We start from the raw sequence: 54,337 nt of genomic DNA, 5'->3' as shown, positions 1-54,337 counted from the left end.
TCTGTCGGGTTCTCGAAGATCGTCTCGGTGGGGCCGATTTCGGTGAACCCGTCGCCGAGCAACACCCCGACCCGATCGGCGATGCGTTCGGCCTGGTGCATATCGTGGGTCGCGACGACGACGCCGATGCCGCGGTCGCGGGCTTCCAGAACCGCCTCCTCGATCACATCCGTGTTCCGAGGATCGAGGTCCGAAGTCGGCTCGTCGAGGAGGAGATACGACGGGTCGTACGCTAACGCCCGTGCGAAGGAAACGCGCTGAGCTTCCCCACCCGAAAGCGAGCGGGCCTGCTGGTCGAGTTTGTCCCTCAGGCCCACCACGTCGAGGGATCGCTTCACCGCCTTCGGCGTTCCGTTCGAGCCGACGATTGACCACAGCGTGTCGCGAAGCCGATTCTCCCAGGGCTGACGCACTCGGAGTCCGTACTCCACGTTTCGGGCCACGCTGGCGTCGAACAGACTCGCTTCCTGGAACACCGTCCCGACCCGGCGTCGGAGCTGCAGTCGTTCGTCTTCGCCGGCCGACCATACCGACTGGCCGTCCAGTTCGACTGTCCCCGCAGTCGGTCTGTTGAACAGCGCCAAGATACGGAGCAGTGTCGTCTTACCGACGCCCGACGGGCCGATAACCGCGACGACTTCGCCCGGGTCGACCGAGAGCGTGACGTCTTCGACGACGGTCTCCTCGCCGTATGCTTGCGAAACGTTCGAGAGCCTGATCATTGGTTCACCGATCCCTCGTCGCCGAATCGAACGACGACAGCGTTCACTGTCAAGACGAGAGCCAGGAGGACCGCGCCGAGGACCATCGCGGTGTCGTACTGGCCTTGGCGGGCTTCGAGTTGGATCGCGGTCGTCAGTGTTCTGGTCTGGGAGATGCCGCTCGCGCTCGTGATGTTGCCGCCGACGATGAGAACGGACCCGACCTCGCTGATCGCCCGCCCGAAGCCCGCGAGAATAGCCGTTGCGATCCCGTATCGGGCCTCTTTGATCACGACGAGCGCGACGTCGAGACGCGTGCCGCCCAGTGCGCGGGCGGCGTCGCGGACGTTCTCGCTCACGCCAGTGATGGCTGCGAGGCTGATCGCCGTGATCGGCGGCGTCGCGAGCACGAACTGCGAGATAATCATCGCCTCCTTGGTGAAGATCAGTTCGAGCGAGCCGAGCGGTCCCTGATTGGAGACGATAAAGAGAACCAACAACCCGACGACGACGCTCGGAAAGCCCATCCCGGTGTTGATGACCGACTTGACGAACTGCTTGCCCGGGAAGTCGGTGAAACCCATCACGACTGCGACCGGGATGCTAAAGAGCGTACTCAACGCCACCGCAATCCCGCTCACGTACAGCGAGACGTAGATGATGCTCCGAACGTATCCCTCCCGGAAGGGAAAGTCGACGAGCGCCGGAGATAGTAGAGCTGGTTCGAGCGACACGCTCACTCGTCGGACGAGTTGCTACTCCAGCCTTCCGGAACGTACTGTTGGAAGTCGGGGTCTTCGGAGATAGCCTCCGGGAAGAACAGTTGCTCTCCGTTCATCGTGTATTCGGAGATCGCGTTCTGGGCGCCGGGACTGGTGATCCATCCGATGTAGGCCATCGCGAGGTCGTAGTTTGCATTGTCGTGAACGCCGGGATTCACTGCCATAATACCGTAGGGGTTCGAGAGGATCTCCGGCCCGCCCTCGATCGGTCCCTGCACGAGGATGGTAAGGTCGATCTCCGAACGCTGTGAGATGAAGGTCCCACGGTCCGAGAGCGTGTAAGCGCCCTGCTGATTAGCGATGTTCAGCGCCTCGCCCATTCCGGTGCCCGTCTCCTGATACCAGTCGCCACCGGGTTCGGTGCCAGCGGCTTCCCAGAGATTGAGCTCTTTCGTGTGCGTCCCGGAGTTGTCCCCGCGGGAGTCGAACGCCGCCTCCGCCTCGGCGATCGTCGTGAGCGCGTCGGTCGCCGAGCCCATTCCCTGGATCCCCGCCGGGTCGCTCTCGGGGCCGACGATGACGAAGTCGTTGAACATCAGGTCTCGTCGGTTGATCCCGTATCCGTTGCGCATAAATTCGTCTTCGAGGCCCCGTGCGTGGACCATCACCACGTCGGAGTCGCCGTTACGGGCCGACTCCAGCGCCGCGCCGGTCCCCTGGGCGACCGCGTCCACGGTCACACCGTACATCTCCTCGAAGTCGGTATGGATCGCGTCCAAGAGTCCCGTGTCGTATGTGCTCGTCGTCGTCGTCAACGTGAGCGTTTCACCGGATACGCCTGCTTGTGCCTGCTGACTCTGCTCACTGCCGGTGACCTGTGAACAACCGGCGACCCCGGTGGCTCCCACAACGGCGCCAATCTTGAGGAACGATCGTCGAGAGGTCGCCCCACTGAACCGAGATCGTCCTGTGTCGTCCGCGGTCGAACGTTGTTCCGACATAGATATAACCATCGTTCTCTCAGAGGAGACATAACGCTTTTGCTCGCTAACACGTACCGAACGGTATGGACGTCCGTCCTTCGTTCGACACGTACATCGGCAGCGACGGGGTGACGCTCGACTCACGCGACGTCGCCCTGTTGCGGGCGATCGATCGGGAAGGGTCGCTCAACAACGCTGCCGATTCCCTGGGGCGGTCGTACGCGCACGCCCAGCGTCGCATCGTCGAACTGGAAGAGGCGTTCGGGTCGCTCGTCGAACGACGGCGGGGCGGTTCAGGGGGCGGCGGGAGTGAACTCACGGACACGGCCAGAGAACTGCTCGCCGCGTTCGAACGCACGCGGGCGGGTTTCGAGGGCGTCGCCGACATCGCCGAGACCGTCCTCGCGGGGACTATCGTCGAGCGCGAGGGCGAATTAGTGACTGTCGAAACCGACGCCGGCAACGTGCGGGCGCTCGTCCCCGAGGGCGACGGCGACGTGCAACTGTCGCTCCGCGCGGACGCAGTGACGCTTACTGATCCCGAGGACACACCGGTTCCCGAGCACACGAGCGCTCGGAATCGGTTTCTCGGGACCGTCGAGAGTATCGAATCCGGAGAACGCATCGCTCGCATCGCGATCGACATCGGTGCCGACGAACCGCTTTTGGCGCTCGTCACCGAGGACAGCCGCGCGAAACTCGGGCTCGAACCCGGCAGCGACGTGGTCGCCTCGTTCAAGGCGACTGCGACGCGCGGTATCTCGACGTAGTTGCAGACTGACTGGTCTTGGTTGCTCAGACCGAGCCATTTCTCTACTACGATATAACTATAACCGTTTACGTTCTGTTCATCCCGAAACTATCGGTAGGGTCGGCGAGTTCGTTCGAACGGACTTCGGTGACTCATCTTCTACCGTATCTGTCAGTTTGAGTTCTGAGAAGAACGATCGGATAAACGACTTCCGTAGTTCCTCTCGCACCAAAATAGCGTACCCAGACGTTATATCTCCCGAGGGACTCTGTCGAAGTGATGGACGTCTTCGCCCGGAGCCAGTACAGTAACCGGCTCGATTTCTCCCGAAACGAACTCACGGGAGCGTTAGGAGATTCGGTTACTGTTCTCCCGGTCGTCGTTGCCGCCGCGGCGCTCACGGACCTCTCGCTTTCACGGCTCCTGCTCGGCTTTGCGGTCTTTCAGGTCGTCTGGGGGCTCCACTACGGGCTCCCGATATCGGTCGAGCCGATGAAGGCGCTCGCGGCGCTCGTCATCGCCGGTTCGCTGACGACGTCTGAACTGGCGGTCGCCGGGCTCCTCGCCGGGGGCATCCTCCTCGCTGTCGGCGCGACTGGGACGCTCGCGCGAATCGAACGGTACGTCGGCCAGCCAGTGATTCGTGGCGTCCAGTTGGCCGTCGGGCTCGTGCTTCTCGAAACGGGAGTCCGGTTGAGCCTCGACGGCGTCTGGTACGCGCTCCTCGCACTCGCCGTCGTCGGGATCAGCGTCGCGATCGGTCAGCGACGGGCGAGCACGCTGGCCGTACTCGCGGTGGGCATCGGCATCGGACTGGGACAGACCGGGCTCCCGGACCCGCACCTTCCGACCGCGGCGCTCGCCCTGCCGAGTACGGCGGGACTCTCGTCGGATTCGATCGGCGCGACTGTCGCGCAGTTGGCGATGACCGTCGGCAACGCGGCCGTCGCGACGTCGCTTCTGCTCTCGGATTACTACGACGCGGACGTCTCTGCCGACGACCTCGCGAGCAGTATGGGCGCGATGAACCTCCTCGCGGTCCCGCTGGGTGCGATGCCGATGTGTCACGGTAGCGGTGGCGTCGCGGGCAAGTACGCCTTCGGCGCGCGGACGGCGGGGGCAAATCTCATCCTCGGGGTTCTCTACGCGCTGGCGGCCGTCGTCGCCGTGGGCGCGGTCGCGGCGTTCCCCCTGGCGATGCTCGGGGTCGTCCTCGCGGTGATCGCCGTCGAACTCGGCCGTGCTGGCCTCGAAACCGACTCGCTCTCGCTCACGGTCGGCATCGGCGTCCTCGGCGTCGTGACGAACGTCGGCGTCGCGTTCGTGGTCGGGATTGCGGCGTATCTGCTGCGCAAGCGGTTCCGCGACGACTGATACTATCGGACAGAAGTTCGTGAATGATGTTGGCACCCACGGGTGCCGGTGATTTTCACATAGTTCTGTCCGACAGTATGAAGCCGGCTGTACGAGCGATAGCTCCTCACCGAACGGAACCGCTATACTCGCTGAGCGAGTATTTTGTCTCAGTGTCGTCCGTCAGTTCACGTCTCGATTTTCTCGGGGACACGTGCGAAGAACCAATCTGTTCGCGCCTCCCGTCTGCAGTAAGAGCGTTTTCGCCGACCGTACGCGATCGATGCGCAAGCGTGCGACGGTGCGCCGCCGAACGGCGTTGGTGAGACGATGAGCGGAGGTCCCGGAGCGAACCGTGCAGTGAACGTCACGGACGGCCCCCTGATCAAGCCGCTTTTCGTCCTCTCGCTGCCGATCGTCCTCACCAATCTGCTGCAGGTGGCGTACAACCTCGCAGACACGTTCTGGGTCGGAAGACTCGGACAGGACGCGGTCAGTGCGCTCTCGTTTTCGTGGGCGATCGTGTTTCTCATCATCACGCTCGCGGCGGGCTTCACGGTCGCCGGGACGGTGCTGGTCGCACAGAACAAGGGCGCGGGCAACCTGGACCGTATCAGCGCAGTCGCCGGACAAACTATCGCGTTCGTGATCGGCCTCTCTATCGTGTTCTCGATCATCGGCTACGCGCTGGCGCCCTGGTTGCTCCAGTTGATCGGTGCAACGCGCGGGACCGAGGTGTTCGCGCTCTCGGTCACGTACACGCGGACGATGTTTCTCGGGATTCCGTTCGTCTTCGGGTTCTTCATCTTTCAGTCGCTGCTGCAGGGTTGGGGTGACACGCGGACCCCGCTGTATCTGATGCTCCTCGGCGTCGTGCTCAACGTCGTCATCGACCCGTTTCTCATCCTCGGGTTCCAGGACAACCTCCTGTTTGAGGTCGCCGGCCTCACTACGCTTCAGGCGGACCTCTACAGCGCGACGGGCTTCGCCGGGTACGGCGTTCAGGGTGCCGCGATCGCTACCATCGCTTCTCGCGGCGTCGGAGCCGTGATCGCGATCGGGCTGTTGCTCTCGGGCCGCGTCGGCATCCACCTCACGCCGCGGGACTTCGTGCCGACGCGCGAGACGGTGAGCAAGATCTTCCGCATCGGCGCGCCCGCGAGCATCGAGATGAGTACGCAGTCGCTGGGTGTGACAGTCGTCACGGCGCTCGTCGCGCTCGCGGGCGCTGAGGCCGTCGCCGCCTTCGGGATCGGAACCCGGGTCACCTCCCTCGTCGTGCTCCCCGCGCTCGGCCTCGCACGCGGGACAGAGACGGTCGTCGGACAGAACCTGGGGGCGAAGCAGCCCGACCGGGCGAAGCGGGCCGTCTTCGCGAGCGCCGGGATCACTGCTGGCGTGCTCGTCGGGGTCTCTGTGCTCGTCTACCTCAACGCCGCCGCGATCGTCGGCATCTTCATCACTGGTGCGGAGGCCGCCGCCGTCGTCGCTGCAGGCGCGGAGTACCTCCGGATCGTCGGCGTGACGTACGTCTTCCTCGGCGTGTTCTACGTCGTCCAAGGTGCCTACCGTGGAAGTGGAAGCACCCGACTGGCGATGATCTTCGGAATCGTCGGACTCATCCTGCTTCGCATCCCGCCGGCGTACGCCCTTTTAGCCTGGTTCGATATGGGTGCTACAGGCGTCTGGTACGGCATCGCCGTGGCGAACGTCCTGATGGTGCTGCTCTCGGGTGCGTACTTTCTTCGTGGGACGTGGACTGACGGCGTCGTCGACCGCGGACAGCCGAGACGCGACATCCCAGCAGACGACGATTAGCTGATCTAGCGGACGACCATAATCGATCTGCCGGAGGCGTCGACAAGATATTGATATAGCCGAATAGAGTTTATGCGTTCGAATACAGACGCGAATCCTATACACTACTTGACAGTGATCACAGAATACGGACAGATTGTGCGAGATCTAGTTATGAAAGTCACTCAATTTTCCGTGTGGGGACAGGCGTGAACCCGGGAGGCTACAGAGGAGCGGTTCCCCCGCGTAACGCGTGGCCTGCGCGTAGCGTAGTTGCATCGCACCGATGTCCAGGATGCAAAGAACTCGTTGGGAGACCGTTCGTCGGCATCACCCTTCGTTCATTCTCTTTCGCTCTGATAGAGGCGCAGTCGGTACCCACTGAGCGTGTATGTCGCGCGTACGTACGAGGGGCTTTCAGGCCGATAGGCCGGCCAGAATCGCGCGGAGTGCCGCAGGACAGTGGAGCGTCCGACCACTCCGAGGCGACGCCGATTGGAGTAGGATTGAGCACACAACACGACACAGCCATCAAAGATACCCCTGACTACGATCCGATCTCTCGCTCACAGGGTAGGCTGCCACGTACCGCTTGTTTGCTATCGAAGCGGCTCGTATACGAAGGCGAGACAGTCGGGTCAGGACCTCACGACCACTGTTTGGCGTTTCACGCCTTGCCAGAGAGTCCGACAATCAGGGAGTAGAGAAGTGGACGGTTCGGAAGGATGACGGGACGTTCTCGAACCCGTCGTACTCGGCGTACGTCGTCATCGAGGCCAGGGATACCGGTGACGGCGACCGCTTGTTTCTACCAAAGTAGCACGTCCCTGGTCTCTCCAACGAACGGTGCAGCAGTTGCGCGGCTCGGTAATCGACAGCGCGATTGCCTGTGCAGAGGCCTACGGGGCACAGTTGGTCCTCGGTGCTCCCTATGTGCCGAGAGTTAGTCCCGCTGTCGAACGTCCGACGCAGATGGTACGTGCGTCCACGCAACGAGGTATCCGTGGTCTCGACGCCAACACCACTTCGGCTGACTCGAATATTCGACTAGCGCAATGGAACGATACAGTCACATCAGCATCTGGTCGGTATATCGAACCGAACTCGGGAGACCGATCTTTGGCAGCGACCCCCCGGAGTAGCGGGCCGAAGATACCCATTCAGATTTCGGGGGCCGATCGGCGCAGCCGAGTGACTGATTCGGGCGCATTCTGTTTCATCGACAGAACAAGAATTTCAGTACTGGATCGCCTCTGCTGGAAGCGACCTATCCCCGAAAATAAGACCTATAAAGAACGACAGAATATAGGTGTGTGAATACAAGCACTTTGCAGATTTTAGATTGCAGAAAAACAAATAACTTAATTACAGCCCCGGAAAGGCGCAATCAGAAACACATCTAATCTCTCTTATTCTGGTATCTACAGTAAAGTGAAGTGGGGGGCAAACGCAGGGAGTGGTATGGCTGCCGAAGAAGTCGACACCGAGCGGGCGACGGTAATGACGTACGTTCCCACCTATCAGAAAGAGCGCTGGAAAGAACACGCAGATCAGTTGGGGATGAGCCAAAGCGAGTTCGTTCGGACGATGGTGCAGGCAGGCCGCCGCGACTTCGAGGTCCCCAACAGCCCCGGATATGAAGAATCCAGTGAAGGGGCTAACGGAGGGTCCAAACCCCGGGGGTCAGGTTCCGAGAACGGGCCAACAACACAGGACACCGAAGACGACTTCGAACGTCGCGTCCTCGAGGTCCTCTCGTCCTCCGAGTACCTCTCGTGGGACGAACTTCTCGCGGCGCTGACAGACGACATCGAGAGCCGTCTCGACGAGACGCTCCAGGAGCTACAGGCGTCGAACGCCGTGCGATACAGCGGGCGGCGCGGCGGCTACGCTCTCGCACCCGGCGCGTCGGAGGAGCAAAATGAGCGCTGAGACCGCCGAGGGCGAGGCTCTCGAAGATCCGATCGCGTACTTCCTGCAGGATATGACGTACCACGGAAAGTCAGAACGGACCCGAGACGCCTACGAGCGCGTCCTCCGTCGGTTCGAGGCTTTCCTGAGCGATCCGTCGACGACTCCGAGCGGGTCACAGACCTCGGTCGCCGAGGCGACACACCGCGACTGTATGGCGTGGATCCACTCGCTCCGGCGATCGGACGTCGCCGACAGTACGGTCGCGACGTACGCCTCCTACCTCCACCGGTTCTACGCGTACCTCGCGCAGGTCGGCGCATTCGAGTCCAATCCGATGACGCTCGTGATAGAGGAGATGGACGAACGGATCGACACGAACCCCTCACGGCGAGAGATTTCACTCCCCGATATGCGGGACTTTCTTGCCACGGTCACGCATCCCCTCGATCACGCGGTCGTCACGACGCTTCTCAAGACCGGAATGCGCGTGGGGGAACTCTGTAATCTCGACCTCCGCGACCTGGCGCTCGACGACGACACACCGATCGACGCTGTATCGAACGGGATCGTAACGTCGCGTCCGCACCTCGACGGCCGTGGGCCGTCGCTCTACGTCGCGGCCGAACCCGCGGCCGGGGCCGCCGTCGCCGGCGAGGAGCGCACGGCGTCGAACAAGCGGAAGCGTTCGACGGTGATCCCCGTCGACGACGAACTCGAAGTCGCGCTGCGTCGCTGGCTCGCGATCCGTCCGGCGGCGCGCTCGCCTGCAGAACCGTTGTTCGTCAGTACGTCGGGGAGTTGGGGGAGTCGGCTCACACCCGATATGGTGCATCACCTCGTCGAAGGACACGCGAGCGACGCCGGCTGGCATAGATCCGGCGGCGGTGCGGAAGAGAACGTCACCCCACACTACTTTCGGCACTTCTTCACGACGCATCTCCGCGATCGGACCGGCGATCGAGGGATCGTCAAGTATCTCCGGGGCGACGTCGGGGGCGACATCATCGACACCTACACCCACAACTGGGGTGACCGGGTCCGCGAGACCTACGAACGGCACATTTACTCGCTGTACTGAGCTGGGGGCGTCGTCTGAGCGGACACACGTAAATTGTATATCGCTATATCAAAGCTCGGCCTGGGCGTGTGGGATCAGATGGACGGCTTGCGGCGGAATCGCCACTTGGACGGGAGCGCCGGCGTCGATTGCTAAGCGATCAAAGGCAGGCGGACGAACGGTCGTCACCAGCGCGAGCGACGTCCCGGCGGCATTCACGTGGACACGATATTCCGTCCCTTCGTTCAGCCAGTCGTCGACGGTCCCACGAATCACGTTCGTCGGGTGGATCTCTGAGCCGTCGGCTGGACGGGCGCTCGGATCACAGAGTCGGATCCGTGAGGGGTGCAGACAGACGGTTACGGCCGACTCGGCCGGAACAGGCTCACTTGTCCGTAGTTCGACGTCGCCGACCCGAACCGTCGCGCCGCCTGTGGCGACGCCCTCGAAGAGGTTCTCGTTCCCCGTGAACGTCGCGACGAACCGCGTTTCCGGTTCTCGGAGTACGGTCGACGGCGGGCCGATCTGCTCGATCGTGCCGTTCCGGAAGATCGCGATGCGGTCGCCCAGCGCTGTTGCCGTCCGCTGATCGTGCGTCACGTACACGACCGGGATGTCCAGCGAGTCGAACAGCGCGTGGAGTTCGATTCGCAATCGACGGCGGATGGGCGCATCGAGGCTCGAAAGCGGTTCGTCGAGGAGCAGCGCGTCCGGGTCGGCCGCCAGAGTGCGCGCCAGCGCGACGCGCTGTTTTTCGCCGCCGGAGAGCGTCGCGGGCCTGCGGTCGAGGACGTCCCGTATTTCGAGCAGCGTCGCGAGTTCGTCGATCCGACCGCCACTCGTAGCCGCGTAGCCGATGTTCTCGCGGGCGGTCAGATGCGGGAACAGCGCCCCGTCCTGAAAGACCAGCCCCGTCCGGCGGTCTTCGAGCGATCGCCCGCTCAATGCTCGGCCGTTCAGCGATACGGACCCCGAGTCGGGAGCGACGATCCCTGCGATCACCGACAGCAGCGTCGTCTTCCCGCTGCCCGAGGGACCGAGTACTGCGAGGACCTCGTCGTCGACGGTCGCGTCGACGGGGCCGAACTCGAATCCAGCGTACGTCTTCGTGAGAGCGTCCAGTTCGAGCATCGATTACTCCAGGGGGTTCTGTCCGAGAGCGTTGAGGACGACGAGCGTCGCGACCGCGATACCGACCAGCACGACGGCCGCGGGGAACGCGTTGTCCAGGCCGAGCGTCGTGAACGAGACCCAGATCTGCACCGGCATCGTCCGCGGGTAGTACGCGAGCATAATCGTCGCGCCGAACTCGCCGATCGAGCGCGCGAACGCCAGCGTGACGCCCGCGAGGATGCCCGGCCACGCGAGCGGGAGCGTGACCCGGCGGAACGTCGTAAAGCGGCTCTTGCCGAGCGACCGCGAGGCGTACTCCAGGCTTCGGTCGACGCTCTCGAAAGCCGCTTTCGCCGTGACGACGACGAACGGCGACGACACGAACGTCTGCGCGAGCACGACGCCCGCAACCGACCGAGTCAGCGGCAGTCCGTTGGCGGCCGCCAGCCGTCCAACGACCGTCTCCGGGCCGACGATCGTCAGCAACACCATCCCGCTGACGATCGGGGGCAGAACGAGCGGGAGTACGACGAGCGCAGTCACCACCGTCTTGATCTGCCCGTCAGCGCGCGCGAGCCAGTATGCGAGCGGGAGACCGAACACCGTCGCGACGAGGGCGCTCGTGCTCGCAGAGACGATCGAGGTCGTCGTCGCCGAGACGATGTCCGGCTGCGTGATGCGGCGCAGCACCACGTCGGGCGGCTGGCTGACGACGAGCGAGACCAGCGGCAGGAGGTAATAACAGAGCAGGACCGCGCCGAGCACGAACGTGATCGACAGCCAGTCGAACCGTCCGACGCCGGAGTCAGTTCGCGATTTCGCTGGGAACATTGCCGGTGTAGGTGGGGTAGTCGTCGGGGATCACGAATCCGAACTCCGAGAGGTACGGTCCGGTCGTGTGGGTCTGAAAGACGTCGGCGGCAGCCGACGTCTGGCTTCGGAGCGTCGCACCGTAGCTGATGAGGCCGCCCTCGACGACCTTGCCGCTCGGGAGTTCGTAGGTTGCGTTCGCGTACTGTTCGGCGTAGGAGGGATCGCTGAGGTCGATCGCTGCCGGGAGTTCGACGTAGTCGTAGCCGCGCTCGACTGCCATATTCCGGTAGGCGATCGCGGCGTCGATCGACCCGGTCTCGAACTGGCTGACGAGTTGCGTCTCGGGGTAGATCTGGTCGCGGCTCGGGATCGCATCGCGAAGGTCGCGGTCAGTGTCGTAGTAGTCCGTCGCGAGTTCGAGGACGAAGAGGGCCCGGTAGCCGAGCGGGTCGAGGTCCGGGTCCGTCCGCCCGAGTTCGACGTCGCCGTCGAGTAGCGGACGGTACCACGAGTCGGTTCCGGCGGCAGCGATGCGTTCCCCGCCGTTGCTGTCGGGGTTGTAAGCGACGACGACGGAGTTGGTCGCGAACTCGGCGTACCAGTCTGGTCGCATCGGGCCGTCGAACAGCGCGACGTCGGCGACGGAGACGACGTCCGGATTCTTCTGTCCCTCCGCGACGAGGCGGGCGACCTCTGCGGACCCGTGGGCTTCGATCTGGACAGGCGTGTCGACGCTCGAACGGAGCCCGTTTTCGAGCGCGTTGTTCAGGCTCCCGGCAGCGAGTATCGAGACGGGGGTCGCAGTCGTCCGGTCGCGACCGACGACGCCGGCACACCCGGCGGTCCCGGTGAGGAGCGCCGCGGCCCCTGCGAGAAACGAGCGCCGACCAGTCGGCGGTGCGACGACCATCGGTCCAAAATCTAATGTTTAACCAATAAACTTACCTCAAACAGATCTGTTTGACTTCGTATGGCCAACGTGGACTCGACAGTCCTGACAGAGCGACAGGTCGAGGTGTTAGAGCGACGCGAGCAGGGTAAGACCCAGCGGGAAGTCGCCGAGGAGTTGGGGACCACGGACGCGAACGTGAGCGCCATCGAACGCGCCGCAGAGGCGAACGTCGAGAAGGCGCGTCGAACGCTCGAACTCGTCCAGACGCTGCGGGCGCCGGTGCAGTTCACCGTCGCGGCGGGGACGTGCTTCGAGGACATCGTCGATCAGATCTACGCGCAGGGCGACGACGCCGGTCTCAAAGTCGACTACTGCCGGCCCGAACTCTACGCGCATCTCTACGGACTGCTCGGCGACGTCGCGAGCGAGAATATGCTGGAAGAACCGATCGACGTGGGACTCACGAGCGACGGAACGGTGAAAGTGTTCGCCGAAAGCGGCTGACACCGGGATTCTGTGCAATGGCGTGGATCGTCGGGTGCGGCCGGTACTCGACGGAGACCCGCCCAGTTTAAGTCCCGGGAGGACCTCGGCCGCGTATGCACGTCGCGCTGGGCGGGACGTTCGATCCAGTCCACGACGGCCACCTCGCGCTCTTCGAGCGTGCGTTCGAGTTAGGCGACGTAACCGTCGGGTTGACGAGCGACGAACTCGCTCCGAAGACCCGCCACGTCGACCGCTACGTCAGGTCGTTCGAGGATCGGAAGAACGATCTCGTCGCCGAATTAGAGCCGCTCGCCGCGGCCCACGACCGCGAATTCGAAGTGCGCAAACTGACCGAGCCGACCGGAATCGCCACCGAACAGAAGTTCGACGTCCTCATCGTGTCCCCGGAGACCCGCGAGGGGGGCGAGCGAATCAACGAAATCCGTCGGGAACGCGGGTACGACCCGCTCGACATCGAGGTCGTCGAGCACGTCAGCGCCGAGGACGGCGAGCGCATCTCGTCGACGCGCATCGTCAAGGGCGAAATCGACCGCCACGGAAACGTCACGCCGGAGCGGGACGGCCGCGGCCCGAAGCAACCGAGCACCGAGGACTCCGAGCGATCCGACGCCTGATTGTCTCCGTTTCTGAGTCGTTCTACCACGACGGCGGTTGGAACCCCGCCGACTCGAGCACCGGCTTCCAGTGCTGTTGGACGCTGAGCCGGGTCACCTCCATCGCGTCGGCGACGCGAGATTGCGATCGTTCCTCGCCGGCGATCAACGCGCCCGCATAGAGGCTCGCGGCCGCTATCGCACGCTTGGAGCGGTCTTCTTCGGGGGCTTCCGAGAGGAACAGATCCGCGGCGACCGAGCGCGCGTCGGATCCGAGCTCCAGTCGGTCCGCACCGCGCTCGATCCGGTTCAGCCACTCCTCGTTGGCGACGCGGTCCCGGGCGCTGTACATACACTGAGGTGCGTCGCCACTGCATAAGAACCCTGCGCGCGGAGCGACAGGTTGATTTGGGCCTTCGCTGTAGATGGGGCTGCGCGCGGGTAGCCAAGCGGTCAAAGGCGCAGCGCTTAGGACGCTGTCCCATAGGGGTCCGCAGGTTCGAATCCTGTCCCGCGCACTGAGGAGCGAAGCGACGAGGGAGCAGGCACGGATTCGAGCCCTGCGAGTCGCAGCGCGCGAACGGAGTGACCGTGACCGTCTCGTTCCGGTTCGAATCCTGTCCCGCGCATATTCGGTCCGAACTATAGTAGCGTTTGCAACTGATTGCTCATCCGACCGCACGACAGCGTACGATCGGATGCGTGAAGACTTGCAAATGCTACTATAGCGAGGGCGAACCGGCCGCGACGTCGAGGCCGGGATCGGAACGATGACGATCATTCTGAAGCCACGTCTCAGTGTGCCATCTGTGAGCCGCGCTCTCGTCCGGTTGTGCCTGTGTGCCTGGAATCCGGGGAATGCGTTCGGGAGTGATCAGCGGTCAGGCGTCGCCCGGCTCGGAGAGCTGCTGGTCGAGATTCGCCAGCGTCCGTTCGAGTTCGCGTCGGTTGTATCGGGCGGCGATCGGACCGAGCACTCGATCGAGGATCGGTGGCAACCCGAAGTCGTAATCGGCGGCGTAGGTGACAAGCGTCCGGTCGTCGACAGTCTCGAACGTCCACTGGAGGCGTCCCTCGATGTCGCCCGACAGCTCGAAGACGATCCGTTCCGGTGGTTCGTGGACGACGCCGCGCACTTCGCCACGGAACGGGAAGCCGAGGCGGTAGGTGTAGCGCGCTCGCTTCCCGCCGTTATCGAGCACGCCGAGGGTTTCGACGCGCGACAGTCGCGGTGAGATGCGCGCTTGGTTCTCGGGCACGTCCATATACTCGAAGACCGCCTCTCGTGGTCGGTCGATAACGGCCTCTGCGACAGCTCTCATACCGACAGGTGGGTCGGCAGTCACTAAACGACGGTGGCGGATTCGTCGGGAGAGGACCCAATGGGGTGCGAACCGGCTGTAGCTTTTGTAGTTCCGCGCCTTCCAGACGACAATGGATGCGGATGGCGGCGACGGGCGGGTGGCGGGCGGCGGCGACGGGCAGGCAGCGAGTGGCGGCAGCGTCACCACCGGGCCGGAATCCGAGCGGTCGACGACCCACAGCGCAGACGTCGGAGCCGAGACGAACGGGAGCAGACGATCCGCCGACGACACCGACGTCGCGTCCGGGTCAGCACCGCTGGACGACCACGCCGACGTCGCTGTCGCCGTCGAGGGACTCTCGAAGCAGTTCGGAACGGGCTCCGACGCCATCACGGTGGTGGATTCGGTCTCGTTCGAGATCGAACCGGGCTCGGTCGTCGGACTCCTCGGCCCCAACGGGGCCGGCAAGACGACGCTCATCAAGTCCATCCTGGGGATGGTGCTCCCGGACGAGGGCTCGGTCCGGATCTGCGGAGTAGACGTAGCAGACCGCCCACGGGCGGCGTACGGGCACGTCGACGCGATGCTCGAAGGCGCGCGAAACGACTACTGGCGTCTGACCGTCCGCGAGAATCTCCGGTACTTCGCGACCATCGGCGGCATCGATCCCGACTCCGTGGCCGACCGCCACGAGCGGCTGCTCGAACGCCTGGAGTTGGCGGACAAAGTCGACGTCGCGGTCCGGAATCTCTCCCGCGGGATGAAGCAGAAGGTGTCACTCGCGAGTACGCTGGCGGGCGACGCCGACGTGATCTTTCTGGACGAGCCGACGCTCGGCCTCGACGTCGAGAGTTCACGGACGCTCCAGCGTGAGCTCCGGCGGCTCGCCGAGGACCGAGGACTGACGGTGATCCTCAGCAGTCACGATATGGACGTCGTCGAGGCGGTCTGCGATCGGGTCCTGATTATGTCCGGCGGGCGGATCGTCGCCGACGACAGCGTCGACGCGCTCCTCGGTCGCGGCGAGCGACACGGCGTCCGGATCGCGAGCGGCGACTTCGATGCCGACCTGCTGGCGGACCTCCGCGCGGCGTTCGACGTGACTGGCGTCGAGCGCTTCGAGCGTCGGCCCGGTGCGCGCGTCGACGTGACGACCGACAGCGACGGACTGTACGCGCTGATGGCGCGGCTCGAAAAGCAGGGCGTGCGGATCGATCGTCTCACTGCGGTCGATCCGGACCTCGAAGACGTGTTCGTCGACCTGACCAGCGATCGCAAGGAGGAAACAGAGGACCAGCGATGGGAGGAACGGCGATGAGTGCCGGTCAGCGGGCGGGGCAGGGACCGAAGCCGGCCGGGTACTACCACCTCGCGCGGGCCGTCCTCTACCGCGAGGCCATCCTCTTCGTTCGGTACCCCGCCAACGCGATCGGCGGCGTCGTCATCGCCCTGTTCTTCTTCGGCGTGCTGTTCTACGGCGGGCGGATGGTCGCGGGCCGAGCGCTGACTGACTCGATCGAGGGGATCGTGGTCGGCTACTTCCTCTGGACGCTCTCGGTCGGCGCCTACTCGTCGATCTCGAACGACATCGGCAGCGAAGTCCAGTGGGGGACGCTGGAACGGCACGTGATGACGCCGTTCGGGTTCGCGCCCGTCGCGATGCTGAAGGGGATCGCCAAGATCGTCCGGACGTTCCTCACCTCGACGGTGATCCTCGTCGTGATGCTCGGTATGACCGGCACGGCGCTCCAGCTCAATCTATTTACCGTCGTCGTCGTCGCCACGCTCACCATCACGTCGGTGCTCGGACTCGGGTTCGCGGCGGGCGGCGTGACGCTGCTGTACAAGCAGATCGGAAGCTGGCTCAATCTGCTGCAGTTCGGCTTCGTCGTCCTGATCTCGGCGCCGTCGCTGGACGTCCCGTGGCTCAGCCTCCTCCCGTTGGCGCACGGCAGCGGCCTCCTCCAACGCGCGATGCTTGACGGGACGCGACTCTGGGAGTTCAGCGCCTTCGACTTGGCGCTCCTCCTCGCGACGGCCGTCGGCTATCTCGGCTTCGGGTACTTGGTCTTCCAGTATGCGACCCGCAGAGCCCGACGCCTGGGTGTTCTCGGAGATTATTGAGCGGAGAGCGCCCGCCGCCGACCGGCCAACCGGCCGACGCGCCTATGCGGCTCGCTGCCCTCCTAAAGTAAGATGGACCGAAACGCGATCCGGCGGGCGTGGGAGGAGATCTCGGAGACGTACGCCGAGCGGCGCGATCCGAGCGGCTCAGACGCCGACTTACTCGGTCGGCTCCGAGACGAGTTGGGACCGGATCCGACTGTCCTCGACGTCGGCTGTGGCGACGGCGCACGGACACTCGCGGATCTCCCACCTGGCAGCATCGGCCTCGACATCTCCCGGCGCGGCCTCGAACTCGCCCGGGAGAACGTGCCGGAGAGCCACCTTCTCCAGGCGGAGATGCGGGACCTCCCAGTAAGGGACGACAGCGTCGACGCGGTCACCGCGTATCACGCCGTCTTCCACGTCCCGCGAGCGGCGCACCCGGACGTGTACCGGGAGTTCGCGCGGGTATTGCGTCCCGGCGGCCACCTGTTGATGACGCTGCCGCGCGGTCGCTTCGAGACGGTGCGTCGGGGCTGGATGGGCGGTCGAATGTTGTTCTCGGCGCCCGGCCGCGACGCCACGCTCTCACAACTGCGGGACGCCGGCTTCGAGAACCTCCGAACCGAGACCGTGAGCGATCCGCTGGGGAGCGACGCGGAGTTCGTGTTCGCAGAACGGGCCACAGACGGCGCTTGAAATCGAAAAAAACGAGAAGCGTTTCAGCTACCGTTGCCGCTCTCGGAACTGTCGACGCCCATCGCTTGAAACAGTTTCTTCCGGACGGCTTCTTCGGTCAGTTGCAAGAGCGTATCGCGGTTGTCGTCGCTCGTCTCGATGCCAGTGAAGATTCCCAGCGGGATCTCGACGTCGCCCTGCGTGGAGTGTCCGCCCGTTTCGCCGATGCCGGCGAAGGCGTCCTGCAGGATCTTCCCGATGTTCATCCGGATGTCTTTCGAGCGCGCAGAGAGGAAGATGCGGTCGTCCGCGATGCCGAAGACGGCGGTTGTCGTGATTCCTTCGAGCTTCAAGAGGTGCTGTGCGGCCTGTCCGAGCGCGTCGCGGTCGCGGATGAAGCCGGCGTTCGAGACCAGATGACTCCCCTGGACCTCGCGGTTCTGGATGGCTTCTGCGAGGACGTCGAGCGTCTCTGGCGACATCGAGGGCGACTCGACCTGTTCGAGCGTGTCGTGGTTGGCGAAGGGATAGAGATACGCGGCGGCGGTGAGATCGGCAGGGGTCGTCTCGCGCTTGAAATCCAGCGTCTCCGAGCGGATTCCGTAGAGCAGCGCGGTCGCGACCGCCTCGCTGGGCGAGAGGTCGAACTCTTGGAGGTACTTCGTGAGGATCGTCGACGTCGAGGAGACGTTGGGACGGACGTCGGTGAACTCCGCCTCGATGTCTTCTTCGGGCTCGTAGTGGTCGATGAAGATGTCGACGTCGACGTCGAGATCGGGGTCGCCCGACTTCATATGGTCGACCAGCGCGACGGCCCCGTACTCCGAGAGGGGCTTGCCCTCCGAAAGCGGGACGAGTTCGATCCCAAGCAGATTCACGAACGCGCGGTTCTCCTGGTGGCCGATCTCGCCGTCGTAGTTGATGACTGCGTCGACGCCGTGCTCGCGGGCGATCGCCTGCAACGCCACCGCCGAGGCGATAGAATCCGGATCCGGGTTGTCGTGTGTGAGAACTGCGAGCCCTTCCGTCGCCCCTTCGAGCACTTCGGCGAGCTGTCGGGCCTTGTATTCGAGTTCGCCCGATTCGAGCGACCGCAGCGCCGAGTCCGCGATGACCTCCGAGGGGTTGATCACGACGTCGGCACCCAGTTCAGCGAGTTCGTCCTCGGAGACGGGGTCCGACGCGCGCACGACGATGAACTGATCGCCGTTGCGCTCGCGGATCGCCGAGACCGCCGCCTTGTTCGCCTCGACGTCGGAGGCGAGGATGAGGACGACATCTCGATCGGCGACCGCGTCGGCGACGTCGGGATCGGCGATGTTCGTCTGTTGTGCGTTCAGATCCTGATCACGGAGGGATTCGACGCGGCTCTCGTCTTTGTCGAGGATGAGGACGTCTTTGCCCTCCTCGGCGAGTTCTTCGGCCACCGCGTAGCCAACGCTCCCGCACCCGAGGATGGCGTAGGTGGACATCGACGAGATAGTGACCCCGGCGCTCATTCTGACGCCAACTCCGGTCGGACGCCACTTAACAGCACTCGTTTGGTGAGCAGCGGTGCGGCACTCGGGGAGGCAACGCCGGGGCGTCCGGATCTGAGTCATTTCAATCGGGTCGTGAGAGTCACTCCCGACCGTCGGCCGAAAGGAAACACATATAATTGCGCCACCAGAACTCAGGGATGCAGTGGGCCGGTAGCTCAGTCCGGCAGAGCGTCTGACTCTTAATCAGACGGTCGCGCGTTCAAATCGCGTCCGGCCCGTCTTCTCGCCGCGAGCAACTCCGCGAGTGGCGCGTATCTGATCTGGCCAGAGCCACATTGTACGGAGGTCGCACGCAACGAAGCGAGCACGTGTCCCACCGTGCGTTCAGATCGCGCCCGGCCCGCCTCTCCTGTCCCTACACCCGTAGATACACGTTCTCACTCGTCTGCGAGTTCGGTGAGAAGCGTCTCCAAGTCGTAGTTCTGCAGCGCCCGCGTGCTGTGTCGGAGCGTCGAGACGACGAACGTTGAGTTCGTCCGGCGGACCTCCTCGATCGTTTCGAGGTCGGTGATGAGGCGCTCGACCATCTCGCGGTCGGGGAGGTGTGCGACGACCACGAAGTCGGTCTCGCCCATCGTGAAGTACGCCTGCGAGACCCCCTCGACGGCGAGGATCTTGTCCTCGAAATCGTGGTGTGACCCGTGGTAATCGGTGAGTAACTCGACGAGAACCGTGACGCCGAGTCCGACTTTCTCCAGGTCGATGTCGTACAGATCGTTCTCGATGATGCCCGCCTCGCGGAGATTGTTCAGCCGATAGTGGATCGTCGAGACGGGAATGTCGGTCTCCTCGTGGAGCCGCTCCGGGCTCCCGGTCCCGAGATCAGAGATGGCTTTCAGGAGGCGAATGTCGCGTTCGTCCATAATTCCGATAGGTCCCCATTTCGACCCGGATTCTTTGTAACTTCCGCCTCGATTGCCTGACATTCCACGAAAATGTGGACTCACGAGAGGGGTGTCTCCCGTCTCGTCATTCTCTGACCGGAGGAAAATAGCCCGGACAGTCGGCCGATATCGGCACGCGATCCCCACAAACGACTTATACTGCGGCGGGAGAGTTTCGGTATGCTCGATTCGTTACAACTGTCGCTGGACCCGACGCAGCTCGGCTTGGAGTTCGGGAGCGGCGCGGTAATCGGCGGCATCATCGGCTTCGCGGCGAAGAAAGTCGCCAAGATCATCGCCGTGATCGTCGGTCTGGAACTGGCGCTCTTCAAGTTTCTCGAATCCCGCGGGATCCTCTCGGTCGACTGGGAACGGCTCACGTCCGGGTTCGTCGAGACGACCCAGAGCGCCGCCAACGGGACGCCGCCGGACTGGATCTCGACGATTCTCTCGACGCTGTCGGTCTCGGCCGGCTTCACCGGCGGCTTCCTGGTCGGCTTCAAGAAGGGATAGTTCGGCTCCGTCGCTACCGCATCGCTACCGCGTGCTGAGTTCGTCTTTGTCTTTGATAATGCGCGTCTCCGCCTCGCCCGAGGTCATCTCGTTGACAAGGTCGTAGAAGTCGTTCTGCATCCCGGCTGGGAAGGTGACGACGCCGACCCACGAGCCGTCTGGCTGCCACTCCTCGCGTTCGAGGTCCCCGTACTCGCGGACCTGTGCCTGGGTCTTGCCGGCGTAGTTGGCCGGGACCTGTACCGCGACAGTCACCTCGTCGAAGCGAATCGGGATGACCGGCCGGAGGGCGTCGAGGGCGTCGTCGACCTGTGACTCCACGCGCTCCATCGGATCGACGCGGAAGCCGGCCTCTTCGAGGGCGCGCTCGATTCGCTCGGGGGGATGCGGCGCGTTGTCCATCTGCGGGTTCACCGCGTTGCGCGCGATGCGGTTGATGAGTTGCTTTCGCTTCTGTTCCTGCATCTCCCGCCGCTGCTCGGCGGTGATCTGGATCTCGCCTTCGCGGACGACCTCGGGGATGATTTCGAGGGGGTCTGTGGTCCCGAACACGGTCTCTAGGTCTTTCTCTGCCGGTCTGTCGCCTCGCGAGGCGTCCTCGAAGACGTCCTCGGCGGCGATGACGTCCTCTAAGTCGCCCTCGAACTCGTCCCGTTTGATGGCGAGAGCGGCGTCGGGGTCGATGAGTACCTCGAACCGCTCGCCGTGCGATTCGAGTCGCGCCGTCACGGCTTCGTCAAGTGAGATCATACCGCTCCCTACTTGCTCCGAAGTAAAAAGCCCTCCCCGCGGCGTCGTGTGAGTGCCGTTCGGATGTGGGACTCGTGTTCCGTCCCGCGGATTCGGGTCCTATCCAGTGAGTTCGACCCTCCGCAACCGAGGGCTCGGAACCGCGGGCAGACAGCGGCGTCGGGACGGTAGTCGCGTGCTTCCCGCATTAAGGCGCGTTTTCTCGAACGGCCGCCTTCGATAATCGACGATTAGCTATCACCGCTTCTCGCGACAGAACAGGTATGAGCCGCGCTGTCGATTCCGACGCGGATTCCGGAGACCGGGTCTATCACGTCGTCTGTCACGACTGTCCGACCGAACACCTCACGATGCGGGCGGCCGAGGCCGAAAAGCTGTTCTCGGAGCACCGGTCGGTGACCGATCACGACGTCGACGTCGCCGCGCTGCGGGCGCCGGACGCGACGTGACGTGCGGGCTGTCTCCCGCACTGTCTCGGTGGCACGTTCGAGCCATCGGCTTCTGGGTAGATACTCGAGGAGGAGTCGACGCGAGGCGTCGAAGCGGTTACAGCGAACGTCAGACCGCCGCGACTGCGGCGCTCAGTTCGACAGCTGTTCGATGATGCCGACGAGGTCGCTCTTCTCTTGGACGCCGATGACGCGCTCGGCCTGCTCGCCGTTCTTGTAGAACTCGAGCGTCGGAACCGATCGGACGCCGGCGTCGCGCGCGAGGCCCTGCAGCTCGTCGATGTCGACTTTCAGGACGGTCGCGTCGGTCTCCTCGGCGATCTCCGCTACTGTGGGTTCGAGCATCTTACACGGCCCACACCACTCTGCGTGGTAGTCGACGAGGACGACCTCGTGTTCGGCGAGAAGTTCTTGGAAGTGTTCCGCGCTCTCGACGTGGATCGGCGCGCCGGTCGATTCTGGCGAACTCATACCACGCTCTACTGGGGGCAGCCCTTTACCTATTTCGAGGATTGGGGCCCGCCTCGAACGACCGTCGGGAACCGTCGATATCGACGCTGTAGACATACAACGGCGGCGAACGCAGCGGATAAACGACCGATAGTCACCGACCGAGTACCTCGTAGCTGAGCAGGACGCCGTCGTCGACGCGCCGGACGTCTTCGAGCGACAGTTTCGGAAAGTCCTCGACGAATCCGGGACCGTCGACGAGCGTCGGCGCCTCACGGCCGCCGAGGACGAGTGAGCCGACGTACACCGAGAGTTCGTCGACGAGGTCAGCCGCGAAGAGCGAGTGGATGATCTCGCCGCCGCCTTCCACCATCAGATCTGCGACGCCGCGGTCACCGAGCGCGTCGAGCGCCTCCGGAAGCGACACGCGCTCGTCGCCGGCGACGACGACCTCCGCGCCGGCCGCCGCGATCGCGTCCCGGCGCTCGGGGGTCGCGTCCGCCGAGAGGAGGACGTACGTCGTCGCCGCGTCGTCGAGGATCCGCGCGTCGAGTGGGATCCGTCCACTGGAGTCGACGACGACGCGGGCGGGGTTGGGTTCGTCGCCACGCGCTGCTCGCTCGTCTCGGAGCGCCGCGTCGTCGAGTGTTAGATGGGGGTCGTCGGCGAGGACCGTTCCGATACCGACGAGAACGGCGTCGCTGTCGGCGCGGAGCCGACCGACGCGGGCGAAGTCTTCGGGGCCACTGATCCGCACCTGCTCGCGGCGGCGCGTCGAGAGTTTTCCGTCCGCGCTCGTCGCTGCGTTGACGACGACGTGCATACCGAACGCTCGGTCCCCCGCGGCAAGCGAATTTCGGTTGCGATTCGGTCGACTCCGCGCCCCCCCGAGACGCAGCACGGACAGGACTTATGTGCGCGAGCGTGGTCGCTTCTAGCAAGATGTCGCCGAAAGTGCTGATGCTGGGCTGGGGGTTTCCGCCGAACGTGAGCGGCGGACTCGACACCCACGTCGGGGAGTTGTTCGACGGAATGCGAGCGCGGGGCCTCGACGTCGAACTCGTTCTTCCGTCCGAGTACGCCCCCGAAGACAGAGCAGGAATCGTCGGCGTGCCGACCGGCGACGGCGACATCACCACGCGCGTGGGGCGGATGAGTTCGACGTTCGCCGAGCGCGCCCAGGACGCAGACATCGTCCACACACACGACTGGTTCGGCTACGGCCCCGGGTCGCGCGCGAAGTCGAACGCGGACGTCGAGTGGGTCACGACCTTCCACTCGCTGTCGACCGATCGGAACCTCGATCCGCCAAAGAGGGAAGTCGAGACCGAGCGCCGACTCGCCGAACGCGCGGATCACCTCATCGCCGTCAGCGAACTCACCGCCGGCGACGTTCGCGAACACTACGGCGGCGATTGCCGGGTCATCTACAACGGGTTCTCGGAGTGTGAGACGACCGGGCGAGACTTCAAAACCGAACTCGGAATCGACGGCGAGATGCTCTTCTTCGTCGGTCGTCACACCGATCAGAAGGGGATCGCCCACCTCGTGTACGCCTTAGAGAAGCTCCGTCGAGACGACGTGACGCTCGTGATGGGCGGTTCGGGGCATCTCACGGCACAGCTCAAGCGATTCGCGGAACTACTCGACGTCGACGACCAGATCGAGTGGGTCGGCTACGTGCCCGAGGAGGAACTGGGCGACTACTACGCGTCTGCGGATCTGTTCGTCTCGCCGTCGCTCGCCGAGCCGTTCGGGATCACGATCACCGAGGCGCTCTCGGCCGGGACGCGCGTGGTTGCGACCGAGAGCGGCGTCAACGAGGTGCTCTCCGAGGAGTGCGTCGTCGAGGTCGAACCCGAATCTGAGTCGCTCGCAGATGGAATCGAGCGCGGTCTCGAACTCGACGGTGCGCCGACGTACGACCCGATCACCTGGGACGAAGTCGTCGAAGAGACCATCGCGTTCTACGAGGAAATCGTCTGATAGTGATTACTCTCACTGTTGACCGCCGAGCGCTACTCCCGGTGGCGATGGTCGGCGGTAAGAGACGAGAGTAATCATTATGAGACAATCGGAGGCGCCGGTGCTGTTTTTGCGGTCCTACCGAAGGAGCCGTACGTCTGTCACGGGCTCGGGATGTCGGATGCGGTATCCCTCCGCAGTCGGAACGAGGCCCTCGCTCGGCAGGCTCTGTCTGGCGACCTGATACGGACTGTCGCTCTGGATTCCCTGATACGGGCTGTCTCGCGTCCCCCGGTACGGACTGTCGTCCTGTGCGGACTGGTAGGGACTGCCATCGCGTCGGACCGCGTCGCGCTCGAAGTCCTCCGGCGGCAGGTAGATCCGTTCGCCCGACGCCGATCGGACGACGACGGCGGTGTCGCGGTCGCCGCGCATCGTGATGACGGTCTCTCCGCCCTCGATGTTCACAGCGAAGTTGACTTGCTCGTCCGCGCCGCTGCTTCCGCCGTCGGGTTCGGCGCTCCCATCCTCGTCGCGCCCGTCTGTATCCATAATAACTAGAGTGACAGCATTGTACTTATATTTCTGCCGTAGCGCAGAGTCATGCGTGCGTTCGGTGGTCACATCGAACCCCCGATTATATACACCGGCCAGTATATGTGGCCCCCGAAGGTCAAGTAGGGGGACGACGAATAAGGGGTATGGACGTCCGTGACGCAACGACGGAAGACGTCGACGACATCCGACGGGTCGCAACGGAATCGCTGACCGCCTCTTACGGGCACGCGATCGACGAGGAAACGATCACGGCTGCCGTCGACGAGTGGTACAGCCCCGAGCGACTGCGAGAGTCGCTGACCGACGACACCGAGGTGTTCGTCCTCGCGCTCGACAACGGCACTGTCGTCGGGTTCGCCCAGAGCGAGATTTCGGACGGTCGCGAGACCGTCGGCTACCTGGACTGGCTCCACGTCGTCCCGGACCACCGCGGTGAGGGCATCGGCTCACAACTCCTGGCGCGTCTCGAACAGGAACTCGTCGACGCCGGCGTCGACCGACTCGAAGGCCGCGTCCTCACCGAGAATCGGGAGGGCGTCTCCTTCTACGACGAACAGGGCTTCACCGAGGTCGGCGAGCGGACCGTAGACATCCACGGCGAGTCGTTCACCGAGCGGGTCTTCACGACGTTCCTCGACGAGGAGGAACCCGCGCCGAGCGGCCTCGTCGAAAAGCAGGTCGACGACCGGACCGTCCACGTCGCCTACGACGAGTCGGTACGCGGCTCCGAGTCGCCCTTCTTCGCCGTCTACCTCGACGGCGCACAGACCGAGCGCTACGGGTGGATGTGCGGGGCCGACGAGAGCTTCGACGTCGCGATCGACACGATGGAGCGCTTAGAGTGTAACGAGTGCGGAAACCGCCGAAAGCCCGTCCGCTGGGACGCCGCGTATCTGTAACTCCACCTTTTTCGACGGTGAGGTTTCCCCACGGCGTTTCGCTCCGCTGCGGGAATCCACCGCGCAAAAACCGGTCTCACTAATAGGGATTATCGTAACTGTTCGGAGATTCTCGCCGTACCGTTCGGCGAGAAATCTATGGAGACTTACGATAACCCCTATAAGCAGAGCGAAGTGAGGCTCGCGGTAGGATATGCTGAACATACCAGGAAAACGCTCGCGCCGCTATCTGCACTCTGACGGCGTCTACGCCGATCCGCGACTCGGCCGCATCCGAGAGAGGAATCAGGTCGCGGGGCGCTTTGCGCCGTTTATCGCTCGACTTTGTCCTGGATCTCTTTGACGATCTCCGGGTTGCGGAGCGTCGTCGTATCGCCGAGTTCCTCCTCGTTCGCGATCTCTTCGAGCAGGCGACGCATAATCTTCCCCGAGCGGGTCTTCGGGAGTTCCGGCGTGAAGACCACCTGCTGGGGGCGCGCGATCGGTCCGATGGCGTCTTCGACGCCCGCGACGATGCGCTCGCGCATCTCGTCGTCGCCGTCGTAACCGTCTTCGAGGATCACGTACGCGTAGACGGCCTCGCCTTTCACCTCGTGTTCGCCGCCGACGACCGCGGCCTCGGCGACGCCCTCGACGCCGACGATGGCGGATTCGATCTCCATCGTTCCGAGTCGGTGCCCGGAGACGTTGATCACGTCGTCGACGCGGCCGAGGATCGTGATGTAGCCGTCCTCGTCGATCTTCGCACCGTCCTCCGGGAAGTACACCCACTCGTCGGCGTCGGCGTCGGAGTACTCCTCCCAGTACTCCTCGATGAACCGCTCGTCGTTGTTGTACAGCGTCCGAAGCATTCCGGGCCACGGCTTGTCGACGGTGAGATAGCCCGCGCGGCCGGACTCGACCTCGTCGCCGTTGGTGTCGACGACGCGTGCGTCGATGCCCGGCAGCGGCGGCCCCGCAGAGCCCGGTTTCATCGTACAGACGCCCGGCAGGGTCGTGACCATCATCCCGCCGGTCTCTGTCTGCCACCAGGTGTCGACAATCGGGCACTCCTCGTTGCCGATGTGCTGGTAGTACCACTTCCAGGCGCGGGGGTTGATCGGCTCGCCGACCGTCCCCAGGAGACGCAGACTGGAGAGGTCGTGTTGCTCGGGGAACTGCGAGCCCCACTTCATAAACGCGCGAATCGCCGTCGGCGCGGTGTAGAACACGTCGACGGCGTACTTCTCGATGATCTCCCAGAGGCGGTCGCGCTCGGGGAAGTCCGGCGTTCCCTCGTACATCACGGTCGTCGTCCCGAGCGCGAGCGGACCGTAGACGATGTAGGAGTGGCCCGTGATCCAGCCGATATCTGCCGAACACCAGTAGGTGTCCTCGGGTTCGAGGTCGAGGACGGCGTGGGAGGTCCACGCCGTGTAGGCGAGATAGCCGCCGGTCGTGTGTTTCACGCCCTTCGGCTGGCCCGTCGTTCCCGACGTGTACATCAGGAATAACATATCCTCGGCGCTCCGCTCGACAGGGTCGACGCGGTCGCCCTGGTGGTCGGCCATCAGGTCCTCCCAGGCGTATTGGTTGCCCTTCAGGTCGTGGTCGAAGCCGTCGTCGCCGAGGCGGTCGACGACGACCGTCGCGTCGACCCCGTGGTCGACGCCCGCTAAGCCCTCGTTGGCCTTCTGGAGGTGATCGAGGGCGTCGCCGCGGCGGTAGTAGCCGTCGCAGGTGACGAGATAGCGAGAGTCCGCGGAGTTCATCCGGGTCGCGAGCGCGTCCGCCGAGAAGCCGGCGAAGACGACCGAGTGCGGCGCGCCGATCCGCGCACACGCCAGCATCGCGATCGGCAGTTCCGGCACCATCGGCATATAGAGGGTGACGACGTCGTCTTCCTCGACGCCGAGGTCGCGGAGGGACGCGGCGAACTCGTTGACTTCGCGGTAGAGGTCCTGATAGGTGTAGGTTCGCGTGTCGCCGTGTTCGCCTTCCCACTTGATGGCGACGCGGTTCTTGTCGCCGTTCTCGACGTGCCGGTCGACGCAGTTGTACGAGGCGTTCAGCGTGCCGTCCGGGAACCACTCGTAGAAGGGTTCGTTCGAGTCGTCGAGGATCTCACTGTACTCTCGGTCCCAGTCGAGGAGGTCGGCCGCGCGACGCCAACTGTGCGGCCAGTTCTCCTCGAACTCCTCGTAGATGCTCGGATCCGAGACGTTCGCCTGCGATACGAACTCTTCTGTGGGCTCGAAGCTCTCCTGTTCGACCAGTCGCGCTTCGAGGTCCCCGTCTCCGTCGCCGTTGTCAGTCATATTCACTCACAGTTTTCGAATACCGGGTGATAAATCTGTGCGACCCGATCCGCGAGGCGCCGAAACCGAACTACTGCGGCGATGTTTCTCGGACAGTAGCCACTTCCTATCTGCTCTCAAAAGCCTGGAATCGCCCAGAGTCTTTTATCACGCGGTCGCGTAGCTTGGTCTATGTGTGAGGAGCAACCCTCGGGAGTCGACGAGCAGGCCGACGCGACGTCGGTCGGGCGCCGCCGCCTCCTGCTCGCGAGTGCGGGGGCCGCGACCGTCTCGTTGACCGGCTGTCTCGGTGGCGGCGGTGGCGGGAACACAGAGCCGCCGGCTGCGGTCACGATCCCCGAGACTGCGACCTGTGAGGTCTGTGGGATGGTGATCCGCCAACATCCGGGGCCGTCTGCCGAGATCTTCTACAAGGACCAACAGCCGAACGGGCACGAGAATCCAGCCCGTTTCGACAGTACCTGGGAGGCCTACCAGTACGAGTTCGAGAAGGACGACAGCGGCTGGGAGGACGTCGCGTTCTACGTCACCGACTACTCGTCGGTGGACTACGAGACCTACGAGGACGGCGGCGACATCCTCATCACGCGACATTTCGAGGCGTCGACGTTCGTCTCGGCGACCGACGTGACCTACGTCGTCGACTCCGAGGTGAAAGGAACGATGGGCCGTGACCTGATCGCCTTCTCGAACCGGGAGGACGCCGAGTCGTTCCAGTCCGAGCACGGCGGGTCGCTCACGACCCACGACGGAGTCACCCCCGAAGTCGTCGCCGGCCTCGGAATGTGATGGCGATCCTGTCGTCGACGGGGACGAAGTGGGTGACGGCCGCCGTGACCCTCACTCTCGTCCTCGCGAGTCTCTCGTTCGCCCTGACGCCGGCGAGCGGCGAAACGCTCCGCCCGGTCGACTTCGACGACACCGTGAGTATGGGCGGGACGGGCGTCGACACACGCCGCGCTGAGGCGGAGGGGTTCGCTCTCCCGCGAGCGCAGGTGTTCTACTCGGGCTACCGCTACGTCGTCGGCTACGTCGGCGTCGAGACCGTCGTCAGCGAACTCGGCGACGCGAGCGCCCAGCGGCAGTTCGGAGATCCGCTCGCGGTCTACGTCTCGGACTTCTCGGACATCACACCCAATCTGACCGAGGAGGGGTACGTCGTTCCCGAGCGCGGCCGCGCCGTGGGCTGGACGCCCGCCGAATCTGCGTACTTCGTCGTCGGGAGCGAGGCGGCGATCCCGTCCGGATCGGTGATACTGCCGTTCTCCGAGCGCAGCGACGCCGAGCAGTTCGCCGAGCAGTACGGCGGCGACGTCGTCGACTGGGCGGCCCTCCAATCCCGCGTCGGCGACCCGCTGCCGTCCCGGCTCGATCGGTTCGAGGCGTCGATCGACGCCCGACACGAGTGGGCGAACGAGACCGTCACAGAGACCGCCGAGCGCCGCGACCGACCGCGGAGCGTCGTCGTCGACGCGGATAGCTCCGCCACGGACGGCTCTGCGATAGACGCCTCGGCCACAGGCGACGTCGCTACCGCAGCGACGATCGCCGACGCCATCGCCGCTGCACCGCCGAACACGACCGTCTACCTCCCGCCGGGAACGTACGATGTCGACGACGTGGTCGTGAACAAGTCCATCACGCTCGCGGGCGCGGGACCCGAGACGGTCATCAACGGTGACGGAAACCGCAGCGTCGTCTTTCTGAAGGGCGACGGCTCGGCCGTCCGCGACCTGCGCGTCACCGGCGTCGGCGACGTCGGGAGCCGCGGCCGCGACTTCCGGAACGGCTCGGTCGACTGGGATACGACAGTGCAGTTGGCGTACGGCTACGGCGACGCGGCGATCGTCCTCGACGGGGCAGCCGGCGCCTCGGTCGCGAACGTCGAAATCGACACCTCCGCGAGCGGTGTCATCGTCCGGGAGAGCCCCGACTCCGCGCTGACGAACCTGACGGTTCGCGGCGCTGCGACGGCCCGCGAGGGCTTTATGGGCGTCGTGCTCATCGGCGCGCGGAGCGTCGTCCAGGACTCGGTGTTTATCGACGGCCGTGACGGCGTCTACACCCACCGCGCGGACGGGAGCGTCGTCCGGGACAACCGCGCCGATCCCGGTCGCTACGGCGTCCACGAGATGTACACCTCCGAGTCGCTGGTGGCGAACAACACGGTCCGGAACGCGCAGGCCGGCGTCATCGTGATGACTCGCCCGACGGACAACATCATCGTGGGCAACGACGTCCGTCAGAGCACGTACGGCATCGTCCCTGCCGGCGGCGACTCCTACTACGCGCGAAACGTCGTCGTCGACAACGAGCGCGGGCTCCAGGTCGCCGGCGACCGCAACACGTTCGCCGAGAACGTGGTCATCGGCAACGAGATCGGCGTGCGCGCGAGCGACATCCTCCCGTCGAACTGGGTGCTCAGAAACGACTTCGTCGACAACGAACAGACGGTGGAGTCCACCATCGGACCGCTCCGTACCTGGTCACACAGCGGGGTGGGCAACCACTGGGGCGCACTGCCGATCCCCGACGGGAACGACGACGGTATCTACGACCGGCCGTACCGCCCGTCCGGGTCGGTCGACTCCCGGATCGGGACGGTCTCGGGCGCGACCGCGTTGGCGCAGTCGCCCGCGGTCGCGACGCTCCGTCGCGTCCAGGACGCCGTCTCGGGGCTCCGACAGTCCGGCGTCGTCGACACGCACGCCCGGACGGAGCCGTTCCATCCCGAAGTGATCGCCGCCGCGCGGGCGGTCGACACCGAGGGGTTCCTCGCGGAGGAACGTTCGACGAACGACAGCGCGACTACCGACGAGACGATGATGACGAGACCAGTCGACGAACGGCGGATCGAAGTGGAATCGAATCGAGACGTGACAGCCCAGGAGGCGACAGCGTGAGCGACGACAGACCCGCGGCGCTCCGGTCGACGGGCGTCGAGCAGTCGTTCGGCGACGTCGACGTCCTCTCGGGCGTCTCGCTGACGGTCGAGCGCGGCGAGGTCGTCGCCCTCGTCGGCCCGAACGGCTCCGGGAAGTCGACGCTCCTGCAGATTCTCGCCGGCGTCAGTCCGCCCACCGACGGCTCGGTCACGGTGCCGCGCCGCGCCGGCGGCGCACGCAGCGTCGGCTATCTCCCACAGCAGCCCGCGTTCCGCGAGGGATTCAGCGCGCGCGACACGCTCGAATTCTACGCGGAACTCCTCGACGGCGTCGACGGCGAGGACGTCGCGGCGACGCTCGACCGGATCGGCCTCGGAGACGTCGCGGATCGCGCGGTCGGATCGCTCTCGGGGGGAATGACTCGATTACTCGGGCTCGGACAGGCCGTGCTCGGTGATCCCGCGGTGTTGATCCTCGACGAACCCGGGAGCGGCCTCGACCCCGCGATGGTCGAGCGACTGTTCGAGGTCGTCGGCGAACTCGCCGCAGAGGGCACCGCCGTCGTCGTGGCGTCGCACGAACTCCCGGCGGTCGAGGCCCACGCCGAAACTGTCTACATTCTCGACGACGGCGGCTTCGTCGCGAGTGGGTCGCCGACGGAACTCCTCGAGGAGACCGACGCGGCGTCGCTCTCGGAGGCGTTCCTCCGGATCGTCCGCGCGCAGGCGGGCGAATCGACCGTTAGAGCAGGTATCGACGAAGGACAGAGCGCACAGGAGGTGTCGGGCGGTGAGTGAGCCGGACGCCGACGAGAGCGCCGACGCGCGGTCGGCGGACGGGTCGACGGCCGCGGGCAACGGGCAGGTCGACGCGTCTGCGAGCGAGGCCGCAGTGGAGGACGAACAGACCGAGGCGACGACCGGCGAGGGCGACGAAGCGAGCGCGGCGGCCGAACGGGGCGAGTTCGCTCGTCTCCGAACGAACCTCTTCGTCGTCGCGACGCGCGAACTCCGGACAATCGCCCGGACGCCGGCGCTGCTCGCGCTCTCGGCGGCGTTCACGCTGAGCGTCGTCGGCGTCGCGTGGGCCGGAACGGGCGGTGGCGGCGGGTTCGTCCCCCTGACGCTCGACCTGCTGACGTTCGTCGAGGTGCTCGTCCCGCTGCTCGCAGTCGCGTTCGGCTACCGATCGATCCTCGGAGACCGCCAGACCGGCGAGTTGGACGTCCTCCGGACGTACGACGTGCGCCGGGTCTCCTACGTCGGCGGGGTCTATCTGGGGCGCGCGCTCGCGCTCGTCGGCGTCGTGGTCGCAACCCTGTTCGTCGTGGGGCTGTTCGTCCCGTTCCTCACGGCGGACATCCCGACGTTCCTGGCGATCAACGCCGCGGCCGACTCGGGCGTCCGCTACGTTCGGTTCGTCGTCCTCGCGGCCGTCTTCACGCTCGTCGTGCTCGCCGCGACGATCGCGATCTCGGCCGCGGCGCGAACCGTCCGGACGGCGTTCGCACTCGCCGCCGCGCTGGCGCTGGCGCTCGTTCTCGGCATCGACACCGCGCTGGTTGCCGGCCTCGCGAGCGGCGTGCTTCCCGAAAGCGGTCTCACGGCACTCCTGGCGCTGAGCCCGAACAGCGCGTTCCGCGGGCTAGTTCTCTCGACGGCGGTCGGTGTCGTCGGCGGCGCGGAAGTGAACGCGGGCGACCCGCTTTTGAACACTGTCGGTCTGCTCGTGTGGCTGGTCGGCAGTCTCGCGGTCGCCGTCTGGCGGGTCTGGCCCGCCGTCGAAGAAATCGAATCCTGATACTGTCGGACAGACCGATGTGAAGATGCTCGGCTCCCCCCGGTGCCGCACTGCTTCACGGACGTCTGTTCGACAGTATCAGCCGAAGTTTTCGACTTTCGCGTCGTCGGGGTCGACGCCGGCGACGTCGAGCGCCGCCGTGGCGTCCTCGACGAACGCCGCGAAGCCGTAGACGAACACCTGCTCGTCGTCGGCGCCGGTCACTGCGGCGGCGACCTCCTCGTCGACCGCGCCGTCGACGACGACGACAGACGCGCCCGCCTCCCGGAGCGCGTCGAGGCGGCTCTCGTGCGCGGGCGTGTCTGTCTGGTATACGATCGCGGCCTCGTTGCCGTCGTCGACGGCGGCCTCGGCGATGCCGACCGCGGGGCCGACGCCCGGTCCCCCCGCGAGAACGACGACGCGTGCCTCCCCTTCGTAGTAGCTCTGTCCGAACGGCCCGGAGATATCGAGCTCGTCTCCCGCTTCGAGGTCGAGCAGGAACTGGCTGAACGGGCCGGCCTCCTCGGGATCGACGCCGACGGTGACCTCGAAGGTGTCGTCGACGCCCGGCGAGGAGAGCGTATAGAAGCGCGCGTACTCCTCGCCCTCGACAGTGGCGGCGAGTTTGATGAACTGTCCAGGCTCGGCGTCGAATCCGTCCGGTGACTCCAACTCGAGTGCAACCGTCTGCGGTCCGACGTCTCTGACGGCGCCGACGGCGACTGTCGCGTCCATACGCTCACGTTTTTCGTCCGGTGAGAAGGACTTTGCCTTCCGGCGTCGGTAGAGCACACCCCGATTGATACTGTCGGACAGAACTGTGTGAAGCGTCTCGGCACCCCGTGGGTGCCAACATCATTCACGAACTTCTGTCCGATAGTATGAAAGCTCCAGAACTCCCGATCGGTCGGTCCCGCCCCTTCCCCGTCACGCGTTCGAAATTGCTTGTGGACGAACGGTCAGTTACTCGCGCAATATTTGCAACTCGCTTCTCAGTATGTTCGATATTCGGAGTATACTCGTTTGTTCGTTAACTTTCTGGGCTAGCAAATCGCCCCTTTTTTCAATGCTTTTCAGAAGGCTTTTCTTAGATCCAAGGGAACCTCTTAGCCACATGCCTGCGGACTTCAACTGGGCCATCGGCGGCGAAGCCGGCGATGGCATCGACTCGACGGGGAAAATCTTCGCCCAGGCACTTTCCCGGGCCGGGCGACACGTATTCACGTCGAAGGACTTCGCGTCCCGGATCCGTGGCGGCTACACGGCGTACAAGGTGCGGACCGCCGTGGACCCCGTGCAAAGTGTCGTCGACCGCCTCGACGTGCTCATCGCACTGACCCCGCGCACGATCGAGGAAAACCTCGACGAACTCCACGAGGGTTCGGTCATCATTTACGACGGCGACCGAACGACGATGGAGAATGTCGAGATCCCCGAGGGGATGGTCGGACTGGACGTCCCCCTCAAGCGACTGGCCGAGGAGGCCGGCGGTGCCATTATGCGCAACGTCGTCGCCCTCGGTGCAGCGTGTGAGGTGTCGGACTTCCCGATCGAGAACCTCGACAGCGCCTTAGAGAAACGGTTCGGCTCGAAGGGTCAGGCCCTCGTCGACAACAACAAAGAGGCGGCCCGGAAGGGTCGCGACTACGTCGCCGAGGAGTACGACCACGAGTTCGACTACGAACTCGAAACGACCGACGCCGATTACGTCCTGCTCAACGGCGACGAAGCCATCGGAATGGGTGCGATCGCCGCGGGCTGTAAGTTCTACGCCGGCTACCCGATCACGCCTGCGACGGACGTGATGGAGTATCTCACGGGCCGAATCGAGCAGTTCGGTGGCCACGTGGTGCAGGCCGAAGACGAACTCTCGGCGATCAACATCGCACTCGGTGCGGCCCGAGCGGGCGCGCGCTCGATGACGGCGACGTCGGGTCCCGGGATCGACCTGATGGCCGAGACGTTCGGCCTCGTCGCCACGAGCGAGACGCCGCTCGTCATCGTCGACGTGATGCGCTCGGGTCCCTCGACCGGGATGCCGACCAAGCAGGAACAGGGCGACCTGAATATGATGCTGTACGGCGGCCACGGCGAGATTCCGCGGTTCGTCCTCGGCCCGACGTCGATCTCGGAGTGCTTCTGGAAGACCGTCGAGGCGTTCAACCTCGCCGAAAAGTACCAGACGCCGGTCTACATCGCCGCGGACCTCGCGATGGCTGTGACCGAGCAGACGTTCCCGCCGGAAGCGTTCGATATGGACGAGGTCGAAATCGAGCGCGGCAAGGTCGTCGACGAGGAGACGATCGACGAGTGGCAAAACGAGAAGGGGCAGTTCCAGCCGCACGCGATCACCGACGACGGCGTCTCGCCGCGCGCGTTCCCCGGCACAGCCGAGGGTGCGCATATGTCGACGGGCCTCGAACACGACGAGCTCGGGCGACGGACCGAAGACACCGAGATGCGCGTCGAGCAGGTCGACAAGCGCAACCGGAAGGTCGAGACCGCGCGCGAGGAAGAAGACTGGACGCCGCGTGAGTTCGGCAACCCGGACTCGGAGAACCTCGTCATCTCGTGGGGCTCGAACGAGGGCGCGATGACCGAAGCAATCGACTTCCTCGAAGAGGAGGACGTCGACGTGCGGTTCCTCTCGGTCCCGTATCTGTTCCCGCGACCGGACCTCACCGACGAAGTCGAGTCGGCGGAGAACGTCGTCGTCGTCGAGTGTAACGCCACCGGCCAGTTCGCGGACATCGTCGAGCACGACACGCTCTCGCGGGTCGACCGCGTGAACAAGTACGACGGCGTGCGATTCAAGGCCGACGAACTCGCAGCAGAGATCAAAGCGGCCCTACAGGAGGCAGACCAATGAGCTCGGACGTTCGATTCACGGACTTCAAATCAGACAAGCAACCGACGTGGTGTCCCGGCTGCGGCGACTTCGGGACGATGAACGGGATGATGAAGGCGCTCGCGAACACGGGCAACGATCCCGACAACACCTTCGTCGTCGCCGGGATCGGCTGCTCCGGCAAGATCGGGACGTATATGCACTCGTACGCGCTCCACGGCGTGCACGGGCGCGCGCTCCCGGTCGGCACAGGTGTCAAACTCGCCAACCCCGATCTCGAAGTGATGGTCGCCGGCGGCGACGGCGACGGCTACTCCATCGGCGCGGGTCACTTCGTCCACGCCGTCCGACGCAACGTCGATATGACGTACGTCGTGATGGACAACCGCATCTACGGTCTCACCAAGGGCCAGGCCTCGCCGACCTCGCGCGAGGACTTCGAGACGTCGACGACGCCGGAAGGCCCCCAGCAGCCCCCGGTCAACCCGCTCGCGCTCGCGCTCGCTGCGGGCGCGACGTTCATCGCGCAGTCGTTCTCGACTGACGCCCAGCGGCACGCCGAGATCGTCCAGGAGGCCATCGAGCACGACGGCTTCGGCTTCGTCAACGTCTTCAGCCCCTGCGTGACGTTCAACGACGTCGACACCTACGATTACTTCCGCGACAGCCTCGTCGACGTCGCCGAAGAGGGCCACGACCGCACGGATTACGACGCTGCCAAAGAGAAGATCCTCGAGGCCGACAAGGAGTACCAAGGCGTCATCTGGCAGGACGAATCGTCCGTGCCGTACGACCAGAAGCACGGTCTCGACGAGAACATGTCCGAGATCGACGACGGTGCGCCCGAGGGCGCGATGGACCTCGTTCGCGAGTTCTACTGAACGGAACGCGCTACCGCGTCTGATTTTTTCGACGGCACTTACTCGTGGATGGTGGGTCGCTACTGGGAGAAGCCAGCCGTGTGGTCGCCACCATCGGTCTGCGCTGCTGCGGCCGCACCGCCCGTGCCGGTTGGTGCCGGGACCGTTCCGGCGTCCGTTTCCGACGCGACTGACTGGTCGATGTCCGCGGTGTCACCGATCTCGAACTCCGAGACTTGGTCGTGGAGGGACTCCGCGAGTTGGGTCAGGTGTTGGATGTTGTCCGTTGCCTCCGACAGCGAGGCGGCCTGTTCTTCGGTTGCCGCCGAGACGTTGCTCGCCTCCGCGGCCGTTTCTTCGCTCACGCTCGACACCTCGTCGGCCATTGCGACGACCTCCTCCGAGGAGGCGGCCTGGTCGTCGGTAGCAGTACTGATCTCTCTGATTCCGCCCTCCGCTTGCTGGACCGCGGCCGCGATTTCGTCGAACATCTCGATGGCGTCCTCGATGGTGTCGGCGCCGCGTTGGACCTGTTGATCCATCGCCTCCATCTCGTCTGTCGTCTCGGCGGTCATCGCTTGAACGTCCGAGATGCTGGCTTCGATTTCGTTCGTCGCCTGCGCTGCTTCCTGCGCTAAGCCTTTGATCTCCTCGGCGACGACGGCGAAACCGTCGCCCGCCTCACCGGCCCGGGCGGCCTCGATCGAGGCGTTCAGTGCGAGCAGGTTCGTCTGCTCTGCGATGTCGGTGATCAGTTCGGTGATCTCACCGATCTCTTCCATCTCGTCGTCGAGCGCGTCGACGCGAGCGGCTGCCTGGTCTGCGTGCTCTTCGATCGACGTGATCTCCTCTGTCGCCGCTGCGGCGTACTCTTGGCCCTCCTGGCTCCGCTCGACGGCGGTCGAAGCCGTCGCGGCAACCTCCTCGGCGGAGGAGGCGATCTCCTCGACCGTCGCGGACATATCGTTCATCTCGGCGGAGACCTCCCGGAGGCTCTCGCTTTGGTTCTCGGCGCCCTCCGAGATCTCCTCGACGGAGCCGGCAACTTCCTCGCTCGCCTGTTTGATCTCTTCGGCGCTACTGGAAACCTCCTCGCTCGATGCTGCCACCTGAGTGGCTATCTGTTGAATGCTACCAACGTTCGCGCGGAGTTGGCTGACTCCTTCGTCGAGATTCGAGAGGACAGTACCGTACGCACCGGGACGGTCCGTGTCGATCTCCTGATCGAGGTCACCATCGCTGAGGGCGTCGCTGACGTCTCTGATTTCCTTGAAACTCCCAGTGAGTTGGTCGGTCCCATCGTCGATTCGCATCAGAATATCGCCGTAGACCCCGGGATAGGACGTGTCGATGTCCTGCCCTAAGTCGCCTTGTTGGAGGTTTTGACTGACGGAGTCGAGTTCGTCGACGGTGCCGCGGAGATTCTCCTGGAGCGTCTGAAACGCGTCGACCATCCGACCGAGTTCGTCGTTCTCGGGATGGTCCTCGATATCGGCGTCGAGGTCGCCTTCACTGGCCGCGATGGCGGCTTCGGAGAGTTGCGAGACGGGCCGTTTGATCCGTCGGGCAACGAACACCCCGATTGCGATGGCCAAGACGAACGCGGCGACGGTGAGTCCGAGGATCTGGAGCTGTGTTCGCTGCGTGACCTGATCAGCCGCAGCGACCTGCGCTGTCAGATCTTCCTGTGCCGAGGCTTCGATGGTGTGCGCGTGCTCTTCCATCTGCGTTCGAAGCGCTTCCATCTCGGTCGCTCTGTCGGCAGCAACGTCGGCGTTTCCGGCGGCTCGCGCAGCGAAGAACTCCTCTCCGAGTTGGGTATACGTCTCGTGTTTCGATCGGAGTTCGCTGAACTGTTCCTGTTGGCTCGCGCTCAGGTGTGTGTCCTCTAACCGAGCGGCGGCCTCCGAGAAGCGTTGATTCGCCTGCTGGAACGATTCGCGTGCGCCCGATTCCTCGAGCTGTGCGGACTGGACTGCGGCGCGCTGCTGTTCGACCGCGATGATGAGCTGCGCGGCGGCGTCCATCTTCTCCCCGTCCTCGGCGATCACGTGTGCCTCCTCGTCGACCGTCCCCACCGCTCCGTAGCCGACGAAACCCGTGACTCCGACGAGCGCTGCCACGAGCACGAACGCGAGGATGAGCTTCGGACCGACGTCGAGTCGGTCGATCGTCAACCGATCGAAGAGACGGCGAAGTGAAGTTATCATTCGTTGTGGTCAGCTGTTTCCGTGTGACCAAGAGGCTAGGCCCGCAATTATCACTGCGCGAAAATCCGAGAAGAACTACAAATAACTCTATTGGCCACCTATCATTTATCTGCCACTACTGGTGGTGCGCAAACGAACGAGAGAGGAACAGGACACCGGTGCCGTTCATTCGTAAGAGGCCCGGAGCAAGAGGCAACTATGCCGGTCGAAGCCTACGACATCGTCGTCGGTGGGGAACCGCGGGATCGTTCACTGCGGGGACGGGGACGTCAGAGGTCCTCGACGCCGACCCGTCTTCGGCGTCACCGGATGCAGTCTCTCGGCTACCAATTGCTTTCGATCAGGGCGGAGACGCGAGCGACGCCATACGCATTCTGTTGCTTTCGACTACGGGATTCCGCCGTCTCGTGGGAAACAAGACTGTTCCGGCGCGTTTTTTACTTACGCGCCGATGTGAGGTAGTAATGACTGCGGACGCCGTACTAACCGATCGAAGGCGCGAACGAACGGGACAGCACTTCCAGCGCGGTGTCCGCACGACCACTGCAACAGTACACCAGTATCTGCAGCCGACGTACACTACGGAACTACGCTATGTCTGAGAACTACGACGTCGTCATCGCCGGCGCGGGGCCGGCCGGAGCACAGTGCGCGCGAGACCTCGCACAGCGCGGGTACGACGTACTCGTGCTAGAGGCAGAACCCGAAGACCAGTTCCCCAGGCAGTCGAACAAGTCGACAGCGGGAACCTTTGCGTCGATGACGGGCGCGTTCGGGATTCCCGACGACGTCGTGATGAACTACACCGACGAGGTCGTCCTCGAATCCCCCAGCGAGCACTTCGTTCAGAACCAACCCGGTGCCGTGCTCGAGTTCGCCGAGTTCAAGCGGTGGCTTGTCGCCGAGGGGCGCAAACACGGCGCCGAGTATCGCTTCGGTGCACGCGTGAACAACCCCATCGTGGAGGACGGATCCGTCGTCGGGGTGCAGTACGCCGGCGACGAGACGGTGTACGGTGATATCGTCGTGGACGCCACGGGGCCAGCAGCGCCGCTCGCGAAGAAACTCGACGTCTGCGATCTCAAGCGGAAGCATCAGGCGATCGGCATCGAGTGGGAGATGGAGGGCGTCGCTATCGACCACCCCGAGTTCGCGGATCTCACCGACGCGATGATGCTGCGCCTCGACCACGAGTACGCACCCGGCGGCTACTCGTGGATATTCCACACGGGCGGCGATACGGCGAAAGTCGGCCTGTGTTACATCCAAAACGAGAGCTACCAGGAGTACGGCGATACGTCGAAGAGCATCGACGACCACCTCCACCACTGGTTGGAGACCGACCCCCGCTTCGCCGACGCCCAGCGCCTCACGGACAAACAACAGCACCGCGGGAGTGCACACATCCAGATGCCGGACGACCTCAGCACGGACGGATTCATGGCTATCGGCGATACCGTTCCGACCATCGATCCGCTGTGGGGCGAAGGAATCCACAAGTGTATGGAATCTGCGCGGGCCGCTGCCATCACTGCGGACCGCTGCCTGATGGGTTCGAAGACGGACACGTCTGCGGACGCGATGTCTATCTACGATTCCCTCTGGCACGCCCGCGTCGCACCGGATATGCGGACGCGGTTGACGATGACCCAACTGCTGTATCTCGCCCCGAACGAACGGTACGATCGCCTGATGAACGACCTGAACGCGATGGACGTAGACACGCTCGGCGATGCAAACGACGGCAGTATTCGCAGCCTCTCGAAACTCATCCACCTCGACGATCTGCCGTTGCTCGCACGGTTCGCGAAACAGCGACTCACCGAGTGACCTCGTCGTCCGATATCCAAACATCTAATCGGCCGAGCGACCTTCATCGGATATGAGTCATCACCAAGAGCAACGCGTACCGCTCGCGAACGGAATGCCGATGCTCGGACTCGGCACGTGGCAGAACGACGACCCCGAGAAGTGCGAGAACGCGGTCAGGACGGCGCTGGAAGCGGGTTACCGTCACATCGACACCGCACAGGCGTACCGCAACGAGGAGAGCGTCGGGCGCGGGATCGCCGCAGCCGACGTCCCCCGCGAGGACGTCTTCCTCGCGACGAAGGTGTGGATCGACAACCTCGCGTACGACGACGTCCTCGCCACGGCCGAAGAGAGTCTCGATCGGCTCGGCGTCGACTACGTCGACCTCCTGTACGTCCACTGGCCGTCCCGCGAGTACGACTCCGAAGGCACGCTTCGGGCCTTCGACGAGCTCGTCGACGACGGGAAAGTCGAACGTATCGGCGTCAGCAACTTCGAGCCCGAACACATCGACGAGGCGATCGAGCGAACCGACGCGCCGATCTTCGCGAACCAGGTCGAACTGCACCCGCTGTTGCCCCAGGAGGAACTCCGCGAGCACTGCGCAGAGCGCGACGTCGAAGTCGTGGCGTACTCGCCGCTCGCCCGCGGAGAGGTCTTCAACGTACCCGAACTGACCGAAATCGCCGAGAAACACGACGCCAGCGAGGCGCAGGTGTCGCTCGCGTGGCTCCGCGAGAAGGGCGTCACAGCCATCCCGAAAGCGACGAGCGAGGCACACATCCTCGACAACTGGGAGTCACTCGGTCTCGCTCTCGACGACGAGGACGTCGCGAAGATCGACGCGATCGAGCGGACGGACCGCCGTATCGACCCCGACTTCGCGCCCTGGTGAACCGACACGCGGTCTAAGACTGCGTCACGCGGCTCGCTGTCGGTGCCGACGTTCAGCGTCGTCGACAGTTCGACGCCACGTTCGTTCTCGGTGGACGCGAACGGCAGCAACCCATTTGTCGCACGGGTGCTAACGCCCATCCGTATGGAATTCAACCTGACCACGACGGCCGGCGTTCTTCTGGCGCTGATCGTCGCCGGGACGGCAGTTCTCAGCGCCGCGGGCGTGATGGCCACGAGCACGGTGTTGATGATGGTGACGCCCGCGATGCTCGTTTTCGGAATCATCTGCGTCGCGATCGGCGTCAAACACGGCGAGTACCGCGCCCGCGCGTCCTAATTCGGCGTCCGACGGCCCTCGGAGAACGATTCGCCCGCCGGAGAGCGGGCCGAAGCGTACAGCGCGGCGGGCGGGACGGCAGTGACGCGACGACCCGATTCCGCGACTGCACTCCCGCGACCACACGGTTTTCGTCTTACAGTAGCATTTGCAAGCCTTCGCTCACCCGATCGCCCGACAGCGTGTGATCGGGTGCGGAATCAGTGGCAACCCCGACGATAGATGCGTCTCACGTCTCGTACGCGTGGGCTTCGAGCGTCTCCAGTTCGACGGAATCTAACACGGCCTCGTTCGTCGCTTCGAGAACGACGGGCGGTACGGTCGTCTCCGGGAGGCGCTCGGTCCGCGTGGCTTCGAGCGCTTCGAGCCACCGGCCGAGACAGAGACACCAGCGGTCGCCCGGTTCGAGCCCGGGGAACTGGAACTCGGGCCGCGGCGTCACGAGATCGTTGCCCTGCTCTTTGCTGAACCTCAGAAATTCGTCTGTCATCACCGCACAGAGTTCGTGTCGTCCCCGGTCGTCGGGATGCGTTCCACAGCAGCCGTCGCGCTCGAATCCGGTCGTCGGATCGGCGCTACAGGTGGCGAGTTCGCCGCCGCGGACGTTCCGTTCGGACATATCGACAGATTGGATCGTGTGAATAAAAGCTCCCGCCTGGTGCGAAACTCACTGCGCCACGTCGTCGAATCCCTCGCCGCTCATACTCGCCGCGACCCGGACGCCGACGATGCTGATGACGATCCCGGCGACGATGAATCCCGCGAGCCGTTGCTGTGGCGTCACGACGTACCCGAGAATCTGTGGGTCCGCGAGGACGGCCTCGCGCTGGAGGAACCAGCCGGCGAAGCCGCGGACGACCAAGCCGAGCGCGACGACCCCGAACGGGAGGTTCAGGTAGGGGGTGCTGACGGCGTCGGCCCCGATGAGTTCGTCGAGCAACCGTCCGGCGCTCGCGGTGAGCGCCGCGAGCGCGAGCCACGGGACGGCGCTGTAGGTGAACTGCATCGTCCGGAGGACGATCGACTCGGGACCGAACTGCGGAGTCACCGAGAGCGCACCGAGGAAGATGCCGACGAGCCCCAACCCGAGACTGACCGCGTAGGTGACGACCGACACCCGGCCGGAGTACAACGCGGCGCGCACCCGCTCTGGGATCTCCGCGAGGTACTCGTCGATCGCGAGCCCCTTGTACAGCAGGACCGCGCCCAGAAGCGCCGCGAGGCCCGCGAGGGCGACCGTCGGCGCGAACTGCGTCAGCAGGATCGGCATAAACAGAAGCGTCGCGCCGAGCGGCACGAGAACGGTCGTTCTGAGCTCTTCGTCGGCCAGGAACTGCTTGAGCAGATAGTACGTCGACTCGATGTCGTGGGCCTGCCGGACGACGACGCGGTCGACCGAGTCGATGCGGACCCGACTCTCGACGACGGGCACGACCCGCTCGTCGTTCGCGGAATCGAGGACGACGACCGCCGACTCCGGGTCGTACTCCTCGACGAGGGCGTCGACCTGAGCCGATAGGGATCGGTCCGCCCCGACCAGCGAGTCTCCGCCGCCGGAGACGACCGCCACGACCGCCTCCTCGCGCTCGTCGCCGAGGTCGCGAGCGACGCGAAGCGCTTCCAACAGGCAGTTGACGCTCGAATCCTCCGGATCGGCCAGTCCGACGTCGGTGACGAGGGACTGGACGGACTCCCATCCGACAATCGGGAGTTCCAGCCCCGCCGTTCGGCCGATGTCGTTGGACCGGTCGACACAAAGGACGAGCGTGGTCACGGTCGTGAGAAGGTATCACTCAGTTAAATTACTCCCGGTCAGCCGAGCAGAAGTGAACGTGCGTGGGGCACGAGCGGAGCGTTTGCACGTCGTCGCCGCGCGAACGGCGTTCGGCGACCGCCCACGTCACCCTTTTTCAGGGGTGGGTGCGTCTGTCTGTGCTGGTGAGACAACAGATGGGCGAGAACGTCACGCTGGTGACTGGTGCTAGTTCCGGGATCGGACGGGCGACGGCGAGTGCGCTCGCCGAGAACGGACACAGCGTCGCGCTGGCGTCCCGATCGGAAGACGAACTGCAGCGTATCGTCGACGACATCGAGACCGAGACTGAAGCGGAGGCGATCGCGATCCCGACCGACGTGACCGAGGAGTCACAGGTAGAGGCGATGATACAGGCGGTCGTCGACGAGTTCGGTCGCCTCGACGCGGTCGTGAGCAACGCCGGCCTCGCGTTGAGTGGGGACGTCGAGTCGATGCCGACTGACCACTACAAAACGATGATGGGTGTGAACTGCGATGGGATGTTCTACACCGCGCGCGCAGCGATCCCCCACCTGCGAGAGAGCAGCGGCACCATCGTGTTCACGGGGAGCATCGCCGGGAAATACCCGCGCGGAACGTCGCCCGTGTACGCGGCCTCGAAGTGGTGGACGCGGGGGTTCGCCCTATCGCTCTCCGCACAGATCGGCGACGAGGACATCGGTGTGACGGTGATCAATCCATCCGAGGTTCGCACCAACTTCAACAGCCAAGAGGGGACCGCCTTCGAGGACGCGTTCGAGGAAGGGGAGGTCACGGAACCAGAGGACGTCGCGGACGCGGTGATCTATGCGCTGAGCCAGTCGAATCGGAACACCGTGGCCGAACTGGATCTGTACAGAAAAGACAAACTCGAAGATATGGAGCTGAGCTGAACGCCTCGGGACACAGAGCGACGGCAGGTCGTCTCATAGGGATTATCGTAACTGTTCGGAGATTCTCGCCGTCCCGTCCGGCGAGACATCTCTGGAGACTTACGATAACCCCTATAAGAGCGTGTCGGCTCCGCTCATACTGTCGGACAGCAGTTCGTGAAGTCGGTTGGCACCCACAGGGTGGCGATACGCTTCACATCGTTCTGTCCGACAGTATCAGGATACGTCGCGCTCACGGGGTCCGTCGAAAAGGTGAAAACGAAAACCGCGGCATAGATCGAAGAATTCCGAACCGGTCGGGTCCGGGAGTCGCCGGCGTTTAGAGCAGCCCCGTCTTCTGGAGCTTCATCAGGTCCTCGGTGTCGAGGGTCTCGCCTTCCTTGAACTTCTGGTAGATCTCCTCGGCTTCTTCCTTGGCGGCCTCGCGCTCCTCGGCACGCTCGTCCTCGCGCTCCTGCTCTTCCTGCTTGTCGAGCTCGCGGAGGCGCTTTTGGACGCGGACGAAGTCCTCGTGGTGCTTGTCGGCGGACTCCTGGGCTTCGACGAACAGCTCGTGCATCGCGTCGGCCTCGTCACGGATGTCGTCGGCCTCGCGGTAGGCCTCGATCATCTGGTTGTGATGTTCCTGGGCCTTGTCGGCGAGCTCTGTCACCTTCTGGTGGTGCTGGGAGGCTTCCGAGCGGACCTCTTCGGCCTCTTCGATGAGCTCTTCGAGTTCGCCGCTGTCCTCGACCTTCTCCTTCTTCTGGCGGAGCTCCTCGCGCTTGTCCTCGATCTTCTCGATGAGTTCGCGCTCGTCTTCGGTCGAGAGCACCTCGGTCTGCTGGCGGAATTCGAGCTGCTCGATCTCGTCTTCGAGCTCCTCGATGTCCTTGCCGTCGTCGAGCTCGAGGTCCTCTTTCATCTGCTCGACCTTGTCGAACAGCTCGTTGGCCTTCGCGTTGAGCTCGTTGCGGCTTTCTTTGTGCTCTTGGACCTGCTCGTTGAGCTCGTCGCGCTTCTCGCGGTGTTCCTGAGCCTCGTCGACCTTCTCACGCGTCTTCGCGTTCAGGTCGTCGCGCTTGGATGCGCGCTCGGAGGCCATCTGGTTGAGCTCGTTTCGTCGGTCTCGGAGCTGGCCAGCGACCTTGATGAGCTGACCTTTCGAGCCGTTTTCGAGCTTGTCGTCTGTAAGCTCGATGTTGTCCGAATCTTTGAGTTCCTGTACGTCGTAGTCCTGAAGAACGTCTTGCTGCGTCACCATGCGTAATCAAACCTCGATACCATCACCGCTCCGGACCGTGGCGGCCGCTCTTCGAGCGCTGCCGACCGTGGATAAGAATTCCCGATCATTCTGCGTGCTGTGCCGCCGGAACGCCGGAGGCGTTCTGGTATCCACTTCTTGTCGTCTACTACATATAAATCTGCCGGTGGTCGCGACGGCTGAAAACGCCTGTCACACCCCGTCTGTGCGCCGTGTGAGTCGTTCCCAGTACCCAGTATGAGTATATAAATCAAAGTGGTACTGTGTCACACAGTGCGTGGCGAGTCGCCGACCGAGCGAGACTTACGGAGGGGTCGCCGAAGGCCGCGTATGCGAGAGCGAGAAGTCGTCCACGCACGCGGACACGAGAACGTGACAGCCGAGCACAGCAGTACGTTCGAGGTGACCAGCGACGACTGGCTCACTCCCGCCGGCGACTGCATCCTCGCCGTCGAGGCGGACCGCGTCCCGGCCGACTTCGACGGCGCTTTCGTCGAGGCCTGCCGCGATCCCGAGGCAACGATTATGGCCACACTCACGGTGACGACCGACGAGGGCGACACCTACACGGAAACTGTGGAGGGACGCGGGCACCCGGACCTCGTCTTCGAGAACGAGCGGAGTCACGTCGGGCGCACGAGCGACTACGTCGACGACCGGACGATTCTCGTCGGCGCCGACGCCGCCGCCGCAGACTTAGATCGAGAACTCGTCGACGCGCTCGCGGCGGGGGCAGACGTCCGATTCGAACTCGTCGTCGAACGCGATCAGGACTGACGTCGCTGTACCGAGTCGTCGTGGACGGTTCCCGACGGGGGATCGGCCGACGACTTTTTTCGCGCGCCGCCGAACCTCGGAGTATGCCCGAGGAACCGCAGGAGAACATCAGCGGCGGCGCAGACGGGAGCGCGGCAGCGGTGTTCGAGACCGGCGAGGCCGGCACGCGCGCGGAGGCAGTCGTCGACGAACTCGGTCGGCGCTACTGGCAGAAGACCTACGGGGGAAAGGACGCCTTCGAGTCGCTCGTCCGGACGATTCTCTCACAGAACACGAGCGACGTCGCGAGCCAACCCGCCCACGACGCGCTGATGGAACGCTACGGGAGCGACGACAGCGACCTCGCGGCCGCGCTCGCCAAGGCAGAACAATCCCAGCTCGCCGAGACCATCTCCTCGGCCGGGCTGTACAATCAAAAGTCGGAGATGATCATCGGCGCGGCAGAGCGAATCTGCGCGGAGTACGGTGGCGCGGGCGGCTTCGACGCGTTCGTCCGGGAGGAACGGCCGAGCGACGTGCGCGAGTCACTGTTGGACATCCACGGCGTCGGTCCGAAGACCGCCGACTGCGTGCTCCTGTTCGCGGGCGGGCGCGACGGCGTTTTCCCCGTCGACACTCACGTCCACCGAATCGCGCGGCGGATGGGGCTGGCCCCGGCCGACGCCGACCACGAAACCGTCAGGGAACGTCTCGAGGCCGACGTGCCGCCCGAAAAGTGCGGCTTCGGACACACCGCGATGATCCAGTTCGGCCGCGAGTACTGCAGCGCGCGCAAGCCAGCCTGTCTGGACGGTCCCGAGGCGTGTCCGCTGTACGATCTCTGTGACCGGGTCGGCGTCGACGAAGTCGCCGAGTCGGTCGTCGATCCCGCAGCCGCCGGCGGCGAATAGTGGAGACGGGGACGGAGACTGAAACGGAGATCCGAGCAGTCCGTGGTCGGTTCAGCAGTCGCGCGTATCGACGCCCGAAACCGGGCCGTCGCTCGGTTCGTACGTGGAATCGTCGATCGAATCAGAGAACATCGGCAGCGAGAAACGGTAGTCGAAGAGGATCACGAACGAGTCCCAGACGCCGCTCGCCGAGACAGTCTCCGGATCGCCCTCGAAGACGACGCCGGTTCGGAGTTCGATAATCTCCGAGCCGACCGCGACGCCCTCGGCCGCCAGTCCGAGCGCGCTCGGCGGCGCGGGATTCGTGAACAGCGACGTGTGGACAGTCACGTTGATGTGCGGGTTGCCGTCGCCGATCGTCAGGTCGTGACCGCCATCCGGGAAGCAGCGGCGCTCGTTCGTGTCGGTACCGCCCGCAGTGGAACCATCGCCGCCGCTCGATTGTGCTGCGACAGGTGCCGCCGCGACCAGGAGTGAACCGACGACGAGGAACGTCGCAAAGAGTGCAAACGACCGGACAGAGAACGGGTCGGGCGTTCGGGAAAGAGGCATAGCGAACGCTTGATCGCTCTCGGGATTAAGTCTCGGGGCGCAGTTCTCAGCGTTGAGATTCTACAGTTGAGTGACAGCCGCGGACCGGACCCCGAAAATCGGGAGGGCAGGTCGCCTACGACGACTCGCCGTCCAGGCCGCGGACGAGTTCGTCGAGGACGGCGTCAGCGCTCGCGAGGTTCGTCGCCAGTGGGATCTCGTGCACGTCGCAGATCCGCAAGAGTGCGGTGATGTCTGGCTCGTGTGGCTGTGCGGTCAGTGGATCACGAAGGAAGACGACACCGTCGCAGTTCTCGTCGGCGATCTCCGCGCCGATCTGCATATCGCCGCCGAGCGGCCCGGACTGCTTCCGCTCGATGTCGAGCCCCGTCGCCTCTCGGAGGCGTTTGCCCGTGGTGCCCGTGGCGATCAGGTCGAACCGTTCGAGGTCGTCGAGCCGGCTTCGAGCGAAGGAGATGATGTCTGGCTTCTTCTCGTCGTGAGCGATCAGCGCGAGGCGCATACGACCGTTCCGCGGGCAGGTGATAATAAGATTCGCACGGGGTCGAATCGACGCGAAAAGCGCTGTGGGGCCTACAGGAATCGGAACGTTTCGAGGTTCTTCGGCGCGAACGTCCGCAGGTGGTAGTCGTGGTACAGTCCCGACGAGAGGTCCTGGACGGAGCGCTCGTCGCCGTGGACACAGAGGATCTTCTCGGGACGGGGGTTCATCGTCTTCACGAAGTTTTCGAGGCCCTGTCGGTCGGCGTGCCCAGAGAAGCCGTCGACCGTCTCGACGTCCATTTCCAGTTTCAGCGTCTCCGAGCGCCCGACGCGGTCCCCGCCGATCGGAATCTCGTCCCAGCCGTTCTGGATACGGCGGCCGAGCGTCCCTTGCGCCTGGTAGCCGACGAAGACGAGGCGGGAGTCCGGGTCGGGGCCGATGTGCTCGAGCCAGGACATAATCGGGCCGCCGGTGACCATCCCCGACGTAGAGAGGATGATCGCCTGATCGCCGTCGGCGACGTCCTGGCGCTCGTCGTCGCCGCCGTCGATGTGGTTGAACTCGTCGGCGAGGAAGGGGTTCTCGTCCTCGTGGAAGATCCGGTCCCGGAGGTCGTCGCGGAGGTACTCGGGGTAAGTCGTGTGGATCGCGGTCGCCTCCCAGATCATCCCGTCGAGGTGGACGGGCATACTCGGGATCTTGCCGGTCCGCATCGCCTCTTCGAGGACGAGCATCAACTCCTGAGAGCGCCCGACGGCGAACGCCGGGATGACGACCTTGCCGCCGCGGTCGTACGTCTCGTTGATGACGTCGAGCAGTTCGCGTTCGGAATCTTCCTGGTCGGTCTGGTAGTCGTCGCGGCCGCCGTAGGTCGACTCCAGCACGAGCGTCTCCACGCGCGGGAAGTCGTTGACGGCGCCGTTGAACAGGCGGGTGTCCTCGTAGTGGATGTCGCCGGAGAACGCGACGTTGTAGAGGCCGTCGCCGATGTGGAAGTGAGAGACCGCAGAGCCGAGGATGTGTCCGGCGTTGTGGAACGTGAGTTTCACGTCCGGTGCGATGTCGGTGACGTCGCCGTACTCGATCGGGATGGTGTGCTTGATCGCCTCGCGGACCATCTCGGACTCGTAGGGCGGCGTTCGGCCCTCCTTGGCGGCGACGTCGAGGTAGTCCAGTTGGAGCAGACCCATCAGATCCCGAGTCGGCTCGGTCGTGTAGATCGGCCCGTCGTAGCCGTACTTATACAGGAGCGGGACGAGCGCCGAGTGGTCGAGGTGGGCGTGCGTCAGCACGACCGCGTCGAGCGAGTTCGCGCCCGCACCGAGCGCCTCGGGCACCTGCAGATACGGGACGTCGTCGGAGCCGGGCTTGTCACCGCAGTCGATGAGGATGCGCGTCTCGGCCGTCGAGAGAATGAACGAGGCGCGGCCGACCTCGCGGCAGCAACCGAGCGTCGTGATGCGGACCCACTGTTCGTCTGCGAGCTCCTCGCGGTGGATCTGTCGGCCGACGCGTTCGAGGATCTGCCGGCGGTCGTCGCGCTCCTGTTTGAGGAAGTTGCGGACGTTCGACACCGTCGAGGACTCGATCGGCGGCGTCCGAACGACCTCGGGGGTCCAGCCGACCTCCTGGGTGATTTCGCGCAGCGTCGCGCCGTGGCGGCCGATGACCATCCCGGGCTTTTCGGCTTCGATGACGACCTCCCCGGTGTCCTCGTGGAAGTCGAGGTCGGTGACGCCGGCTTCCTCGGGGATCACCTCGAGGATCCGGTCGCGAGCCTGATCGGGCGGCGAGAGCGCCGCCGGATCGGGGCGAACGGTGATGCGCTTGCGGAGTTTGCCGGCGAGGTCACGGACGAGGTCACCGTTCTGGGCGAACCGCTTCGGATCGCGCGTGTAGATGACAAGCTCCGGACCCTCGTAGGTGACGTCCGACACCGAGATGTCGGCCGGCAGTTCCGCTGTGATCTCTGCTTTCAACTCCTCGAGTTGCGTATCTACTGAACTCATAACTGAGAGCGTTCCGTCGGGATCGTCACGGACGGACGATTGATCGGGGTACCCTTCTCCTGAAGCGGAACCGGCAGTGCGAACACTCCGTCGATGCGGGGATGCGACGATGTCGCGTGAGAGAGCATAGGACGACGTTGTGAACGGCAATCTCTGCGGTTCTAGCTGCGAAGAGGCAGGGAGAACCCGCTTAATCCAGAATACTTCGGCCGGCGTATAAAAGCCTTCGCAAAGTCGAAACCCTGAGGGGTCTTCGTGGCGGGTATGGACGTTACTCCCGACCGCGTCGCGACCGAAGCCGCGTGGGTCCTAGACAGAAGCGACGAGGTGGTGCCGATCATCAACGAGACGCGGCAGCGACTCGCCAACGAGTTCGACGTGACCGTCGACACAGTTGAGACGGAACGGTACCGCGAGGAGGTCAAACGCGTCTTCGCCGACGGCGACGTCGCCGTCAACGTCGCCGCCTACGTCGGCCTCCTCCGCGAGTTGGACGTCGCGGGCGACTACCCAGGCTTCGTCGTCGACGAGGTGCTCGGCCGTGAACTCGCCGCGACGATTGCCGGCGGCGCGCCACTGTCACTGCTCGCGCAGGCGACGTTCCACTACGCGGACGTGCTGACGCACTCGGACGGTGGAGCCGGTATCGACGACCTCGACGCGGCGCTCGCCGCGGGGTTCCAGACGCGACTCCCGGGGTGGGGCTGGCAGGAGACCGAGAGCCCCTTCGCGGTCGACCCCGACCGGTTCGAATGAGGGTGCCCGCCCGTCGGCACGTGGCGTGTCTGCGCGTCGGGTGTCGGCGCTGGGCGTCCCGGAGTGAGCCGTGCGACGTTTCCCGCGTCTTCGGCGCCCGCCGAACCCCGATAACGTAGTCCCAGCCGTCCTATCAGGGGATTTAAGACCGCCCTGAGGCTCGAGATACGTAATGAGCGACGACCAGGAACTCGGCATCACCGAGTCGAAAGAATACAACACCGGCGAGTGGTACGCCGAAGTCGTCCAGAAGGCCGGCCTCGCGAACTACGCGCCCGAGGGGATGAGCGGATTCATCGTCACGCGCCCCCGCGCGTACGAACTCTGGGAGCGCATCCAGGGCCACCTCGACGGCCTGTTCAAAGACACCGGCGTCCAGAACGCCTACTTCCCGCTTTTCATCCCCGAGAGCTACCTCGAACGGGAGAAAGACATCGTCGAAGGCTTCGACCCCGAGGTCGCGTGGGTCGAGCGCGCTGGTAACCAGGAACTCGAAGAGCCGCTCGCGGTCCGCCCGACCTCCGAGTCGATCATCACGCCCTACATCTCCCAGTGGGTCCGCAGCCACCGCGACCTGCCGCTGCGTGTGAATCAGTGGGCGTCGGTCGTTCGCTGGGAAGCGACGGAGACGAAGCCGTTCTTCCGGACGAAAGAGTTCCTCTGGCAGGAGGGTCACACCGCGCACGCCACCCGCGAGGACGCCTGGGCGGAGACGACGCGCCGCCTCGATCAGTACGAGGAGACCTACGAGGATCTGCTCGCGATGCCCGTCCTCCGCGGCGCGAAGCCCGAACACGACAAGTTCCCCGGCGCGGACACGACGACGACGGTCGAAGCGCTGATGCCGGACGGCAAGTCCGTCCAGGGAGCGACCTCCCACTACCTCGGCACCTCGTTTGCGGAGGCGTTCGACATCACCTACACCGACGAGGACGAGGAGACCCAGATCGCGCACACGACCTCGTGGGGGCTCTCCTGGCGGGCGCTCGGCGCGCTCATTATGACGCACTCGGACGATCAGGGGCTCGTTCTACCGCCCGCGATCGCGCCCGAGCAGATCGTCATCGTTCCGATCTGGCAGGCCGACACGAAGGAGGACGTCCTCGAATACGCCGAAGATATCGCCGCGGATCTCGAAGCCGCCGGCATCCGCGTCGAACTCGACGACCGCGACGAGCGCAACCCCGGCTTCAAGTTCAACGAGTGGGAGCTGAAAGGCGTCCCCGTCCGGATGGAGATCGGCCCCAACGAGGCCGACGACGGGACGGTCACGCTGGTCCACCGGCCCGACGGCGAGTCGACCGAAGAAGACAGAGACGACATCGTCGAAACTGTCGAATCCCACTTCGACGAGGTGTACGCGAAACTGTACGCCGCCGCCGAGGAGAACCTCGAAGAGAACGTCCGCGAGGCCACAGACCGCGCGGAGATCCTGGGCACGCTCGGCCAGCACGGCGGCTACGTCAAGGCGCCGTGGTGCGGCGATGAGGAGTGTGAAGCCGAGATCAAAGAGCCGATCGCCGCCGAGATCGTGATGGTTCCGCTCGACGATCCTGACGCGGAGATCCACCACGACGAAGACTGCGCCATCTGCGGCGACGACGCCGTCGAGACCGCGTACTTCGCGAAGTCGTACTGACGCGTACGCGACTTCGCCCGGATCTGTCAGTCATTTTTTATTACTCGTCCTCCGTCTGTCGTCCGTCTGACGGCTATCACCTTCGAGAACGTCCCACAACGCTTTACAGCGCCCGGAGAATAGCGGTAGCAATGTCGGCGTTATCGGACATCCTGGGCGATCTCGTGTCGGACGTCGAGAGCGTGTTTCTCTTCTCGCCGAGCAGTTCCCACTACGAGCGGTTCGCAGACGCCGATATCGACGAGGAACTGGTCGTCATCGCGCCCGAGAACGCCGTCGAGGCCGAGACGTACGTCGAACTGCCGCTGGAGTTCGACAACGTCAGCGATCGGATCAGATTCGGCGTCGAGGGCGCGCTCGAACAGGAACTCGTCGAGGAGGGCGACGTCGTCGCGTGCAGCGTCCGGATCTTCGACGGCGACGCCGACGGTCTCGTTCGGGTCCGCATCGACGAGTCGATGCGTTCTGGCATTTACGACCTGTTCGCGAACTCGCGGGCGGATCCGAGCGTCATCCGCGACGTCTTCGAGGTCGCGATCGAGCTCGGCAAGAAGGGACAGAAGGGCAAGCCGGTCGGCGCGCTGTTCGTCGTCGGCGACGCCGGCAAGGTGATGAACAAGTCCCGCCCGCTCAGCTACAACCCCTTCGAGAAGTCACACGTCCACGTCGGCGACCCCATCGTGAACGTGATGCTCAAGGAGTTCTCCCGCCTGGACGGCGCGTTCGTCATCTCGGATTCGGGGAAGATCGTCAGCGCGTATCGCTACCTCGAACCGGCGGCCGAAGGGGTCGACATCCCGAAAGGGCTCGGTGCGCGCCATATGGCCGGCGCGGCGATCACCCGCGACACGAACGCGACGGCCATCGTGCTGTCTGAGTCCGACGGCCTCGTCCGGGCGTTCAAGGGCGGGCAGATCATCCTGGAGATCGATCCGGAGGAGTACTGATGACGGGGGAGGGCCTACTGTCGACACACACTGTGTTACAGTTCGACCCTGGGCAGTTCCTCGACATCTTCGACGCGGTCCCGCGTGTGGTCTGGGCAGTGTTGCTCGTCGTCGTGGTCGGGCTGATCGCCGCCGCCGTGCTCGGCACGCTGACGACGCGTGCGCTCGTGCGGTTCGGTGTTCCCGAGGCGATCGAGGGCACAGCCTTCGAGCGGACGGCGCGTGAGTTCGACACCTCTACTGTCGAAGTACTCGGCACGCTCGTCCGATTTTTCGTCCTCGGCATCACATTCCTGGCGGTGCTTTCGGTTGGCAACATCACTGTCGCAGCCAGTTTCTGGAGTCACACAGTACAGTTCCTCCCGCAACTCTTCTTCGCGGTCATCATCCTCATCGTCGGCGTCGTCGTCGGCGACAAGGTCCAACTCGTCGTCGGCGAGCGACTCACCGGAATCAAACTCCCACAGATCGGCGTCTTCCCCCGCCTCGCGAAGTTCTCCGTGTTCTACGTGGCCGTCCTGATCGCGCTGTCGCAACTCGGCGTCGCCACGCTCGCGCTCGTCGTACTCTTGGCCGCGTACCTCTTCGCGCTCGTACTACTCGGCGGCATCGCGCTCTCGGATCTGCTCAAATCCGGGGCCGCGGGGTCGTATCTCCTGTTGAATCAACCGTACGCGATCGGCGACGAGGTCCAGATCGGCGACGCGCGCGGCATCGTCCAGGAAGTGAATCTGTTCGTCACACACGTCGAGAACGACGGCGAGGAGTTCATCGTGCCCAACAGCACGGTGTTCGAGAAGGGCGTCGTTCGCATTCGGGAGTAGCTCCGCCGTCTGTTAGGGCGCTTCCGTCGTCTGTGCTGCGCTCGTCACTCGTCGCTTCCGTCGGTGCCGCGCTCGTCGCCGTTTTCGTGCTCGTCGCTATCTGCTTCGTCGTCTGCACTCTCACTCTCTCCCATCGGTCGCGCCGGGACGCCCGCAACAGTCGCGTTCGGCGGGACGTCCCGAGTCACGAGGGAGTTTGCCGCGACCTGTGCACTCTCGCCGATCCGCACACCCGGGAGGATCACCGCTTTCGCACCGATCATCGCGCGGTCGCCGACGACGACCTCGCCGGTCCGGTACTCGTCCT

At 64.5% G+C, this 54,337-nt stretch carries 54 protein-coding genes and 2 tRNA genes (2 of these 56 only partly in view); 32 read left to right on the top strand and 24 right to left on the bottom strand.

Annotation, left to right across the window (positions count from 1 at the left end; translation table 11 throughout):
- The 3 genes in view from NO347_RS12065 to NO347_RS12055 are tightly spaced (each overlapping or abutting the next) and all read right to left on the bottom strand, a layout consistent with a single transcriptional unit that may run on beyond the window.
- Window positions 1-722 carry the 5' portion of an amino acid ABC transporter ATP-binding protein gene (locus NO347_RS12065; RefSeq protein ID WP_256289823.1) on the bottom strand. Its footprint begins 43 nt before the window's first position, so the window shows 722 of its 765 coding nt (coding positions 1-722); the start codon lies at window positions 720-722; the stop codon falls past the left edge of the window.
- Entirely contained in the window at window positions 719-1,441 is a 723-nt protein-coding gene (locus NO347_RS12060; RefSeq protein ID WP_256289822.1) for an ABC transporter permease, read from the bottom strand. Before NO347_RS12060 ends, NO347_RS12065 begins: the two co-directional genes overlap by 4 nt.
- On the bottom strand, window positions 1,438-2,343 hold the full coding sequence (locus NO347_RS12055) for an ABC transporter substrate-binding protein (protein WP_425492390.1): 906 nt from the start codon (window positions 2,341-2,343) through the stop codon (window positions 1,438-1,440). Before NO347_RS12055 ends, NO347_RS12060 begins: the two co-directional genes overlap by 4 nt.
- A gap of 146 nt (window positions 2,344-2,489) precedes the next feature.
- Here NO347_RS12055 and NO347_RS12050 point away from each other — a divergent pair, with 146 nt between their 5' ends.
- The 5 genes from NO347_RS12050 (at window position 2,490) to NO347_RS12030 (ending at window position 9,299) form a co-directional block, all read left to right on the top strand.
- Window positions 2,490-3,176: a TOBE domain-containing protein gene (locus NO347_RS12050; RefSeq protein WP_256289820.1), complete on the top strand. Its 687-nt coding sequence runs from the start codon at window positions 2,490-2,492 to the stop codon at window positions 3,174-3,176.
- A gap of 260 nt (window positions 3,177-3,436) precedes the next feature.
- Entirely contained in the window at window positions 3,437-4,531 is a 1,095-nt protein-coding gene (locus NO347_RS12045) for a putative sulfate/molybdate transporter (protein WP_256289819.1), read from the top strand.
- 309 nt (window positions 4,532-4,840) lie between these two features.
- Window positions 4,841-6,328, top strand: a complete 1,488-nt coding sequence (locus tag NO347_RS12040; RefSeq protein WP_256289818.1) for an MATE family efflux transporter — start codon at window positions 4,841-4,843, stop codon at window positions 6,326-6,328.
- 1,440 nt (window positions 6,329-7,768) lie between these two features.
- Window positions 7,769-8,239, top strand: coding sequence for a DUF5805 domain-containing protein (locus NO347_RS12035; protein ID WP_256289817.1), 471 nt, complete (start codon window positions 7,769-7,771; stop codon window positions 8,237-8,239).
- On the top strand, window positions 8,229-9,299 hold the full coding sequence (locus tag NO347_RS12030; protein ID WP_256289816.1) for a tyrosine-type recombinase/integrase: 1,071 nt from the start codon (window positions 8,229-8,231) through the stop codon (window positions 9,297-9,299). Before NO347_RS12035 ends, NO347_RS12030 begins: the two co-directional genes overlap by 11 nt.
- A 48-nt stretch (window positions 9,300-9,347) precedes the next feature.
- Here NO347_RS12030 and NO347_RS12025 read toward each other — a convergent pair whose 3' ends face one another.
- The 3 genes from NO347_RS12025 to NO347_RS12015 are packed head-to-tail and all read right to left on the bottom strand — an operon-like array spanning window position 9,348 to window position 12,114.
- Window positions 9,348-10,409 carry an ABC transporter ATP-binding protein gene (locus NO347_RS12025; RefSeq protein ID WP_256289815.1) on the bottom strand — a complete coding sequence of 354 codons (1,062 nt, stop codon included), beginning with the start codon at window positions 10,407-10,409 and terminating at the stop codon, window positions 9,348-9,350.
- Between the two features lie 3 nt (window positions 10,410-10,412).
- Window positions 10,413-11,222 carry an ABC transporter permease gene (locus tag NO347_RS12020; RefSeq protein WP_256289814.1) on the bottom strand — a complete coding sequence of 270 codons (810 nt, stop codon included), beginning with the start codon at window positions 11,220-11,222 and terminating at the stop codon, window positions 10,413-10,415.
- On the bottom strand, window positions 11,197-12,114 hold the full coding sequence (locus tag NO347_RS12015) for an extracellular solute-binding protein (RefSeq protein ID WP_256289813.1): 918 nt from the start codon (window positions 12,112-12,114) through the stop codon (window positions 11,197-11,199). Before NO347_RS12015 ends, NO347_RS12020 begins: the two co-directional genes overlap by 26 nt.
- A 60-nt stretch (window positions 12,115-12,174) precedes the next feature.
- Here NO347_RS12015 and NO347_RS12010 point away from each other — a divergent pair, with 60 nt between their 5' ends.
- Both NO347_RS12010 and NO347_RS12005 read left to right on the top strand, forming a co-directional pair.
- Window positions 12,175-12,600: a Tfx family DNA-binding protein gene (locus NO347_RS12010; protein ID WP_256289812.1), complete on the top strand. Its 426-nt coding sequence runs from the start codon at window positions 12,175-12,177 to the stop codon at window positions 12,598-12,600.
- A 95-nt stretch (window positions 12,601-12,695) separates the two neighbouring features.
- A complete protein-coding gene (locus tag NO347_RS12005) occupies window positions 12,696-13,217 on the top strand; it encodes a phosphopantetheine adenylyltransferase (protein WP_256289811.1) in 522 nt (173 codons plus the stop codon).
- 22 nt (window positions 13,218-13,239) lie between these two features.
- On the opposite strand, the gene NO347_RS12000 is transcribed toward NO347_RS12005, so the two are convergent.
- Window positions 13,240-13,548, bottom strand: coding sequence for a transcription initiation factor IIB family protein (locus NO347_RS12000; protein ID WP_256289810.1), 309 nt, complete (start codon window positions 13,546-13,548; stop codon window positions 13,240-13,242).
- A gap of 83 nt (window positions 13,549-13,631) precedes the next feature.
- On the opposite strand from NO347_RS12000, the gene NO347_RS11995 reads away from it, so the two are divergent.
- Window positions 13,632-13,714: transfer RNA gene (locus NO347_RS11995), tRNA-Leu, on the top strand.
- A 363-nt stretch (window positions 13,715-14,077) separates the two neighbouring features.
- On the opposite strand, the gene NO347_RS17275 is transcribed toward NO347_RS11995, so the two are convergent.
- Window positions 14,078-14,518 carry an SRPBCC family protein gene (locus NO347_RS17275; RefSeq protein WP_343217980.1) on the bottom strand — a complete coding sequence of 147 codons (441 nt, stop codon included), beginning with the start codon at window positions 14,516-14,518 and terminating at the stop codon, window positions 14,078-14,080.
- A 112-nt stretch (window positions 14,519-14,630) separates the two neighbouring features.
- Here NO347_RS17275 and NO347_RS11985 point away from each other — a divergent pair, with 112 nt between their 5' ends.
- The 3 genes from NO347_RS11985 (at window position 14,631) to NO347_RS11975 (ending at window position 17,305) form a co-directional block, all read left to right on the top strand.
- Window positions 14,631-15,818, top strand: coding sequence for an ABC transporter ATP-binding protein (locus tag NO347_RS11985; protein ID WP_256289808.1), 1,188 nt, complete (start codon window positions 14,631-14,633; stop codon window positions 15,816-15,818).
- Complete coding sequence (locus NO347_RS11980; RefSeq protein ID WP_256289807.1) at window positions 15,815-16,624, top strand: ABC transporter permease; 810 nt, start codon at window positions 15,815-15,817, stop codon at window positions 16,622-16,624. The genes NO347_RS11985 and NO347_RS11980 overlap by 4 nt, the downstream gene beginning before the upstream one ends.
- A gap of 72 nt (window positions 16,625-16,696) precedes the next feature.
- A complete protein-coding gene (locus NO347_RS11975) occupies window positions 16,697-17,305 on the top strand; it encodes a class I SAM-dependent methyltransferase (RefSeq protein ID WP_256289806.1) in 609 nt (202 codons plus the stop codon).
- A gap of 23 nt (window positions 17,306-17,328) precedes the next feature.
- Here the strand turns inward: NO347_RS11975 and NO347_RS11970 are convergent, their stop codons facing one another.
- Entirely contained in the window at window positions 17,329-18,783 is a 1,455-nt protein-coding gene (locus NO347_RS11970; RefSeq protein WP_256289805.1) for a DHH family phosphoesterase, read from the bottom strand.
- Between the two features lie 186 nt (window positions 18,784-18,969).
- Here NO347_RS11970 and NO347_RS11965 point away from each other — a divergent pair.
- A tRNA-Lys gene (locus tag NO347_RS11965) sits at window positions 18,970-19,043 on the top strand.
- Window positions 19,044-19,202: 159 nt separating this feature from the next.
- On the opposite strand, the gene NO347_RS11960 is transcribed toward NO347_RS11965, so the two are convergent.
- Window positions 19,203-19,688: an Lrp/AsnC family transcriptional regulator gene (locus NO347_RS11960; protein ID WP_121570647.1), complete on the bottom strand. Its 486-nt coding sequence runs from the start codon at window positions 19,686-19,688 to the stop codon at window positions 19,203-19,205.
- A gap of 201 nt (window positions 19,689-19,889) precedes the next feature.
- Between NO347_RS11960 and NO347_RS11955 the strand changes: the two genes are divergently transcribed.
- A complete protein-coding gene (locus NO347_RS11955) occupies window positions 19,890-20,222 on the top strand; it encodes an FUN14 domain-containing protein (RefSeq protein WP_121570646.1) in 333 nt (110 codons plus the stop codon).
- Window positions 20,223-20,246: 24 nt separating this feature from the next.
- Here NO347_RS11955 and NO347_RS11950 read toward each other — a convergent pair whose 3' ends face one another.
- Complete coding sequence (locus tag NO347_RS11950) at window positions 20,247-20,972, bottom strand: ribosome assembly factor SBDS (RefSeq protein WP_121570645.1); 726 nt, start codon at window positions 20,970-20,972, stop codon at window positions 20,247-20,249.
- 263 nt (window positions 20,973-21,235) lie between these two features.
- On the opposite strand from NO347_RS11950, the gene NO347_RS11945 reads away from it, so the two are divergent.
- Complete coding sequence (locus tag NO347_RS11945) at window positions 21,236-21,421, top strand: hypothetical protein (protein ID WP_256289804.1); 186 nt, start codon at window positions 21,236-21,238, stop codon at window positions 21,419-21,421.
- 132 nt (window positions 21,422-21,553) lie between these two features.
- On the opposite strand, the gene trxA is transcribed toward NO347_RS11945, so the two are convergent.
- Together trxA and NO347_RS11935 are read right to left on the bottom strand one after the other, a co-directional pair.
- The gene (gene trxA, locus NO347_RS11940; RefSeq protein ID WP_256289803.1) at window positions 21,554-21,892 is read right to left on the bottom strand and encodes a thioredoxin; all 339 of its coding nucleotides are present in this window, start codon (window positions 21,890-21,892) and stop codon (window positions 21,554-21,556) included.
- A 133-nt stretch (window positions 21,893-22,025) separates the two neighbouring features.
- Window positions 22,026-22,694 (bottom strand): 2,5-diamino-6-(ribosylamino)-4(3H)-pyrimidinone 5'-phosphate reductase, encoded by a 669-nt coding sequence (locus tag NO347_RS11935; RefSeq protein WP_256289802.1) that lies wholly within the window; start codon window positions 22,692-22,694, stop codon window positions 22,026-22,028.
- Window positions 22,695-22,831: 137 nt separating this feature from the next.
- Between NO347_RS11935 and NO347_RS11930 the strand changes: the two genes are divergently transcribed.
- Window positions 22,832-23,857: a glycosyltransferase family 4 protein gene (locus NO347_RS11930; protein ID WP_256289956.1), complete on the top strand. Its 1,026-nt coding sequence runs from the start codon at window positions 22,832-22,834 to the stop codon at window positions 23,855-23,857.
- A gap of 117 nt (window positions 23,858-23,974) precedes the next feature.
- Here the strand turns inward: NO347_RS11930 and NO347_RS11925 are convergent, their stop codons facing one another.
- A complete protein-coding gene (locus tag NO347_RS11925) occupies window positions 23,975-24,388 on the bottom strand; it encodes a DUF7510 family protein (protein WP_256289801.1) in 414 nt (137 codons plus the stop codon).
- Between the two features lie 149 nt (window positions 24,389-24,537).
- On the opposite strand from NO347_RS11925, the gene NO347_RS11920 reads away from it, so the two are divergent.
- On the top strand, window positions 24,538-25,293 hold the full coding sequence (locus tag NO347_RS11920; RefSeq protein WP_256289800.1) for a GNAT family N-acetyltransferase: 756 nt from the start codon (window positions 24,538-24,540) through the stop codon (window positions 25,291-25,293).
- Window positions 25,294-25,604: 311 nt separating this feature from the next.
- On the opposite strand, the gene acs is transcribed toward NO347_RS11920, so the two are convergent.
- Window positions 25,605-27,590 carry an acetate--CoA ligase gene (gene acs, locus NO347_RS11915; protein ID WP_256289799.1) on the bottom strand — a complete coding sequence of 662 codons (1,986 nt, stop codon included), beginning with the start codon at window positions 27,588-27,590 and terminating at the stop codon, window positions 25,605-25,607.
- Window positions 27,591-27,761: 171 nt separating this feature from the next.
- Here acs and NO347_RS11910 point away from each other — a divergent pair, with 171 nt between their 5' ends.
- The 4 genes from NO347_RS11910 to NO347_RS11895 are packed head-to-tail and all read left to right on the top strand — an operon-like array spanning window position 27,762 to window position 32,275.
- The gene (locus tag NO347_RS11910) at window positions 27,762-28,379 is read left to right on the top strand and encodes a nitrous oxide reductase accessory protein NosL (protein ID WP_256289798.1); all 618 of its coding nucleotides are present in this window, start codon (window positions 27,762-27,764) and stop codon (window positions 28,377-28,379) included.
- Complete coding sequence (locus NO347_RS11905) at window positions 28,379-30,493, top strand: NosD domain-containing protein (protein ID WP_256289797.1); 2,115 nt, start codon at window positions 28,379-28,381, stop codon at window positions 30,491-30,493. The genes NO347_RS11910 and NO347_RS11905 overlap by 1 nt, the downstream gene beginning before the upstream one ends.
- On the top strand, window positions 30,490-31,272 hold the full coding sequence (locus NO347_RS11900) for an ABC transporter ATP-binding protein (RefSeq protein ID WP_256289796.1): 783 nt from the start codon (window positions 30,490-30,492) through the stop codon (window positions 31,270-31,272). The genes NO347_RS11905 and NO347_RS11900 overlap by 4 nt, the downstream gene beginning before the upstream one ends.
- Window positions 31,265-32,275, top strand: coding sequence for an ABC transporter permease (locus tag NO347_RS11895; RefSeq protein WP_256289795.1), 1,011 nt, complete (start codon window positions 31,265-31,267; stop codon window positions 32,273-32,275). The genes NO347_RS11900 and NO347_RS11895 overlap by 8 nt, the downstream gene beginning before the upstream one ends.
- Window positions 32,276-32,353: 78 nt before the next feature.
- On the opposite strand, the gene NO347_RS11890 is transcribed toward NO347_RS11895, so the two are convergent.
- A complete protein-coding gene (locus tag NO347_RS11890) occupies window positions 32,354-32,992 on the bottom strand; it encodes an FAD-dependent oxidoreductase (protein ID WP_256289794.1) in 639 nt (212 codons plus the stop codon).
- A 379-nt stretch (window positions 32,993-33,371) separates the two neighbouring features.
- Here NO347_RS11890 and NO347_RS11885 point away from each other — a divergent pair, with 379 nt between their 5' ends.
- Window positions 33,372-35,126 (top strand): 2-oxoacid:acceptor oxidoreductase subunit alpha, encoded by a 1,755-nt coding sequence (locus NO347_RS11885; RefSeq protein WP_256289793.1) that lies wholly within the window; start codon window positions 33,372-33,374, stop codon window positions 35,124-35,126.
- Window positions 35,123-35,986 (top strand): 2-oxoacid:ferredoxin oxidoreductase subunit beta, encoded by an 864-nt coding sequence (locus tag NO347_RS11880; protein ID WP_256289792.1) that lies wholly within the window; start codon window positions 35,123-35,125, stop codon window positions 35,984-35,986. The genes NO347_RS11885 and NO347_RS11880 overlap by 4 nt, the downstream gene beginning before the upstream one ends.
- Window positions 35,987-36,045: 59 nt before the next feature.
- On the opposite strand, the gene NO347_RS11875 is transcribed toward NO347_RS11880, so the two are convergent.
- Window positions 36,046-38,175: a HAMP domain-containing methyl-accepting chemotaxis protein gene (locus NO347_RS11875; protein WP_256289791.1), complete on the bottom strand. Its 2,130-nt coding sequence runs from the start codon at window positions 38,173-38,175 to the stop codon at window positions 36,046-36,048.
- Between the two features lie 594 nt (window positions 38,176-38,769).
- Between NO347_RS11875 and NO347_RS11870 the strand changes: the two genes are divergently transcribed.
- From NO347_RS11870 to NO347_RS11860, 3 genes are all read left to right on the top strand, one after another.
- Window positions 38,770-40,005 carry a digeranylgeranylglycerophospholipid reductase gene (locus tag NO347_RS11870; RefSeq protein ID WP_256289790.1) on the top strand — a complete coding sequence of 412 codons (1,236 nt, stop codon included), beginning with the start codon at window positions 38,770-38,772 and terminating at the stop codon, window positions 40,003-40,005.
- A 52-nt stretch (window positions 40,006-40,057) separates the two neighbouring features.
- Entirely contained in the window at window positions 40,058-40,882 is an 825-nt protein-coding gene (locus NO347_RS11865) for an aldo/keto reductase (protein WP_425492386.1), read from the top strand.
- A 144-nt stretch (window positions 40,883-41,026) separates the two neighbouring features.
- Window positions 41,027-41,221, top strand: coding sequence for a DUF7333 family protein (locus tag NO347_RS11860; RefSeq protein ID WP_121570629.1), 195 nt, complete (start codon window positions 41,027-41,029; stop codon window positions 41,219-41,221).
- A 229-nt stretch (window positions 41,222-41,450) separates the two neighbouring features.
- Here NO347_RS11860 and NO347_RS11855 read toward each other — a convergent pair whose 3' ends face one another.
- Together NO347_RS11855 and NO347_RS11850 are read right to left on the bottom strand one after the other, a co-directional pair.
- A complete protein-coding gene (locus NO347_RS11855; RefSeq protein WP_256289789.1) occupies window positions 41,451-41,840 on the bottom strand; it encodes a DUF2237 family protein in 390 nt (129 codons plus the stop codon).
- 48 nt (window positions 41,841-41,888) lie between these two features.
- Window positions 41,889-42,995 carry a DUF373 family protein gene (locus NO347_RS11850; protein ID WP_256289788.1) on the bottom strand — a complete coding sequence of 369 codons (1,107 nt, stop codon included), beginning with the start codon at window positions 42,993-42,995 and terminating at the stop codon, window positions 41,889-41,891.
- A 164-nt stretch (window positions 42,996-43,159) separates the two neighbouring features.
- On the opposite strand from NO347_RS11850, the gene NO347_RS11845 reads away from it, so the two are divergent.
- On the top strand, window positions 43,160-43,909 hold the full coding sequence (locus NO347_RS11845; protein WP_425492385.1) for an SDR family oxidoreductase: 750 nt from the start codon (window positions 43,160-43,162) through the stop codon (window positions 43,907-43,909).
- Window positions 43,910-44,228: 319 nt separating this feature from the next.
- Here NO347_RS11845 and NO347_RS11840 read toward each other — a convergent pair whose 3' ends face one another.
- Entirely contained in the window at window positions 44,229-45,152 is a 924-nt protein-coding gene (locus NO347_RS11840) for a coiled-coil protein (RefSeq protein WP_121570625.1), read from the bottom strand.
- A 330-nt stretch (window positions 45,153-45,482) separates the two neighbouring features.
- Here NO347_RS11840 and NO347_RS11835 point away from each other — a divergent pair, with 330 nt between their 5' ends.
- Together NO347_RS11835 and NO347_RS11830 are read left to right on the top strand one after the other, a co-directional pair.
- Window positions 45,483-45,929, top strand: a complete 447-nt coding sequence (locus tag NO347_RS11835; RefSeq protein ID WP_256289787.1) for a DUF371 domain-containing protein — start codon at window positions 45,483-45,485, stop codon at window positions 45,927-45,929.
- Between the two features lie 83 nt (window positions 45,930-46,012).
- The gene (locus NO347_RS11830; protein ID WP_256289786.1) at window positions 46,013-46,819 is read left to right on the top strand and encodes an endonuclease III domain-containing protein; all 807 of its coding nucleotides are present in this window, start codon (window positions 46,013-46,015) and stop codon (window positions 46,817-46,819) included.
- 51 nt (window positions 46,820-46,870) lie between these two features.
- Here the strand turns inward: NO347_RS11830 and NO347_RS11825 are convergent, their stop codons facing one another.
- The 3 genes from NO347_RS11825 to NO347_RS11815 form a co-directional block, all read right to left on the bottom strand.
- Complete coding sequence (locus tag NO347_RS11825) at window positions 46,871-47,371, bottom strand: DUF7332 family protein (RefSeq protein WP_256289785.1); 501 nt, start codon at window positions 47,369-47,371, stop codon at window positions 46,871-46,873.
- Between the two features lie 115 nt (window positions 47,372-47,486).
- Window positions 47,487-47,873, bottom strand: coding sequence for a methylglyoxal synthase (locus NO347_RS11820; protein WP_256289784.1), 387 nt, complete (start codon window positions 47,871-47,873; stop codon window positions 47,487-47,489).
- Between the two features lie 71 nt (window positions 47,874-47,944).
- The gene (locus NO347_RS11815; protein ID WP_256289783.1) at window positions 47,945-49,864 is read right to left on the bottom strand and encodes a beta-CASP ribonuclease aCPSF1; all 1,920 of its coding nucleotides are present in this window, start codon (window positions 49,862-49,864) and stop codon (window positions 47,945-47,947) included.
- Between the two features lie 264 nt (window positions 49,865-50,128).
- On the opposite strand from NO347_RS11815, the gene NO347_RS11810 reads away from it, so the two are divergent.
- The 4 genes from NO347_RS11810 (at window position 50,129) to NO347_RS11795 (ending at window position 54,030) form a co-directional block, all read left to right on the top strand.
- Window positions 50,129-50,620 (top strand): DUF7984 family protein, encoded by a 492-nt coding sequence (locus NO347_RS11810; RefSeq protein ID WP_256289782.1) that lies wholly within the window; start codon window positions 50,129-50,131, stop codon window positions 50,618-50,620.
- Between the two features lie 172 nt (window positions 50,621-50,792).
- Window positions 50,793-52,259: a proline--tRNA ligase gene (gene proS / locus NO347_RS11805; RefSeq protein ID WP_256289781.1), complete on the top strand. Its 1,467-nt coding sequence runs from the start codon at window positions 50,793-50,795 to the stop codon at window positions 52,257-52,259.
- Between the two features lie 131 nt (window positions 52,260-52,390).
- Window positions 52,391-53,206: a diadenylate cyclase gene (gene dacZ, locus NO347_RS11800; protein WP_256289780.1), complete on the top strand. Its 816-nt coding sequence runs from the start codon at window positions 52,391-52,393 to the stop codon at window positions 53,204-53,206.
- Window positions 53,206-54,030 carry a mechanosensitive ion channel domain-containing protein gene (locus NO347_RS11795; protein ID WP_256289779.1) on the top strand — a complete coding sequence of 275 codons (825 nt, stop codon included), beginning with the start codon at window positions 53,206-53,208 and terminating at the stop codon, window positions 54,028-54,030. The genes dacZ and NO347_RS11795 overlap by 1 nt, the downstream gene beginning before the upstream one ends.
- A 44-nt stretch (window positions 54,031-54,074) precedes the next feature.
- Here the strand turns inward: NO347_RS11795 and NO347_RS11790 are convergent, their stop codons facing one another.
- Window positions 54,075-54,337, bottom strand: the 3' end of a protein-coding gene (locus NO347_RS11790; protein ID WP_256289778.1) for an acyltransferase. Its footprint extends 358 nt past the window's final position; the window shows 263 of its 621 coding nt (coding positions 359-621); its start codon lies beyond the right edge, outside the window; it ends in the stop codon at window positions 54,075-54,077.

The sequence above is a fragment of the Halobellus inordinatus genome (assembly GCF_024464655.1).
Classification (GTDB): domain Archaea; phylum Halobacteriota; class Halobacteria; order Halobacteriales; family Haloferacaceae; genus Haloquadratum; species Haloquadratum inordinatus.
This window is presented reverse-complemented; position numbering and strand designations above follow the sequence as displayed.

What these genes read in the sequence shown, in the direction of transcription:
- NO347_RS11960 (WP_121570647.1), bottom strand. Translation starts at nt 19,688, where the DNA reads ATGGACGAACGCGACATTCGCCTCCTGAAAGCCATCTCTGATCTCGGG.
- NO347_RS11955 (WP_121570646.1), top strand. Translation starts at nt 19,890, where the DNA reads ATGCTCGATTCGTTACAACTGTCGCTGGACCCGACGCAGCTCGGCTTG.
- NO347_RS12000 (WP_256289810.1), bottom strand. Translation starts at nt 13,548, where the DNA reads ATGTACAGCGCCCGGGACCGCGTCGCCAACGAGGAGTGGCTGAACCGG.
- NO347_RS12015 (WP_256289813.1), bottom strand. Translation starts at nt 12,114, where the DNA reads ATGGTCGTCGCACCGCCGACTGGTCGGCGCTCGTTTCTCGCAGGGGCC.
- NO347_RS12035 (WP_256289817.1), top strand. Translation starts at nt 7,769, where the DNA reads ATGGCTGCCGAAGAAGTCGACACCGAGCGGGCGACGGTAATGACGTAC.
- NO347_RS11840 (WP_121570625.1), bottom strand. Translation starts at nt 45,152, where the DNA reads ATGGTGACGCAGCAAGACGTTCTTCAGGACTACGACGTACAGGAACTC.
- NO347_RS11920 (WP_256289800.1), top strand. Translation starts at nt 24,538, where the DNA reads ATGGACGTCCGTGACGCAACGACGGAAGACGTCGACGACATCCGACGG.
- NO347_RS11880 (WP_256289792.1), top strand. Translation starts at nt 35,123, where the DNA reads ATGAGCTCGGACGTTCGATTCACGGACTTCAAATCAGACAAGCAACCG.
- NO347_RS11825 (WP_256289785.1), bottom strand. Translation starts at nt 47,371, where the DNA reads ATGCCTCTTTCCCGAACGCCCGACCCGTTCTCTGTCCGGTCGTTTGCA.
- NO347_RS11950 (WP_121570645.1), bottom strand. Translation starts at nt 20,972, where the DNA reads ATGATCTCACTTGACGAAGCCGTGACGGCGCGACTCGAATCGCACGGC.
- NO347_RS11935 (WP_256289802.1), bottom strand. Translation starts at nt 22,694, where the DNA reads ATGCACGTCGTCGTCAACGCAGCGACGAGCGCGGACGGAAAACTCTCG.
- dacZ (WP_256289780.1), top strand. Translation starts at nt 52,391, where the DNA reads ATGTCGGCGTTATCGGACATCCTGGGCGATCTCGTGTCGGACGTCGAG.
- NO347_RS11985 (WP_256289808.1), top strand. Translation starts at nt 14,631, where the DNA reads ATGGATGCGGATGGCGGCGACGGGCGGGTGGCGGGCGGCGGCGACGGG.
- NO347_RS11795 (WP_256289779.1), top strand. Translation starts at nt 53,206, where the DNA reads ATGACGGGGGAGGGCCTACTGTCGACACACACTGTGTTACAGTTCGAC.
- NO347_RS12030 (WP_256289816.1), top strand. Translation starts at nt 8,229, where the DNA reads ATGAGCGCTGAGACCGCCGAGGGCGAGGCTCTCGAAGATCCGATCGCG.
- NO347_RS11865 (WP_425492386.1), top strand. Translation starts at nt 40,058, where the DNA reads ATGAGTCATCACCAAGAGCAACGCGTACCGCTCGCGAACGGAATGCCG.
- NO347_RS11810 (WP_256289782.1), top strand. Translation starts at nt 50,129, where the DNA reads ATGGACGTTACTCCCGACCGCGTCGCGACCGAAGCCGCGTGGGTCCTA.
- NO347_RS11930 (WP_256289956.1), top strand. Translation starts at nt 22,832, where the DNA reads ATGCTGGGCTGGGGGTTTCCGCCGAACGTGAGCGGCGGACTCGACACC.
- NO347_RS12040 (WP_256289818.1), top strand. Translation starts at nt 4,841, where the DNA reads ATGAGCGGAGGTCCCGGAGCGAACCGTGCAGTGAACGTCACGGACGGC.
- NO347_RS11945 (WP_256289804.1), top strand. Translation starts at nt 21,236, where the DNA reads ATGAGCCGCGCTGTCGATTCCGACGCGGATTCCGGAGACCGGGTCTAT.
- NO347_RS11815 (WP_256289783.1), bottom strand. Translation starts at nt 49,864, where the DNA reads ATGAGTTCAGTAGATACGCAACTCGAGGAGTTGAAAGCAGAGATCACA.
- proS (WP_256289781.1), top strand. Translation starts at nt 50,793, where the DNA reads ATGAGCGACGACCAGGAACTCGGCATCACCGAGTCGAAAGAATACAAC.
- NO347_RS11905 (WP_256289797.1), top strand. Translation starts at nt 28,379, where the DNA reads ATGGCGATCCTGTCGTCGACGGGGACGAAGTGGGTGACGGCCGCCGTG.
- NO347_RS12025 (WP_256289815.1), bottom strand. Translation starts at nt 10,409, where the DNA reads ATGCTCGAACTGGACGCTCTCACGAAGACGTACGCTGGATTCGAGTTC.
- NO347_RS11835 (WP_256289787.1), top strand. Translation starts at nt 45,483, where the DNA reads ATGCGAGAGCGAGAAGTCGTCCACGCACGCGGACACGAGAACGTGACA.
- NO347_RS12020 (WP_256289814.1), bottom strand. Translation starts at nt 11,222, where the DNA reads ATGTTCCCAGCGAAATCGCGAACTGACTCCGGCGTCGGACGGTTCGAC.
- NO347_RS11970 (WP_256289805.1), bottom strand. Translation starts at nt 18,783, where the DNA reads ATGAGCGCCGGGGTCACTATCTCGTCGATGTCCACCTACGCCATCCTC.
- NO347_RS11910 (WP_256289798.1), top strand. Translation starts at nt 27,762, where the DNA reads ATGTGTGAGGAGCAACCCTCGGGAGTCGACGAGCAGGCCGACGCGACG.
- NO347_RS11820 (WP_256289784.1), bottom strand. Translation starts at nt 47,873, where the DNA reads ATGCGCCTCGCGCTGATCGCTCACGACGAGAAGAAGCCAGACATCATC.
- NO347_RS11860 (WP_121570629.1), top strand. Translation starts at nt 41,027, where the DNA reads ATGGAATTCAACCTGACCACGACGGCCGGCGTTCTTCTGGCGCTGATC.
- NO347_RS11870 (WP_256289790.1), top strand. Translation starts at nt 38,770, where the DNA reads ATGTCTGAGAACTACGACGTCGTCATCGCCGGCGCGGGGCCGGCCGGA.
- NO347_RS11855 (WP_256289789.1), bottom strand. Translation starts at nt 41,840, where the DNA reads ATGTCCGAACGGAACGTCCGCGGCGGCGAACTCGCCACCTGTAGCGCC.
- NO347_RS11890 (WP_256289794.1), bottom strand. Translation starts at nt 32,992, where the DNA reads ATGGACGCGACAGTCGCCGTCGGCGCCGTCAGAGACGTCGGACCGCAG.
- NO347_RS11875 (WP_256289791.1), bottom strand. Translation starts at nt 38,175, where the DNA reads ATGATAACTTCACTTCGCCGTCTCTTCGATCGGTTGACGATCGACCGA.
- NO347_RS12050 (WP_256289820.1), top strand. Translation starts at nt 2,490, where the DNA reads ATGGACGTCCGTCCTTCGTTCGACACGTACATCGGCAGCGACGGGGTG.
- NO347_RS11925 (WP_256289801.1), bottom strand. Translation starts at nt 24,388, where the DNA reads ATGGATACAGACGGGCGCGACGAGGATGGGAGCGCCGAACCCGACGGC.
- NO347_RS12005 (WP_256289811.1), top strand. Translation starts at nt 12,696, where the DNA reads ATGCACGTCGCGCTGGGCGGGACGTTCGATCCAGTCCACGACGGCCAC.
- NO347_RS11980 (WP_256289807.1), top strand. Translation starts at nt 15,815, where the DNA reads ATGAGTGCCGGTCAGCGGGCGGGGCAGGGACCGAAGCCGGCCGGGTAC.
- NO347_RS12045 (WP_256289819.1), top strand. Translation starts at nt 3,437, where the DNA reads ATGGACGTCTTCGCCCGGAGCCAGTACAGTAACCGGCTCGATTTCTCC.
- NO347_RS11975 (WP_256289806.1), top strand. Translation starts at nt 16,697, where the DNA reads ATGGACCGAAACGCGATCCGGCGGGCGTGGGAGGAGATCTCGGAGACG.
- NO347_RS11830 (WP_256289786.1), top strand. Translation starts at nt 46,013, where the DNA reads ATGCCCGAGGAACCGCAGGAGAACATCAGCGGCGGCGCAGACGGGAGC.
- NO347_RS17275 (WP_343217980.1), bottom strand. Translation starts at nt 14,518, where the DNA reads ATGAGAGCTGTCGCAGAGGCCGTTATCGACCGACCACGAGAGGCGGTC.
- NO347_RS11885 (WP_256289793.1), top strand. Translation starts at nt 33,372, where the DNA reads ATGCCTGCGGACTTCAACTGGGCCATCGGCGGCGAAGCCGGCGATGGC.
- trxA (WP_256289803.1), bottom strand. Translation starts at nt 21,892, where the DNA reads ATGAGTTCGCCAGAATCGACCGGCGCGCCGATCCACGTCGAGAGCGCG.
- acs (WP_256289799.1), bottom strand. Translation starts at nt 27,590, where the DNA reads ATGACTGACAACGGCGACGGAGACGGGGACCTCGAAGCGCGACTGGTC.
- NO347_RS12010 (WP_256289812.1), top strand. Translation starts at nt 12,175, where the DNA reads ATGGCCAACGTGGACTCGACAGTCCTGACAGAGCGACAGGTCGAGGTG.